Annotated in this window: 60 protein-coding genes and 1 pseudogene (1 of these 61 only partly in view); 29 read left to right on the top strand and 32 right to left on the bottom strand. The window is 66.9% G+C overall.

The window, feature by feature from the left end; translation table 11 throughout:
- The 3 genes from EAF64_RS03525 to EAF64_RS03515 all read left to right on the top strand — a co-directional run.
- A protein-coding gene (locus tag EAF64_RS03525) for a tyrosine-type recombinase/integrase (RefSeq protein WP_129067575.1) crosses the window boundary here: on the top strand, positions 1-76 show its final stretch. The gene continues 860 nt to the left of window position 1, outside the view; only the last 76 of its 936 coding nucleotides appear in the window; its start codon lies beyond the left edge, outside the window; its stop codon occupies positions 74-76.
- Between the two features lie 343 nt (positions 77-419).
- On the top strand, positions 420-1,118 hold the full coding sequence (locus EAF64_RS03520; protein WP_227738870.1) for a hypothetical protein: 699 nt from the start codon (positions 420-422) through the stop codon (positions 1,116-1,118).
- Between the two features lie 27 nt (positions 1,119-1,145).
- Entirely contained in the window at positions 1,146-1,805 is a 660-nt protein-coding gene (locus tag EAF64_RS03515) for a hypothetical protein (protein WP_129067573.1), read from the top strand.
- Positions 1,806-1,827: 22 nt separating this feature from the next.
- On the opposite strand, the gene EAF64_RS03510 is transcribed toward EAF64_RS03515, so the two are convergent.
- On the bottom strand, positions 1,828-2,361 hold the full coding sequence (locus EAF64_RS03510; protein WP_129067572.1) for a hypothetical protein: 534 nt from the start codon (positions 2,359-2,361) through the stop codon (positions 1,828-1,830).
- A gap of 66 nt (positions 2,362-2,427) precedes the next feature.
- Between EAF64_RS03510 and EAF64_RS03505 the strand changes: the two genes are divergently transcribed.
- Together EAF64_RS03505 and EAF64_RS03500 are read left to right on the top strand one after the other, a co-directional pair.
- Complete coding sequence (locus EAF64_RS03505; RefSeq protein WP_129067571.1) at positions 2,428-2,706, top strand: ribbon-helix-helix domain-containing protein; 279 nt, start codon at positions 2,428-2,430, stop codon at positions 2,704-2,706.
- The gene (locus EAF64_RS03500) at positions 2,699-2,962 is read left to right on the top strand and encodes a type II toxin-antitoxin system RelE family toxin (protein WP_129067570.1); all 264 of its coding nucleotides are present in this window, start codon (positions 2,699-2,701) and stop codon (positions 2,960-2,962) included. Before EAF64_RS03505 ends, EAF64_RS03500 begins: the two co-directional genes overlap by 8 nt.
- A 23-nt stretch (positions 2,963-2,985) precedes the next feature.
- On the opposite strand, the pseudogene EAF64_RS03495 reads toward EAF64_RS03500, so the two are convergent.
- The 5 genes and pseudogenes from EAF64_RS03495 to EAF64_RS03475 form a co-directional block, all read right to left on the bottom strand.
- Positions 2,986-3,294 (bottom strand): annotated as a pseudogene (locus EAF64_RS03495) (tyrosine-type recombinase/integrase); the annotation flags it as partial.
- A 133-nt stretch (positions 3,295-3,427) separates the two neighbouring features.
- A complete protein-coding gene (locus tag EAF64_RS03490; RefSeq protein WP_129067568.1) occupies positions 3,428-4,090 on the bottom strand; it encodes a glycerophosphodiester phosphodiesterase in 663 nt (220 codons plus the stop codon).
- A 141-nt stretch (positions 4,091-4,231) separates the two neighbouring features.
- On the bottom strand, positions 4,232-4,921 hold the full coding sequence (locus EAF64_RS03485; RefSeq protein ID WP_129067567.1) for an NTP transferase domain-containing protein: 690 nt from the start codon (positions 4,919-4,921) through the stop codon (positions 4,232-4,234).
- Positions 4,909-5,919, bottom strand: coding sequence for a hypothetical protein (locus EAF64_RS03480; protein ID WP_129067566.1), 1,011 nt, complete (start codon positions 5,917-5,919; stop codon positions 4,909-4,911). Before EAF64_RS03480 ends, EAF64_RS03485 begins: the two co-directional genes overlap by 13 nt.
- A gap of 207 nt (positions 5,920-6,126) precedes the next feature.
- On the bottom strand, positions 6,127-7,161 hold the full coding sequence (locus tag EAF64_RS03475; RefSeq protein WP_129067565.1) for a deoxyhypusine synthase: 1,035 nt from the start codon (positions 7,159-7,161) through the stop codon (positions 6,127-6,129).
- A 117-nt stretch (positions 7,162-7,278) separates the two neighbouring features.
- On the opposite strand from EAF64_RS03475, the gene EAF64_RS03470 reads away from it, so the two are divergent.
- Complete coding sequence (locus EAF64_RS03470) at positions 7,279-8,247, top strand: patatin-like phospholipase family protein (RefSeq protein ID WP_129067564.1); 969 nt, start codon at positions 7,279-7,281, stop codon at positions 8,245-8,247.
- 66 nt (positions 8,248-8,313) lie between these two features.
- Entirely contained in the window at positions 8,314-8,823 is a 510-nt protein-coding gene (locus EAF64_RS03465) for a hypothetical protein (RefSeq protein WP_129067563.1), read from the top strand.
- A 7-nt stretch (positions 8,824-8,830) separates the two neighbouring features.
- On the opposite strand, the gene EAF64_RS03460 is transcribed toward EAF64_RS03465, so the two are convergent.
- From EAF64_RS03460 to EAF64_RS03450, 3 genes are all read right to left on the bottom strand, one after another.
- Positions 8,831-10,018, bottom strand: a complete 1,188-nt coding sequence (locus EAF64_RS03460) for a redox-regulated ATPase YchF (RefSeq protein ID WP_129067562.1) — start codon at positions 10,016-10,018, stop codon at positions 8,831-8,833.
- 61 nt (positions 10,019-10,079) lie between these two features.
- The gene (locus EAF64_RS03455; RefSeq protein WP_129067561.1) at positions 10,080-10,367 is read right to left on the bottom strand and encodes a hypothetical protein; all 288 of its coding nucleotides are present in this window, start codon (positions 10,365-10,367) and stop codon (positions 10,080-10,082) included.
- Positions 10,368-10,501: 134 nt separating this feature from the next.
- Entirely contained in the window at positions 10,502-11,269 is a 768-nt protein-coding gene (locus EAF64_RS03450; RefSeq protein WP_129067560.1) for a Nif3-like dinuclear metal center hexameric protein, read from the bottom strand.
- A 613-nt stretch (positions 11,270-11,882) separates the two neighbouring features.
- On the opposite strand from EAF64_RS03450, the gene EAF64_RS03445 reads away from it, so the two are divergent.
- Together EAF64_RS03445 and EAF64_RS03440 are read left to right on the top strand one after the other, a co-directional pair.
- A complete protein-coding gene (locus EAF64_RS03445; RefSeq protein ID WP_129067559.1) occupies positions 11,883-16,526 on the top strand; it encodes a right-handed parallel beta-helix repeat-containing protein in 4,644 nt (1,547 codons plus the stop codon).
- Between the two features lie 552 nt (positions 16,527-17,078).
- Positions 17,079-17,882, top strand: a complete 804-nt coding sequence (locus EAF64_RS03440) for a hypothetical protein (protein WP_129067558.1) — start codon at positions 17,079-17,081, stop codon at positions 17,880-17,882.
- Between the two features lie 299 nt (positions 17,883-18,181).
- Here EAF64_RS03440 and EAF64_RS03435 read toward each other — a convergent pair whose 3' ends face one another.
- From EAF64_RS03435 to EAF64_RS03420, 4 genes are all read right to left on the bottom strand, one after another.
- On the bottom strand, positions 18,182-19,075 hold the full coding sequence (locus EAF64_RS03435; RefSeq protein WP_129067557.1) for a hypothetical protein: 894 nt from the start codon (positions 19,073-19,075) through the stop codon (positions 18,182-18,184).
- A 54-nt stretch (positions 19,076-19,129) separates the two neighbouring features.
- Positions 19,130-20,041: an arginase family protein gene (locus tag EAF64_RS03430; protein WP_129067556.1), complete on the bottom strand. Its 912-nt coding sequence runs from the start codon at positions 20,039-20,041 to the stop codon at positions 19,130-19,132.
- Positions 20,041-20,424 carry a translation initiation factor IF-5A gene (locus EAF64_RS03425; protein ID WP_129067555.1) on the bottom strand — a complete coding sequence of 128 codons (384 nt, stop codon included), beginning with the start codon at positions 20,422-20,424 and terminating at the stop codon, positions 20,041-20,043. The genes EAF64_RS03430 and EAF64_RS03425 overlap by 1 nt, the downstream gene beginning before the upstream one ends.
- Positions 20,425-20,491: 67 nt before the next feature.
- Positions 20,492-20,869: a MaoC/PaaZ C-terminal domain-containing protein gene (locus tag EAF64_RS03420; protein ID WP_129067554.1), complete on the bottom strand. Its 378-nt coding sequence runs from the start codon at positions 20,867-20,869 to the stop codon at positions 20,492-20,494.
- Positions 20,870-20,994: 125 nt separating this feature from the next.
- Between EAF64_RS03420 and EAF64_RS20770 the strand changes: the two genes are divergently transcribed.
- From EAF64_RS20770 to EAF64_RS03405, 3 genes are all read left to right on the top strand, one after another.
- On the top strand, positions 20,995-22,149 hold the full coding sequence (locus tag EAF64_RS20770) for a hypothetical protein (RefSeq protein ID WP_193767557.1): 1,155 nt from the start codon (positions 20,995-20,997) through the stop codon (positions 22,147-22,149).
- Positions 22,150-22,270: 121 nt separating this feature from the next.
- The gene (locus EAF64_RS03410) at positions 22,271-22,564 is read left to right on the top strand and encodes a winged helix-turn-helix domain-containing protein (protein WP_129067553.1); all 294 of its coding nucleotides are present in this window, start codon (positions 22,271-22,273) and stop codon (positions 22,562-22,564) included.
- Positions 22,554-22,973: a hypothetical protein gene (locus EAF64_RS03405; protein WP_227738869.1), complete on the top strand. Its 420-nt coding sequence runs from the start codon at positions 22,554-22,556 to the stop codon at positions 22,971-22,973. The genes EAF64_RS03410 and EAF64_RS03405 overlap by 11 nt, the downstream gene beginning before the upstream one ends.
- Before the next feature lie 57 nt (positions 22,974-23,030).
- On the opposite strand, the gene EAF64_RS03400 is transcribed toward EAF64_RS03405, so the two are convergent.
- Complete coding sequence (locus EAF64_RS03400; RefSeq protein ID WP_129067552.1) at positions 23,031-24,896, bottom strand: ABC1 kinase family protein; 1,866 nt, start codon at positions 24,894-24,896, stop codon at positions 23,031-23,033.
- An 18-nt stretch (positions 24,897-24,914) separates the two neighbouring features.
- Complete coding sequence (locus EAF64_RS03395) at positions 24,915-25,277, bottom strand: Hsp20/alpha crystallin family protein (protein WP_129067551.1); 363 nt, start codon at positions 25,275-25,277, stop codon at positions 24,915-24,917.
- Between the two features lie 105 nt (positions 25,278-25,382).
- Between EAF64_RS03395 and EAF64_RS03390 the strand changes: the two genes are divergently transcribed.
- The 4 genes from EAF64_RS03390 to EAF64_RS03375 are packed head-to-tail and all read left to right on the top strand — an operon-like array spanning position 25,383 to position 29,265.
- Complete coding sequence (locus tag EAF64_RS03390; protein WP_129067550.1) at positions 25,383-26,633, top strand: molybdopterin molybdotransferase MoeA; 1,251 nt, start codon at positions 25,383-25,385, stop codon at positions 26,631-26,633.
- Positions 26,630-26,851: a hypothetical protein gene (locus tag EAF64_RS03385; protein WP_129067549.1), complete on the top strand. Its 222-nt coding sequence runs from the start codon at positions 26,630-26,632 to the stop codon at positions 26,849-26,851. Before EAF64_RS03390 ends, EAF64_RS03385 begins: the two co-directional genes overlap by 4 nt.
- Entirely contained in the window at positions 26,848-28,848 is a 2,001-nt protein-coding gene (locus EAF64_RS03380; protein ID WP_129067548.1) for a molybdopterin biosynthesis protein, read from the top strand. Before EAF64_RS03385 ends, EAF64_RS03380 begins: the two co-directional genes overlap by 4 nt.
- 42 nt (positions 28,849-28,890) lie before the next feature.
- Positions 28,891-29,265 carry a hypothetical protein gene (locus EAF64_RS03375; RefSeq protein ID WP_129067547.1) on the top strand — a complete coding sequence of 125 codons (375 nt, stop codon included), beginning with the start codon at positions 28,891-28,893 and terminating at the stop codon, positions 29,263-29,265.
- A 12-nt stretch (positions 29,266-29,277) separates the two neighbouring features.
- On the opposite strand, the gene EAF64_RS03370 is transcribed toward EAF64_RS03375, so the two are convergent.
- Together EAF64_RS03370 and EAF64_RS03365 are read right to left on the bottom strand one after the other, a co-directional pair.
- Positions 29,278-29,913: an HAD family hydrolase gene (locus EAF64_RS03370; RefSeq protein WP_129067546.1), complete on the bottom strand. Its 636-nt coding sequence runs from the start codon at positions 29,911-29,913 to the stop codon at positions 29,278-29,280.
- Positions 29,914-30,020: 107 nt separating this feature from the next.
- The gene (locus EAF64_RS03365; protein ID WP_233742918.1) at positions 30,021-30,680 is read right to left on the bottom strand and encodes an acetoacetate decarboxylase family protein; all 660 of its coding nucleotides are present in this window, start codon (positions 30,678-30,680) and stop codon (positions 30,021-30,023) included.
- Between the two features lie 247 nt (positions 30,681-30,927).
- On the opposite strand from EAF64_RS03365, the gene EAF64_RS03360 reads away from it, so the two are divergent.
- Positions 30,928-31,569 (top strand): class I SAM-dependent methyltransferase, encoded by a 642-nt coding sequence (locus EAF64_RS03360; RefSeq protein WP_129067544.1) that lies wholly within the window; start codon positions 30,928-30,930, stop codon positions 31,567-31,569.
- Between the two features lie 13 nt (positions 31,570-31,582).
- Here EAF64_RS03360 and EAF64_RS03355 read toward each other — a convergent pair whose 3' ends face one another.
- Together EAF64_RS03355 and EAF64_RS03350 are read right to left on the bottom strand one after the other, a co-directional pair.
- On the bottom strand, positions 31,583-32,287 hold the full coding sequence (locus EAF64_RS03355; protein WP_129067543.1) for a class I SAM-dependent methyltransferase: 705 nt from the start codon (positions 32,285-32,287) through the stop codon (positions 31,583-31,585).
- A gap of 2 nt (positions 32,288-32,289) precedes the next feature.
- The gene (locus EAF64_RS03350) at positions 32,290-33,708 is read right to left on the bottom strand and encodes a radical SAM protein (RefSeq protein ID WP_129067542.1); all 1,419 of its coding nucleotides are present in this window, start codon (positions 33,706-33,708) and stop codon (positions 32,290-32,292) included.
- Between the two features lie 133 nt (positions 33,709-33,841).
- Here EAF64_RS03350 and EAF64_RS03345 point away from each other — a divergent pair, with 133 nt between their 5' ends.
- A complete protein-coding gene (locus tag EAF64_RS03345) occupies positions 33,842-34,603 on the top strand; it encodes a DUF547 domain-containing protein (RefSeq protein WP_129067541.1) in 762 nt (253 codons plus the stop codon).
- A 79-nt stretch (positions 34,604-34,682) separates the two neighbouring features.
- Here EAF64_RS03345 and EAF64_RS03340 read toward each other — a convergent pair whose 3' ends face one another.
- The 3 genes from EAF64_RS03340 to EAF64_RS03330 are packed head-to-tail and all read right to left on the bottom strand — an operon-like array spanning position 34,683 to position 35,688.
- Complete coding sequence (locus EAF64_RS03340) at positions 34,683-34,934, bottom strand: hypothetical protein (RefSeq protein ID WP_129067540.1); 252 nt, start codon at positions 34,932-34,934, stop codon at positions 34,683-34,685.
- A gap of 53 nt (positions 34,935-34,987) precedes the next feature.
- The gene (gene lwrS, locus EAF64_RS03335; RefSeq protein ID WP_153188275.1) at positions 34,988-35,413 is read right to left on the bottom strand and encodes an LWR-salt protein; all 426 of its coding nucleotides are present in this window, start codon (positions 35,411-35,413) and stop codon (positions 34,988-34,990) included.
- Positions 35,410-35,688 carry a 4a-hydroxytetrahydrobiopterin dehydratase gene (locus tag EAF64_RS03330; protein ID WP_129067539.1) on the bottom strand — a complete coding sequence of 93 codons (279 nt, stop codon included), beginning with the start codon at positions 35,686-35,688 and terminating at the stop codon, positions 35,410-35,412. Before EAF64_RS03330 ends, lwrS begins: the two co-directional genes overlap by 4 nt.
- An 83-nt stretch (positions 35,689-35,771) precedes the next feature.
- Here EAF64_RS03330 and EAF64_RS03325 point away from each other — a divergent pair, with 83 nt between their 5' ends.
- A complete protein-coding gene (locus EAF64_RS03325; protein ID WP_129067538.1) occupies positions 35,772-36,968 on the top strand; it encodes an MFS transporter in 1,197 nt (398 codons plus the stop codon).
- Between the two features lie 3 nt (positions 36,969-36,971).
- On the opposite strand, the gene hemA is transcribed toward EAF64_RS03325, so the two are convergent.
- The 6 genes from hemA to EAF64_RS03295 form a co-directional block, all read right to left on the bottom strand.
- On the bottom strand, positions 36,972-38,303 hold the full coding sequence (gene hemA, locus EAF64_RS03320) for a glutamyl-tRNA reductase (RefSeq protein WP_129067537.1): 1,332 nt from the start codon (positions 38,301-38,303) through the stop codon (positions 36,972-36,974).
- Positions 38,300-38,947 (bottom strand): precorrin-2 dehydrogenase/sirohydrochlorin ferrochelatase family protein, encoded by a 648-nt coding sequence (locus tag EAF64_RS03315; RefSeq protein ID WP_129067536.1) that lies wholly within the window; start codon positions 38,945-38,947, stop codon positions 38,300-38,302. Before EAF64_RS03315 ends, hemA begins: the two co-directional genes overlap by 4 nt.
- A 13-nt stretch (positions 38,948-38,960) precedes the next feature.
- Complete coding sequence (gene ahbB, locus EAF64_RS03310; RefSeq protein ID WP_129067535.1) at positions 38,961-40,034, bottom strand: siroheme decarboxylase subunit beta; 1,074 nt, start codon at positions 40,032-40,034, stop codon at positions 38,961-38,963.
- Positions 40,035-40,086: 52 nt separating this feature from the next.
- Positions 40,087-40,500 carry a DUF5778 family protein gene (locus EAF64_RS03305; RefSeq protein ID WP_129067534.1) on the bottom strand — a complete coding sequence of 138 codons (414 nt, stop codon included), beginning with the start codon at positions 40,498-40,500 and terminating at the stop codon, positions 40,087-40,089.
- Positions 40,501-40,642: 142 nt separating this feature from the next.
- Positions 40,643-40,837 carry a cold-shock protein gene (locus EAF64_RS03300; RefSeq protein ID WP_092656603.1) on the bottom strand — a complete coding sequence of 65 codons (195 nt, stop codon included), beginning with the start codon at positions 40,835-40,837 and terminating at the stop codon, positions 40,643-40,645.
- Positions 40,838-40,839: 2 nt separating this feature from the next.
- Positions 40,840-41,034 (bottom strand): cold-shock protein, encoded by a 195-nt coding sequence (locus tag EAF64_RS03295; RefSeq protein ID WP_092691914.1) that lies wholly within the window; start codon positions 41,032-41,034, stop codon positions 40,840-40,842.
- A gap of 105 nt (positions 41,035-41,139) precedes the next feature.
- Here EAF64_RS03295 and uppS point away from each other — a divergent pair, with 105 nt between their 5' ends.
- The gene (uppS, locus tag EAF64_RS03290; protein ID WP_129067533.1) at positions 41,140-42,078 is read left to right on the top strand and encodes a polyprenyl diphosphate synthase; all 939 of its coding nucleotides are present in this window, start codon (positions 41,140-41,142) and stop codon (positions 42,076-42,078) included.
- A 22-nt stretch (positions 42,079-42,100) separates the two neighbouring features.
- On the opposite strand, the gene EAF64_RS03285 is transcribed toward uppS, so the two are convergent.
- Together EAF64_RS03285 and EAF64_RS03280 are read right to left on the bottom strand one after the other, a co-directional pair.
- Positions 42,101-42,709, bottom strand: coding sequence for an undecaprenyl diphosphate synthase family protein (locus EAF64_RS03285; protein ID WP_129067532.1), 609 nt, complete (start codon positions 42,707-42,709; stop codon positions 42,101-42,103).
- 55 nt (positions 42,710-42,764) lie between these two features.
- Positions 42,765-43,304: a hypothetical protein gene (locus EAF64_RS03280; RefSeq protein WP_129067531.1), complete on the bottom strand. Its 540-nt coding sequence runs from the start codon at positions 43,302-43,304 to the stop codon at positions 42,765-42,767.
- A gap of 291 nt (positions 43,305-43,595) precedes the next feature.
- Between EAF64_RS03280 and EAF64_RS03275 the strand changes: the two genes are divergently transcribed.
- Complete coding sequence (locus EAF64_RS03275; RefSeq protein WP_129067530.1) at positions 43,596-44,987, top strand: DUF92 domain-containing protein; 1,392 nt, start codon at positions 43,596-43,598, stop codon at positions 44,985-44,987.
- Positions 44,984-45,412 carry a GNAT family N-acetyltransferase gene (locus tag EAF64_RS03270; protein WP_129067529.1) on the top strand — a complete coding sequence of 143 codons (429 nt, stop codon included), beginning with the start codon at positions 44,984-44,986 and terminating at the stop codon, positions 45,410-45,412. Before EAF64_RS03275 ends, EAF64_RS03270 begins: the two co-directional genes overlap by 4 nt.
- Here EAF64_RS03270 and dnaG read toward each other — a convergent pair.
- A complete protein-coding gene (gene dnaG / locus EAF64_RS03265) occupies positions 45,403-46,746 on the bottom strand; it encodes a DNA primase DnaG (protein WP_129067528.1) in 1,344 nt (447 codons plus the stop codon). The genes EAF64_RS03270 and dnaG overlap by 10 nt on opposite strands.
- A gap of 188 nt (positions 46,747-46,934) precedes the next feature.
- Here dnaG and EAF64_RS03260 point away from each other — a divergent pair, with 188 nt between their 5' ends.
- The 3 genes from EAF64_RS03260 (at position 46,935) to EAF64_RS03250 (ending at position 50,108) form a co-directional block, all read left to right on the top strand.
- Complete coding sequence (locus EAF64_RS03260; protein WP_129067527.1) at positions 46,935-47,282, top strand: tRNA-binding protein; 348 nt, start codon at positions 46,935-46,937, stop codon at positions 47,280-47,282.
- Positions 47,283-47,364: 82 nt separating this feature from the next.
- Positions 47,365-48,288: an HFX_2341 family transcriptional regulator gene (locus tag EAF64_RS03255; RefSeq protein WP_129067526.1), complete on the top strand. Its 924-nt coding sequence runs from the start codon at positions 47,365-47,367 to the stop codon at positions 48,286-48,288.
- Positions 48,289-48,419: 131 nt separating this feature from the next.
- Positions 48,420-50,108 carry an outer membrane protein assembly factor BamB family protein gene (locus EAF64_RS03250; protein ID WP_129067525.1) on the top strand — a complete coding sequence of 563 codons (1,689 nt, stop codon included), beginning with the start codon at positions 48,420-48,422 and terminating at the stop codon, positions 50,106-50,108.
- A 6-nt stretch (positions 50,109-50,114) separates the two neighbouring features.
- Here EAF64_RS03250 and EAF64_RS03245 read toward each other — a convergent pair whose 3' ends face one another.
- Positions 50,115-50,879 (bottom strand): DUF1405 domain-containing protein, encoded by a 765-nt coding sequence (locus tag EAF64_RS03245; protein ID WP_129067524.1) that lies wholly within the window; start codon positions 50,877-50,879, stop codon positions 50,115-50,117.
- Positions 50,880-50,990: 111 nt separating this feature from the next.
- Here EAF64_RS03245 and pdxS point away from each other — a divergent pair, with 111 nt between their 5' ends.
- The 4 genes from pdxS to EAF64_RS03225 form a co-directional block, all read left to right on the top strand.
- Positions 50,991-51,899 carry a pyridoxal 5'-phosphate synthase lyase subunit PdxS gene (gene pdxS, locus EAF64_RS03240; protein ID WP_129067523.1) on the top strand — a complete coding sequence of 303 codons (909 nt, stop codon included), beginning with the start codon at positions 50,991-50,993 and terminating at the stop codon, positions 51,897-51,899.
- Positions 51,900-51,905: 6 nt separating this feature from the next.
- Positions 51,906-52,409 (top strand): thiol-disulfide oxidoreductase DCC family protein, encoded by a 504-nt coding sequence (locus tag EAF64_RS03235; protein WP_129067522.1) that lies wholly within the window; start codon positions 51,906-51,908, stop codon positions 52,407-52,409.
- Positions 52,410-52,485: 76 nt separating this feature from the next.
- On the top strand, positions 52,486-53,703 hold the full coding sequence (locus EAF64_RS03230; protein WP_129067521.1) for a mechanosensitive ion channel family protein: 1,218 nt from the start codon (positions 52,486-52,488) through the stop codon (positions 53,701-53,703).
- Between the two features lie 156 nt (positions 53,704-53,859).
- On the top strand, positions 53,860-54,673 hold an 814-nt coding region (locus EAF64_RS03225; protein ID WP_193767556.1), incomplete at its 3' end, for a hypothetical protein.

The raw sequence follows: 54,673 nt of genomic DNA, 5'->3' as shown, positions 1-54,673 counted from the left end.
GGACATCTACACCAGAGTTGACCGTGAGGACGCACGCGAAGAGTATCTCAGCTGTGTCAAAATCCTTGGACTGTAACAGACGGAGGTGAATAACTCGCTCAATGCATAATTTGAATGAATGGGAAGACCGGACGGGGAATCTTATCGGTGCATCTGTCTTTTTGACGGCTGAAGAAGTGGAGGCAGCCCGCAAGAACGGAGAGCTAACAATAGAGGTTCAGCAGTAAATCGGTTGCTGGGGATACTGGAGCTTTCGACACTTCGCTCAGCTCCGGGAACGCTCGAATGGCCACCCGTCTTTCGTCACGTCAACAGGCAGTGGTCAGCGAAGTGGAGGTCTCGATCTTGATTGAGTCTACCAGTAAACATATCAAACAAGACTGGCAACCAACTGGTAATCAATGAGACGGCGTAATTTTGTGCGGACCAGCGCACTCATCGGATTCAGTACCGCCATCGCAGGCTGTAGCACCAAGTCCACAGACTCCACAGGATCAAGCACCCCTCCTTCAGGAGATGGAACAACAACAGATGGAAGCGATGCAGACCAAGGTGAAGGACAACAGACTGAAGCAGATGCAGAAGACGCAGTAAGATACTTCTTCGACGACCAAACAGGAGCACTAGGACACCTAGGAGACGACAACATACCAGAAAACTACGACAATACTATCACAAATTCTAAAACAGAAGAAGAATACCAAGAAATGCAGACAAACGACAGAGCCTACGCAGAAGACGCAGCCTCAAGCAGCACAGCACCAAACGGCACAGGCCTAGACATGACCGTCGACCAAATGATAGATAGAGCAGAAGAAATCTACAACAACCCAACACAACACATCGAAGTAAGCGAATCACACGAAGATCTAGACCTACTAGCAGAAGACGACGAAATAGTATTCACAAGAGCACTAATCCAAGCAACGCAAGAAGCAGGAGTCGACAGCTCAGGACTAGCAGATGACGTAGTCGCAAACATAGCAGAAGACGCAGTACAACAAATACAACCAGGATTCACAAACTACAAACTATCAACACTTTCAGCAACAGAGCCTATAAGCCCCAACAGCACAGGTGCTACAGGCGGGGGAGAAAGAACAAATGAGTGGAGTTAGACATTTGTTAACTCCGGCTTTTCCCACATGATAGAAATTCTACAGTATGAGGAAGATGGAGAACAAGAGGTAAAATATGCGGAAATGACAGATTCTACAGATGAAAATACATTCAGGAGAGTTATTAGAGACCCTGAAGATTCATTATATAATGCACCACTTGAGATGGATACCGTAAGTAATGCAAGAGATTCTGAAGCCTTCGAAGAAGGTACGATGTTCCCAGAACATTACGTAACAGCATTCGATTATGAGAAGGCAAGAGACTTAGAGAATGAAGGAATACTAGGTCTTGGTGAAAACCAGAATGGAAACATAGTTTCAGTGGGCAGTTACATAGGAGACGCTTTATTCGAATTGGTAGATGATATGGGGATTACCGGATATAATGTGAATCCTGACAGGGATCTCCCTGATGCCACTACCGAAGTAAGCTCACCCTTAGTTTCTGACTCCTTCGGGATGTCATTACAAGATTACAGAGATAACCCTACTACCGAAAAAAGGCAATATCTTGAAAGCGTGGCTAGAGGAATGTATCAAATCCAAGAAAGCGAAGGCTGGGGCACCTCAATAGCCCTCGAAGGAACTCTCGAAAATCCAGAACTAATACCTACAGACCAAGAAACAGTAAATGAAATAAGACAGGAAGGAGCTTATGATGAGGTAAGATCCAGAGTCACCTAAAATCCAAATTTTTACTTTTTTATCAGGATATATTGCTAAACCCACCATCTCCTTCGCATATGATATTATCTAAAACATCAGTATTTCTCAATGTTCCAAATGCGTCATTACCACTGCAGTAAGGATACTCTCCGTTAAGGAAGAAGTGATTATTTAATCCATATGTTCTTTGATCAAGTCCTCCATCAGTAGGATGCTGGTAGTCTGCCCATACATTTCTAGGGGTTCCTGTACTTATATCAGCTCCAGCGTAACGGCTTTCAATTGTGTTGTATGTTATTTCTGTTTTTCCTCCGTCTTTAGCTAGTAGTGGGTCGTTGTTTGTTGATTCGTATACGTTTGTGTCTGCTGTTGAGCCGACGTTTTTCATTCCCCAGACGCATGAGTAGGTTTCTTCATTTACTTCATCACGGCCTGGTATTTCTGCTATTGCGTATAGATCACCAGTACCATCATAGGTTGAAGTGAAAACTGTGGAATTATCCACACTCACAGGTCTTTCATTATCTTCACCCATCCAGCACTCCGCATCAACCTTCTGAGGCTGGAAGCCCATACCCTGCTCGCAGTGGTCCCGTTCGGAGTGCCAACGTTCTTGTGTGATACAGTCGTATCACAGAACATGAGCACCGACCGCGACGCCGGCACGGACGGAGAAATGGAGAAGATCAACGTCCGGGTGCCAAAGACCCTTCTCGCCGAGGTTGATGAGGTGTGGGAAGAACGTGGATACGCGAGCAAATCCGAGTTCGTCCGCGATGCGCTCCGTGACGCTGTCGAACCGCCGACGCAACTCTCCGAGGAGGCACTAGAGCACCTCGCAGAGAGCCGCGAGCAACGCGACGACGGCGAGACGGTGTCCCAGGCAGACGTGAAGGAACGACTCGGCATCGATGACTGAGGTCGAGTGGACGCCGAAAGCACTCGACCTGCTCGAAGGCCTCGACACCGAAGCCCAAGAGCGACTCGTGAAGAAACTCGACGAGGCGAAAGACTGGACCTCCCACCGATTAGAGAAACTGACCGGCTACCCCTACTACAAACTCCGGGCCGGTGACTACCGCGCAATCATCACCTGGAACCGAGAGGACGACCGCCTGATTGTCGAGGCTGTCGGGCATCGCCGGAACATCTACGACCGACACCTCCCGCCCTGAACTTTCCGCCCGAGTCGGCGTAACTACAGACCCAGCGGTTTGATGCAGTCCAGATACTCCTCCCGTACGTCGTCTCTGTCGACCCGCGTGTAGATGTCCATCGTCTCGCTCTCCGCATCCCCACGGATGTACTGGAGGACGTGCTGTTTCATTCCTTGATTCCGCATCAGCGTCGTGAACACCGTCCGAAACGTATGCGGAGTGAATTTCTTATGGAACTGGTCCTCGCCGTCTTCCATGGTTCCCGTGTGGATCGCTACGGTGTGTGATTTATTGATATATTCTCCGGTTAGCAGACTAGTTCTGGATGCTTCGCTTTGCATTTGTTCAATAACGAGTGCATCTCTTAGGTAAGAGATGCAGACCTCGGCACTCATAGGGTTCGTCACGGCCGGGTCGTCAGGCCGGCTCGGAACCGCGGGTTCGTCATCGGCCGGCCGGTGATACAGCGGCCAGCCCCAAGATTCACGCGATGTCCCAGCGGTCGGCGGTGACGCCGTCGACGCCGGCGGCCCGCAGGTTGGCGATCTCCTCACGGGTCTTGGCGGCTTTCCAGGCGATCACGTCCAGCCCTTCGCGGTGGGCCTGGTCGACCACGTCGGTCTCGATACAGAGATCGTAGTGGGGGTGGACCGCATCACAGCCCAGCTCGACCGCTGTCTGCAGGTTCGACCATGGATTCTCCGCGAACAGGTAGCCCGTCGGGACGTTCCAGTCGAGGGCGAGCGCCGCTTCGAGGGCGGCGGGGCGAAACGAGGAGATGGCCGCGTCGACGGTGTACTGCGCGAGCAGGTCGCGAACGTCGGGTGCGAGGCCGGTCTCTTTGAGCTCCAGTTGCGTGCCGACGCCCGGTGGAACTGCGTCGAGGACGTCGCCGAGGCGGGGGACCGGTTCGCCGGAGTCCGCCACGTCGAGCGCGCGGAGTTCGGCGAGCGTGAGGTCGTCCACGCGACCGGTGCCGTCGGTCAACTCGTCGACACGTTCGTCGTGGAAGACGACGAGTTCACCGGAGCCACAGCGGCGCACGTCGACTTCGACCGCGTCGACGTACCGGGCGGCGCGTTCGACCGCGGCGACGGTGTTTTCCGGACACTGATCGGCGCATCCCCGGTGACCGATGATCTCCATCACCTGAGGCCAGGTGTAGGACGGGGTTAACAGTATCGCAAGCTACGCCACCCGGTAGTACCGGACGGCGGTGAGAGTCCGACACGCAGGAGCGCTACGCCGCGATAAGGGTCGCTGAACGGGAGTACTCGGTCGCTACGGTCACGTGCCAACGTCGAGTTCGTCGGTGGGGTTCAAGGGGAGTTTGCCCCGCGCCGCGATCCGGTCCCGTGGGTAGTTGATCTCGATGTGGTGGGCGGCAGGGATGGCGACGGCCTCGGTTTCGATGGCGGTGTAGAGGCCGGGGTACCACTCGCGGCGGTGGGCCGCGAGCCAGTTTCGGGCGGCGTCGAGGCTCGATCGGTCGAGGACGCCCACGCCCGCGTGGCGGCGGCCGGTGATGAGGCCGTAGTCGGTGACGCGGCCGCGGTCGTCACACCGGATCGCCGTGGCTTCCGCCTGCCGTCCGGGAAGGCAGGCGACGACGTTACACCCGTCGGAAGCGGCGTGCCGCGCACGCAGTCGGGCGACCACGCCTTCGGTGACCACGACGTCCCCGTTGACCACGAGGACGTCGTCGTCGACGCCCCGGAGGCCGCGCCGAAGGGATTCGGCGTTCTCGTAGTCGTCCCAGTCTTCGAGGACGACCGTGCGTGCGTCCCCGACCTGGTCCTGGACGTTCTCGTAAGCGTGGCCTAACACGACCGTGACGGCCTGCGTGTGCGGGTCGATGGCGGCCCGCTGGCGCTCGTACAGCGTCCGCCCTGCGAGGTCCATGAACGCCTTGGGCACGTCCGCCGTGGCACCGCCCATCCGGCTCCCCTCGCCGGCCGCGAGGATCACTGCGTGCATGCGGTCACCTCCCGAGCGGCCCGCTCGCTGGCACGGCCGTCCATCGGAATCCCGAGGCCGGCGACCGTCTCCGCGACCACGCGCGCGACCTCTGGTGGATACCCGTCCTCGTACACACGCTCGACCGTCGACAGCGAGAGGTCGTCGGTCTGGACGCCGACGACCGGCAGCTCGTGGTCGGCGGCCGTGGCGGTCAACTGGACGAGCGGCCGACCCGTGTGGAGCCACTCGGTGATGGCACCCGAACAGTCAGAGAGCAGGAGGTCTGCCCACAGCAGGCTCTCGCGGGGTGTACTCGCGTCGTCGAACGTGACGTTCGCCAGCTCGGCGATCCGGCCGCGACAGCGTTCGGTCACCGACCTGCCCGGCTCTTCGATCCGATCCATCGGGTGGGGGCGAAACCGCAACTGCAAGTCGGTGTCGGCGAAGGTCTCAACCACGTCCTCGGCGGTCTCCAGGTAACTTCCGCCACCGTAATTGTGGTTGGTCGGAGCGTACAGCACGCGTCGTTCGCGTGGTGGATCGGTGCCGACGAGCGCGTCCGCTTCCGGAATCCCGACCGTGGCGACCCGGACCGACTCGGGGAACGCCTCCCGGTAGCGCTCGGCCCATCGGTCCCCGGGGGCTAGCGCGACGGCCAGGGTGTCTGCGAGGTCGCGGGTGGTGTTCGCGGTCTCGCCGCGTCCGAGCGACGCGCCGTGGCGGACGTGGACGACGGGGTAGCGGTCGTGGTAGGTCGGGTCGTCGTCGAGGACGGTCGACTCGAAGCGGTGGTTCTTGACGACGACGTCGGGATCGACATCGTCGACGACGGCGTCGAGAGCGGCCGCCGAGTCGATGGACGTGGGGGCCGCTACCGGTCGTCCGCCATCGAACACGTCACCCGGGTCGTCGGCACCCAGCCACAGCACCGCGGAGTCGTCGGTCAGGTGTGCATCGATGGCGGCGAACGTTTTCCACATGAATTGCCGGTCGAAGGTGTACAGAACGTTGACCATGGTGAAGGTGATACCGCGGGTACCTGTCCGTCGATGCTGCCACTGTAGCCGGCTGTACGGCAATGCGCGTTACATATGCTACCATAGTCATTAATTTTTTCGCGTGATCAATACAAAAACAAAACTGAACGGCGGGGATACGTTCAGATGTACAGGTTCCACAGCCGGTATCCGAGCGGTGGGAAGGGGCAACCAGACCGTGTCCGGTCAGTCGGCGATCCGTTCGCGGGCCGCGGCCACCAACAGCGGGAGCGTGATGGTCGCGTCGGCGTAGACGGAGACGTTGCGGGCGGCCGTTTCGAGTTTCCCCCACGACCGGGCCTCCTCGAGGGTCGCGCCGGAGAGGCCGCCGGTCTGGGGCGGGTCCATCGTCAGCTGGACCGCCAGGTCGTAGGCTTCGGGTGCGACCAGCATCGTCTGGAGGACGTAGTTCTTCGGGACGCCGCCGCCGACGACCAGGGCCCCGGTCCGGTCGGCGTCGAAGGCCTGGTCGGTGAGCGTGTCCATGTCCGCCAGCGCGTCGAGCGAGAAGTCGGAGGTCTGGTTGTACATCCAGGCCTGCAGGCCCAGCACCGAGTCCTGCACCGCCGGGCAGTAGATGGGCACGTCGGACTCGTAAGCGGCCGCGGCGATGCCGGGGTCCTCGTCGACCCCCTCGCGCTCGTTGACTGCCGCGTTGGCCTCGCCCAGTTTCTCGGTCAGGCGCTGGATGCTCACGGTCCCCTCCTCGGCCAGCGGCGGGAACACCTCCTCCCGGAGGTGTGACTCGAACAGCGCGAAGTGTTCCTGCGGGAGGTAGACGTTGTAGATGCGGTCGACGCCCTCCTCGCGCAACTGCTCGTCGTGTTCGCGCTCGCGCTCCTCGTGGGGGACCGGCCCGTGGTGGTGTTTGCCGCCGATCCCTTCGATGGTGTCGTGGGTCAGGTTCGCACCGGTGGTCACCAGCGCGTCGACGTGGCCGTCCCGGATCAGGTCCGAGACGATCCGGCGCATCCCGCTTGGCACCATCGCGCCAGCCAGCCCCATCACGACGAGTACGTCGTCGTCGAGCATGTCGGCGTAGATGTCGACGGCCTCGTGCATGTCGGCCGCGCCGACGCCCGCCTCGCCGTACTCGGCGGCGAGTTCGCCCACCGTCATGCCCGCCCGCGCCTCGGCGTGGCCGATCGGGTCGTGTTCGAAGGCCTCGCGTGGCGGCTGTTCGTGGTCCGGTTCGTCGTCTCCGGTCCCGTCGTCGCTCATTGCCCCTCTGTGACCGCCGGAGGCGCTTCAACTCCGCGATTGTCTGCGGGGCTCCTGTCCTCTCCGGATTCCTTTCACGTCCCAATAGCTACCCAGAGTGAAGGTGTATCGGGAGGCATGTCATCGAGTGGGACGACGCGGGTGGCCATCGCGTGTCAGGGCGGCGGGAGTCACACGGCGTTCACTGGTGGTGTGCTCCAGCGTGTCATCGAGGACGCTCCCGGCGAGTACGAGATCACGGCGCTGAGCGGTGCCTCCGGCGGCGCGGCGTGTGCGACGATCGCCTGGGCCGGCCTCCGGCGGGACGACCCCGGCCGTGCGGTCGCGAACCTCGACGGGTTCTGGTCGGACATCGCCGCCCGTACCCCGTGGGGCCGGGCCGCCAACGACGGACTGCTGACGAGTGCGCGACTCACCGACGAACTCGGCCAGTTCTCGATCAGCCCGTACTTCAATCCGATCTCGGAGGTCGGCCGGGACGTGTTGCGCGACGCCATCGCCGAACACACCGATCTAGACGCGGCCGTGGCCGCCGGTGGCGAACCGTCGCTGTACGTCAGCGCCGTCGACGTGCGCAACGGCACCTTCGAACTCTTCGAGAACGGCGAGGCCGGCGTCGAGGCCGCGGTCGCTTCGGGGGCGATCCCCAACGTCTTCGAGGCCGCCGAGATCGCCGGCGAGTACTACTGGGACGGCCTGTTCTCGCAGAACCCGCCCATCCGTCAGTTCGTCAGCGACGCGCCCGCCGACGAGAAACCCGACGAGATCTGGATCGTCCGCATCAACCCCCGAACTCGGGAGGAAGTGCCGACCAGCACGAGCGAGATCACCGATCGCCGCAACGAACTCGCGGGCAACCTCTCGCTCGACCAGGAGAAACACACCATCGAGTCCATCAACCGCATGATCGAAGACGGCGTCATCACCGACGACCGCTACAAACGGATCGCCCTCCGGGAGGTCGACATCGCACCCGCCCTCGCCGACGACCTCGACAGCCACTCGAAACTCGACCGCGACCCCGGCTTCATCGACCGCCTCATGGCCCACGGCCGCGAGCGCGCCCCGGCGCTCTGGAACGGGTGAGTCGCCTTTTATATCAGAGCAAGTGACAAAAAGTAAACTTATATTCTGCCCCGCCCGAGTGAGTGTATGGCCGAGACCGTCACCGAGTACGAACATCTCGCCGCGAAGAAGCGCGAACGTCGGGGGAACGCGGAACTGGCGACGGTGACCGACGTGGCCGTCGGCCGCGAGCGCGTGGTCCTGACGGCCACGTTCGAGTGGTCCCCAGACCCCGTCCGACTGTCCTACGACCTCGACGACGACCGGGACGTGCTGAAACTCGAACGGCTGACCGAGACCGCCGGCTTCGACTTCGAGCAGGTCGCCTTCCTCGACGGTGAGACCGTCGAACTCACCTACACCGGCGGCGAGTGGGTGCCCAGCGCTCACCGCGCGCAAGTCGAGGGCCAGGGGTCGGCCGCCGAGACGTTCCGGACCGAACTGCAACTCCTGGCCCGCGAACTCGCCCGTGCGCCGAACCTTCCCCGACGCGCGATTCGGGCGACCCGGACCGCCTCGACCCGACAGCTGATCGTCGGTGTGATCCTCCTCAAGAAACTGCTGATCGTCGGCTTGCTGGCGTGGCTCGTGCTCTGAGGGCGTCTCAGTTCGTCGTGACGACTTCGAGCACGTCCCGGTGATCCAGGTCCGTGTCGGCCCCGACCTGCCGCCCCGAGCGGGCGTCGACGCCGTGGAGGAACCCCTCGCCGATGTCGGAGTGCAGGAAGTACGCGAACTCCTCGGCGGTCGCGTCTTCGGGGAGGACGAAACAGTCCTGCAGGAACTCCCCGTTGTCGCGGGGACTGCCGTTGCCGGGGAAGATGGCTTTCGCGCCGAACTCCTCGAACAGCGCCGTCTCCAGCGCCGTCTGGACGCCGGCCCCCTCGAACTCGTCGACGAAGCTCCGGATCTGTTCGAGGCCGGCGGCCTGCTCGTCGCTCACGTCGCCGACGATCTCGAAGTCCGTCGCGCCCGGCCGGTACTCCACGGCACCGCCCTCGTCGGCGGTCTTCAGCGCCTTCTCGGCGTGGGCAGACACCGGAACCACGGTCAGGTGGTCGTAGTCGGGATCGTTCGTGATCGCCTCGTAGTTGTCCTGTGCGGCCGGCGTGTCCATCTTGTTCGCCGCGATCACCATCGGCTTGGTCCGCTTGCGGATCTCCCGGGCCAGTTCCTCCCTGTCGCCCTCGTCCCACGCGTCGGGGTCGAGTTCGAGCTCCAGCGCGAGGATGATCTGTTTGATCTCGTCCTCGTTGGTGCGGAACGCGCTCATCTGTTCGGCCAGTTCGACCTCGATGTCGCCGTCCTCGCCGTGGTAGCCCGAGCGGTAGCGCTCGATGCCCTTCTCCAGCACGTCGAGATACCACATGTCGAGTTCGTTCTCCAGGAAGTCGATGTCCTCCCGGGGGTCGTGGTCCTCGGTCGGTTCGCCCTCGATGTCGGTCTCGCCGGAGAAGTCGACGACGTGGACCAGCACGTCGGCCTCGTTCAGGTCCGTCAGGAACTGGTTGCCCAGCCCGCGTCCCTCGTGGGCGCCCGGGACGAGGCCCGCAACGTCGACCAGCTTCACCGGGACGTAGCGGGTCCCCTCGCGACAGTAGCCGTGGTTGGGGGTGCACTCGTGGCCGAACTCCGGGGCCGCACACTCGACCCGGACGTAGGCCTCGCCCACGCTCGGGTCGATGGTCGTGAAGGGGTAGGCCCCCTCGGGCACGTCGTTCATCGTCGCCGCGTTGAAGAACGTCGACTTCCCCACGGAGGGCTTGCCGACGAGACCGATCCGGTAACTCATTACTCTCCCTATCGCGGAAGACCGCTAAATGGTTTTGAATGTGATATGTTGTGCGTGAGAATCACTGGCAGTCGACCGACGCCCCGACCTCGTCGGCAATCGCCTGCAGGTCGGCCTTCAGAAACGTGGTGTCGTCCGCGGTCTCCGGCGACTCTGCGACCCCGACCTCCGATCGGATTCGTCGGCGCATCCGCGCCGTCGACGGTCGCTCGGTCTCCTCGACATCGATCCCGAGCGTCTCACCGATCGCCTGCAGTTCCTCCTTCGTGAACGACGCATCGACCTCGCGTTCGAAGCGACCCGTCGTCGCTCGAATCGCGTTCCGAATCTCGTGGACGGTAGGACTCACGGGTGTTTACTCTCCTGTCGTCACCCTCAACCTTCCTACTCGGTCGCGATGTAACGGTGGACGGATCTGCGGTGCATTCGATCTCCGCCCGTCACCGGACTCAGAGCGCCGGCACGCCCACCCGCTAACTCTGCTCACAGCCCGGTCGGGTGGTCGACGAACGTCGTCTCCAGCCCCCACGACTCGGACAGATCCGACAGATTTCGGACGCCGAAGGTCTCCGTGCCGTAGTGGCCCCCCAGCACGACGGTGACTCCGGCCTCGCGGGCGTCGTGGTAGACCTGCTGTTTGCCCTCGCCGGTGACGAGGGCGTCCGCGCCTGCCTCGACCGCCTCGTCGAGCCAGTCGACGCCGCTGCCGGTGACGATGGCCACGTCCTCGATCTCGTCGGGGCCGAAGTCCAGCACCTGGACGCCCTGCCCGCCGTGATCGAGTTCGGCGGCGAGCAGGTCGCGCAGTTCCTCGGTGGTGAACGGGTCGGCCGCGGTCCCGCGCTGCCCGACGTACTCCGGCCCCATCTCACCGAACGGTTCGCGGTCCTCGAGGTCGAGGAGATCCGCGACGCCGGCGGCGTTGCCCAGTTCCTGGTGGCCGTCCAGCGGGAGGTGGGAGACGTACAGCGGCAGGTCGTGTTCGTAGTGGGGTTCGAGACGGTCGTGGAGTCGCCCCGTCACCCGTTCGACGCTTCCGAAGACGTAGCCGTGGTGGGTCACGAGGATGTCAGCGCCCGCCTCGACGGCCGCCTGGGCGGTCGCCGCCGCGGCGTCGACGGCGACGGCGACGTGGTCGATCTCCCCCTCGTCGGGCCCCACCTGCAACCCGTTCGGGCTGGCGTCGAGGTCGGCGTACGCGTCGGTCCGCAACTCCTCGTCCAGTCGCGCGCAGAACTCGGAACAGTTCATGGCCCCCCTTCTCGTCCCCGGGTGGTAGTGGTTACGTTGGCCCCGAGCAACTGATCGAGCGGTGATCGGTGTCGAGGATTCTGCCGAACACAGGGGGCGAATCGGTCGCTCGCCAGCCGTCGTCTGACGGGGAATCACGGCGGTAGCTGTAGAGTCTGTATCGATCCGGCGTGTAAGACGACGCGGAGTTCACACACGGTGCGATTCGACGACCACTGCGGTCTGTTCGATGCGGTGCCCGGCGGGAGTGGCGTCGAGGGCACGGCTATCACTGCGAGCGTCTTCCCCCGCTGCTGAGAGAAACGCGTCGGCATCCCCCTGCTCTGACGCGTGAGCATTCCCAGGCATCGGGATATTGGAGACCCAGTGAGCCGAGTCGATAGTATAGGAAAAGTGAGTATCGTTTGCGCGAAAATGCCTTAGAGTCATTCGTAAGCACTAGAGTGGCACTCAATGTTTGATAGAAATATTGATATGGTTGTGCTTGTCAGTAGCAACATGCACGGGCAAGGGTGTAGGCAGTGGACCTGCTTTCGCCGTGGGGCAGGCGGGGTAGCAGTGCGGTCGAACGGACGCCGGTCTCGGCGAGCGTCTCCAACCTCGGAGCGACTGGATGCGTGAGGTAGGCGCGCTCGTCGCGGTCGTGCTGGTGGTCGTCTCGGGGTTCGCCCCGTTCGTTGTGGTGGCTGGGGTCGCCAGCGCAGCGGGCAACACGACCATCGTAGTCGCCGCCGACGGGACCGGGGATCACCGGACGATCCAGGCCGGCGTCGACGCGGCGACCGCCGGCGACACCGTCGAAGTCCGGCCGGGGACCTACACGGAACAGGTCACCGTCGACACGGACATCACGCTAGTCGCGCCGAACGGGGCGACGCTGGATGGGACCAAGATTACTGGGGATGCGGTCGGTCTCACCGTCGACCCGAGTCTCACGGCGGGGCTCACCATCGATGGATTCACACTGACGGGGTATACCGATGGCGTCACCGTCGGGGCCTCGGCCGGCGAGAGCTACGACGACGACGGCGAGACGGGCATCACCGGCGGCTGGACGATCCGGGATCTGGTCAGCACGGACAACGCCGAGGACGGCCTCGACATCGGTGCGGCCACGGGGACTGGATGGACGCTGCGAAACGTCGAGGCCACCGCGAACGGCGACGATGGTATCGAGATTGGGGGGTTCGCCAGCGGGACGGTTGCCTGGCGTCTCCTCGAAAGCAACGCGTCCGCGAACGACGGGTACGGCATCCGCGTGTCTTCGACCAGCGGTAGTTGGGAACTGCTGGAATCGACCACGAGCGACAACCGAAATACCGGGCTCTATGCGTCGGGAACGAGCGGCGCGTGGATCATCGGCCACCACAACGCGTCGGCGAACAGTTTCAACGGAATCGACGTCGCGGGAGGCAACGGTGGCGACTGGACCATCCACAACACGACGGCCTCGGACAACAGCGACTTCGGTATCGGGAACGGCGGCGGGATGGCGGGCAACTGGAACGTCCGCGACAGCGAGGTGAGCCGGAACTTCGATTACGGGCTGTACGCCCCGAACGCACCCGACGACTTCCGCGTCCGGAACCTCACCGCCCGGAACAACAGCAAGGTCGGTGTCGTGACGTCCGGCACAGCCGGTAACTGGCGCATCGAGGACTCGACAATCGAAGATAACGGTGGCACGTCCACGACGCTCGCGCAGGTGGGAATCTACGCGCAGGATACCACGGGGGCGTGGGTCGTCAACGGCTCTGCGATCACTGGGAACACCGAAGCTGGTATCGACGCGACGAACGCCGACGTTACCGGCGACGCCACGGAGAACTGGTGGGGCCAATCCTCTGGCCCGGCCTCGGGGCAGTGTGTCGGAAACGTCGACTGTACGGCCCCGCTCACGTCCGACCCCGGCGCGCCGACGACCGCAGGCGTCCAGGGAACGCTCACGGACACCTCGGCGAACCCGCTGTCGGGGATCGACGTGACCGTCTACCGGGACGACGGCTCCTCGTTCGTCCAGGCCGCGACGGGGACGACCAAGTCCGACGGTACCTACAGCGTCGACGGTCTCGACGCGTCGGGCGGTTCGGCGGACCTGAAACTCGAGTTCGCGGCGGGGTCGGCCAGTTACCAGAGCGAGTGGTACGACGACGCCGGCTCGAAGGCGACGGCGAAGACCGTGACCGTCAGCGCTGGCGCGATCGAGAGTACCCTCGACGCACAGCTCGCCGAGACGCCGCCGGCCGTCGTCCGGGGCACGGTCACGAACGCTTCCGGCGACGCGCTCTCGGGCGTCGAGGTGGTCGTCTACCGCGACGACGGGGCCGGGACGTTCTCGGCGTACGATACCGTCACGACGGACGCGATCGGCGACTACAGCGCCGAGGTGTTGCCACCGGCCGGGGAGTCGTCGGCGACGGTCGAGATACAGTTCAGCGACCCCAACAGCGACTACCGGACCGAGTGGTACGAGAACACGACGGCCCGAGGTTCGGCGACGCGTCTCTCAGTCGCCAGCGGGGGGACGGAGACGGCCGACGGCGTGCTCGAACAGCGCTACGGCTACGTCGGCGGTACGGTCAGGGACGCCGACGGGAACGCGCTCTCGGGGATCGAGGTGAGCGTCTTTCGTGACGACGGCAACGGTCAGTTTGCCCAGTACGGCACCGCCACGACCGATTCGAGCGGTGACTTCGACGTGGCCGTCGAACCGTCGGCCGCGGCCGACGACACGGTCGCGGTACAGGTCCGCTTCGGCGACCCGTCCGGCGACTACGAGACAGCGTGGCACGACGACGCCGACCGCGACGGGGCGACGACGGTCACGCTGACCCGCGGCGTCCGGACGACACTCCTCGGGACGGCGCTGACCGAGGCGTCCTCCGGTGGGTCCGGTGGTGGGCCGAGCGGCGGCAGCAGTTCGGACTCGGAACCCGACCCAGTCACGTTCTCCGGTCGGGTGACCGACGAGAACGGCGACCCGATCGAGGGCATCACAGTAAGTGGCTTCCGCGACGGCGGCAACGGGGCCTTCGTCGGCGTCGCGAGCGACGACACCGACGCGAACGGCCGGTACGAGGTCGCGGTCGAACCGCCGGACGGCGAGGACAGCGTGACCGCTCGCCTCCGGTTCACCGACTGGAACTGGACGTACGCACAGCGGTGGTACGACGCGCGGACGGAAGACAGAGCCGAGACGCTCACCGTTCGGGAAGGCAGGAGCCGCATCGGCCTCGACACGACGATGGCGGAGAACACGGTCACCGTCGCAGGGACGGTCCGGAGCGTCGACGGCGACGCCTTGGAGGATATCAGGGTGTGGGTCTACCGCCGGCTCGACAACGGACGGTACAAGGCGCTCGGCCAGTCGGTGACGTACACCGACGGGTCCGGTCGCTACGACACCACCGTCGCGGTCCCCGACGGCGAGACGTCGGTCGACCTGAGGGTGCGGTTCGACGACCCGGACGACGAGTACGCGACCGTCTACTGGCGGAACGCGAGCACGCTGCGCGATGCGGAATCGATCGACGCGCTCGCCGGGTGGGACCTGCCGAACGTCCGGGTCACGATGCCCGAGTGGGACGCCGTGGCTGCCGGGTACGGCGGCACCGTGCTCAACGAGACGAGTGCGCTCGAAGGCATTCAGGTCACGGTCTACCGCGACGACGGCACCGGAACCTTCCGGGAGTGGACGAACCGCAGAACCGACGCGAACGGCTACTGGGAGACGCACGTCCGTCCCCCGAACGGCGAGCAGACCGTCTCGGTGAAGATCCGGTACCGCGACGAGACCGGACAGTACCTCGAAGAGTGGGAGTTCAACGAGTCGACCCGGAGTACGGCCGAGGTGACGACCGTCGCTCTCGGTGACTTCGTCCCGCTCTACGGGACCCGACTCGAGCCCGCGCCGACCGCACGGGTCTCCGGCGTCGTGTTCAACGAAAGCCACGACGGCCTCGAGGACATCGACGTGACGCTCTACCGCAAGGACGGCCCCGGTCCCTCGACCGAGTTCGCGACGACTACGACGGACGACGTCGGCTACTACACCTTCGACGTGCCGGCACCCCTGGGCGAGTCGACGGTCGAGACGCGCCTCCGCTTCGACGACCCGACCGGCGAGTACGCCCAGGCTTGGTATCTGGACCGGCGTCGCTGGGCGAACGCGACGGCGATGCGGAACGCGGTCGGAAGCCACGACCGGCACAACTTCCAGACGCTCCGCGAGGCGGGGATGCTGCTCGACGTGTGGGTCCAGCCGCTCTCGACCTGCCGGGACCCGACCGACGCGGACAGCTGTACGTTCCCGGACCGCGAGGACACGGTCACCGTCGACCCGGACGAGACCGTTGCGGTCCACTACGAACTGTGGAACGGCGACGACCGGGTCTACCGTGACTACGACGTCGACGACCCGGCGACCCGCACCACGATGTTCGGCGCGGGCCACGAGATCGCGCCCGGCGAACTCCGGTCGAAGACGGAGACGCTGACCGCACCTATCGTCGACGGCACCTACGACTACCGGGCGAATTCGACCAGCGACACCCGCAACGGCGTGGTGCACAACTCGACGGCGACCTACACTATCGAGGTCAGTGGCTCCGTCGCCCAGCAGGCCCGGTCCCCCGACGGGTTCAGCGCCCGCATCTCGAATTCGGGGTCGGGTGAGCCGGTCCTGCTCGGTGGGGACGACGGCGTCGCGTCGACGAACGGGACGACGATGCAGAGCGTGCTGTTGCGGACCGATGACTCGAACTACACCGTGAACGTGGCCGGGAACGGATCTCCGCCGGACGGAACGGACCCGCTCCCGCTTGCGCCCGGGGGCACCGCCTTCGGCTACTTCACCGTCGATCACTCCGTCCCCGACACCGCGATCGAAAACGTGACATTCAGGTTCCGCGTCGACCGCGCGGACTCCTCCAGCTCCGGTGTCCAGCCGACGGACGTGACCGTCTACCGGTACGTCGATGGCGTCCCGACGCCGCTCCCGACCACGGTCGTCAAGGCGACCTCGACGGCGTACGTCTACGATGTCGCCTCGCCGGGCCTCTCGGTGTTCGCGGTGGGTACCGCCGATCTCTCGGACCCGCCAACGGTCGAACGCGCGACCCCGTCCCCCGACTCGACGACTGCGGCTACGACCGACACGCCAGTCGGCACCACGGGAGCCAGCGGTCCGGGCTTCACGGCTAACTTCGCCACGCTCGCGCTACTGCTCACGGCGTTCCTTCTCTCCCGCCGGCGCTGACCGCTCTTCGTTCCGAGGTCGTGTGATTTCACGCAGCCGACGACGCTCGATCACCGATGCGATCCCAGCAGGCGTGCTGCATACAGTGCGCGAGTCGGCCACCGGCGAGAAAACGTGATCGCGTCGTCGTCCGAACCTGACTCGCCTGTGACACCTCTAGAGAAGGCGACGGGTCAGTGCCGTCCGTGTTCAGCCCTGTCCAGTAGGATGCCGTTCCGAACGCGGTGCTCGGTATTCTCTGACTGTTTCCGGTCGGCTTCTCCGGGTTCATCGCGACCGACGCCCAATGAACGGACGGCTCGCTGCCACTCGCTCTTATCGAAGCGGCCGACTCGGCCCGATCCATTCCACGGGGCCTGTACACTTCGACATCTGATCCCAGTTGTCGAGGGAACTGATGACTGTACTGTCCCACCGCTTCACGACCCACTGCAGCCGTACCCACTGGCAGTAACGACAGGTATGTGAGCGACCGTCGATGTCGCCGTGACTCGTTATCGAATCCGCGACTTGGAGAGAATTGCTTATTATGTAGTTCTTGAAAGGTTACGCATGGGACCGCGGTACTCACGACGACGCGTACTCGCAACGACGGCCAGTCTCGCCTCTGTGGGCACCCTCGCGGGCTGTTCGAGTAGTGGTGACAGCGATGGCGGCGATGGGACCGAGGAGGGATCTGGAGGCAGCACCAGCGGCGGTGAGACGAGCACCGCCGCTGGGGCCGGCGTGGATGGTGATGCCGACCCGACCGAGACGGCGACCGCGGCCGACGACGACGGTGGCGGCAGTGACGGCGCGCAACAGCTGTGTGCAGACCTGACCGACACCGAGTACGAGCGGTACGACGAGTCCGGCTCCCCGTTCGTCGCCACCTTCGAGTACCCGATAAACGGGGACGGCAGCGCGGTGGGCGGGACCGGGATCGCCGGCGAGGAGTACTCGGTGAGCCTCCAGAAGCAACTCGGTGACGCCGATTCCTTCTACATATTCGCGGTCCAGTACACGAACGGGACCGACGCCCCGACGGCCGTCCAGCGAGGTGAGGGTCGTGGCCTCGAACAGGTCGGGTCGCTCCAGTTCGGCGGAGAATCGGTGCCAGTCATCAGAGCAGAACCGGAGGCGACTGGCGACTCCCGTAACCGTGTCTACAACAGGGAACCCTACTATATTCTCGGCCTCCCCCACGAGGCGGACAGCGGGACCCAGTACTACCGGTTCGACCTGCGCGCCACGACGGCGTTCGCCAACGGCATCGACACGAACGACTGCCAGGAGTCCTGGGAGGAGGTCGCCACGCACATGGTGAACTCATTAGAGGCGAACGCCGACACGACCGTGGAGTCAGCCGGCGAGTGACCGCCGACGCCGCTCACTCGTTGCGGATGCCTACTACCATCGCCCAGCCGCAGAGTGAGAGGCACGACATCGACAAAACCGCAATCGAACGAGTCCAGGAAGACCAGACACAGTGTGCCAACGCGCACACTGTCGCGGTCCTGTACGCTGGGTGATCTCTGTCTTTCGGTCTCGAGTGGATGGACTCGCCTGTGCTCGGTGTCTTCTCCGTATTCGGCAGCGCACACGTATCAAGGATATGTTACAATTGGGGCCGTATCATCCGACAGTGTTGGGCACCCGGTCGCCCACCGACCGCCTCACTCCTCGGGCCGAACGAGTTTCCCTTTGCGCTGGCCGACGTAGCCCTCGCTGACCAGCGCCTCGATCACGTCGTCACAGTCCTGTGCGGGGATCTCGTACGCGTTCGAGGCGACAACCTCGATCTCTTCCCGATCGATCGGGAACTCGCGGTTCTGCAGCAGTTTGATGATCTTCTGCGCTGCGGGGGTCGAGAGGATCGACGGCTGGTCGGACCCGCTCTCGGCCGGCCCCGGGCTGCCGGTCTCGGTGGTGCCGTCCTCGTCGGCTCCTCCGGCTCCGTCGTCGGCCGCCGTTCCGGGGACCTCGCCGTTGGCGACTGCGTCGTCCGCCTCGGCCGTCTCGGCACTCGTGGACTCGCCGTCGCTCGTCGTCTCCGCCGACCCGTCCTCGGTTTCGGGTTCGGCCGCCACGGGTTCGTCCGTGTCTGCCGCGGCCTCTTTCTCGGCTCCGTCGTTCGCGGTGCCGATGCCGTCCGCGTCCGCCTCGGCCTCGCTGTCTCGCGGTTCACTCCGTTCACCGCTCGGTTCCCTGGAGGGCTCGCTCCGTTCACCCTCGTTCCCTTCCACCGCCGTCGCCTCGCCGCTGGGTTCGACGGCGTAGGCAGGTTCGTCCCCGTCGTCCTCGCTCTCCAGGTCGGCCGTCGGGTCCTCGTGGTCTGCTTCCAGTGGCGACGGGTCGGGGCCGGCGGCCAGCGGCGTGGCGGCGGCCTCCGCACCCTCGGCGGCCGAGAGGGCCACGTCCAGCACTTTCGAGAGCTTCCGGCGACAGACCGGGCAGAGGTCGACCGTCGGCTGGTCGCCACCGCCCGCGCTCTCGGGAACGACCGGGTACGCCTCGATCTGTGCGTCAAGCGCGGTGCCGCAGAAGTAACACGACGCGAATTCGGACATGCTCGGGACCCACTCGCGCCACCGTCTAAAAGCTACGTGCCGGGACGCCGCCGGTCACTCGCCGGCGGCGTGAGCGAAGACGAACGCGCGCAACAACTTGGCTGCCAGCGTCGCCGCCTGCCCGTCGTCGCGGTCGTTGACTTCCACCACGTCGAACCCGGCGGCGTGGGGCGCGACCGCCCGCACCACCTCGTGCATCTCGCGGGGTTCGAGGCCGAACGGTTCGAGCGTGCCGGTTCCGGGCGCGAACCCGGGGTCGGCCGCGTCGATGTCCACGCTCAGGTAGGTCCGGCCCTCCCGAACGACGTCCGGGGGGTCCCAGTCGGCAACCTCGCCGGGCGGGACGACCGTCACGTCGTCTTCGCTGGCGCGGTCCCACTCGGTCTCGCTGCCGGTACGTGCGCCCAGCACGATGGCCTCGTCGGCCACCGACAGGGCGTGGTGGGTGACGGTCGCGTGACTCAGCGGGTTGTTCGCGTAGGACTCCCGGAGGTCGAGATGGGCGTCGAGACAGACGCACACGTCCGGGTCGACGGCGCGGACGCCAGCGACGGTGACGGTGTGTTCGCCGCCGATAGTGACCGGGACCGCGCCGTCATCGCGTACGTCTTCGAGCGTGCCGCGGAGAAAGTCCAGATACTCGCTCACGTCGTCGGTCGGACCGATGTCGCCGTGGTCGGCCACGTCGAGGCCGGTGAACTGCTGGTCCGTGCGGTGATCGTAGTCGTCGAAAGATTCGGCGAAGTGGCGAACGCGGCGCGGGCCGAACCGGGTCCCGGGCTGGAACGTCGTCGAGGCGTCGAGCGGTGCGCCGACGACGACGTATGCGGGATCCCCGGGAGCGTCGGCGACCGGGGGCTCGCTGGAATCCGTTCCAGTGGTGTCCCCGGGAGCGTCGGCGACCGGGGGTTCGCCGGAACGCGTTCCGGCGGTGGAGTCCCGGTGGGCCCGCGCGCCGGGAAACATTAGCTGCGGACGATCTTGCGCTGCTCCTCGTACTCGAGGTACTCGATGTCGTCGTCGGGCGACAGGTCGACGTCCTCGGGCACTTTCATCGTGATCGTGTCGTAGGTGTCCAGGTCCATGACCTGGGCCACGTCGGCGCTCTCGACGTTGACGACCTGGCCCTGTTTGCGCTCGATGATCGGGACCCAGATCTTCGCGTCGACGGGCTGGGAGAGGTTGCGCTTCTTGCCGTCGAAGACGCCTTTGCCCTCGACGCGGGCCTTCGCACTGCCGTGTTTGCCCGGCTTGGCCGTGCTGTAGGAGTCGATCTTGCACGGTGTGTCGTCCATCATCACGTAACTTCCTTCGTCGAGTTCGCGAACCTCGGTCTGCTGTCTCGCCATGTCCCGCGGTATTCAGTGTACGAGTATAAACGGTTTGGAAAAGCGCCGCCACCGCTCGCGCCGAATCTCACCGCAACACGACGCCCTCGAAGGACCCGGACAGCACGGGGGCACCGTCGACCGCACACTCGATGTCGGCCCGCACCTCGTCGCGGTCGGTCCCCTCGGTCACGTCGGTGAAGACCACTTCACACCGGACCTGCTGGCCCGTGTAGACCGGCCGCCGAAAGTCGAACTCCATGTGGCTGGCCAGCACCTCGTGGTCGCCGCCGATCTTCGTCGGCAGGGTCGCGGTCAGGAGGCCGTGGACCATCAGCCGACCGTCCGCGTCGGGTTCGAGGTGCCGATCCTGCCGGTCGTTCGAGAGGTCGGCGAACGCGCGTACGTCCGACTCGGAGAACGTTCGCTCGTACGTGACGACCTCGCCCTCGGCGATGGCTGACATGTCCCGGCAAACTGGTCCGGGGGCCGTAGCCCTTTCGCCGACCGGACAGTTGGGGCGAAATTGTGCCTAACTCGTGGCTAACCTCGGCAAGCGATTAAACCGCCTCGATCGGAAGCCCGAATCGAATGCCGCTCGATCTCTCTCGAAAGCAGTTCTTGCGTGCGAGCGGAACAGCGCTGGCCGTGGCCGTCGCCGGCTGTAACAGTCCCTCCGAGGGGCAGTCGTCTCCGTCGACCACCGAGCGTCCCGCCTCGACACCCGATGAATCATCCGGCGACGAGGGCGCGAGCGATCCGGCGACCGACGCCGACCTCGGCGTGTTCTACGCCGGGCCCGACTCGACCGACGGGACGACCGATTCCCCCATCGACGGTCGGGCGAAAGTGACCGCACTTCGGCCGTCGGACGACACCGAAAAGTCGCCGATCGTGCTGGTTCCGGGGCTCGGACTGTCCCCGTACATCTACCTCACGACGCCGGACGGGCGTCCGGGGTGGGCGACGCGGTTCGTCGATGCCGGCTACCCGGTCTACCTGTTCGACCCGCCACGGAACGTCACCTCCGGCGGGCTCGACACCGCAGCGTTCGGGGGCGAGGATCCGGCGTCGCTGTCCCGGTGGTCGCTCGACCGCGCGTGGCCCACCTGGGGTTTCGGCCCCGAAGTCGGCGAGCCCTACCCGAACGTCCGCTACCCCATCGAACAGATCGACCAGCTCGTCGCCTCCTTCCCGGCGTACGTGAGCGGTGGCGGAGCTGGCGGTAGCGGTGGCGACAGGGCTACCGGCCAGCGCAGTGGTGGTGATGGACAGCAACGCGGCGGGAGACAGGCTGGCGGCGGCCAGCGCGGTGGCGGGCGGTTCGCGTCGGCTCGGGAGACGGCCGCGCTCGAAGCCCTGCTCGACCGGGTCGAGTCGGCGACGCTGCTCGTCCACTCCGCGGGTGGCGCAACTGGGTTCGCGGTCGCCCAGTCAGTTCCGGACCGCGTCGACGCGATCGTCGCGGTCGAACCGGTCGGTGCGCCGACCGACGCCGGGACGGTCGCGGAGATGGGCGGTGACGCACCGTTTCTGGGCGTCTACGGCGATTACGTCGCGGAACGTGGACAGACCGGCCGGAAGGAGGCCAGTCAGACGACCGCCGACCTCGCGAGCGAGGCCGCGCCGAAGTCGACGCTGCTCGACCTCCCGGCCGAGGGTCTCACGGGCAACACTCACCTGCTGATGCAAGACGACAACAATGGCGCTATTGCGGCCCGGGTCAGGTCCTGGCTTGCCCAGTGACCGCCACTGTCCCGACGGCGGGTCGCGGCCGGGTGGACCAGCACAGCCAGGACGACGGCGAGCCCTGCGCGCACCGCGACAACCGAACGTATATGGATCGAATGGCCACAACACCGGATAGATGCGACAGGTGCTCTGGTGGCTCATCGGCGGCTCCCGTGGCGGTCGAAACCGCCTCCGGATCGTCCGAACCCTGGAGGACCAGCCCATGAACACGAACCAGCTGTCGAAAGCCCTCGATCTGAACTACAAGACAGTGCAACACCACCTCGAAGTCCTCGAAGAGAACGCCGTCGTGACGACCGAAGGCGACGATTACGGACAGATGTACTTCCTCTCGGATCGCATGCTGAACAACCTCGACATCCTCGAAGAGGTGGCCGAACGCGCCGATATCGATACCGATGATTCGTGACCTGTCCCCGAAAGCGGCGACGGCGCTCCTCACGGCCGTCGGCGTCGTCCTCTCGCTGTCGTTCACCGCGCTGATCCCGATCCCCGCCCACGGGCCGCCGGGTCGGGAGGTGCCCGCCGAGATCATCCTTCTGATCCGGTCGGAGGTGTTCTTTACGAGTCTGAACCTGCTCCTCTTGCTCGCGCTCACCGGCATCTACACGAAACTCTACCGGGACCTGCCGAACAAGTACACGGTGAGCCTACTGGTCCTCAGCCTCGCACTCGTCCTCTACGCGTTCACCTCGAACCCCGTCGTCCACTTCCTCTTTGGCCTCCGCCCACGCCCGAACATCGGCGCCTTCGTGTTTCTCCCCGACCTCTTCGTCGGCCTCGCCATCGTCGTCCTCCTCTACCAGAGTCAAACCTGATCCGCGAGACGCGCCCTCTCCCCCGGCATCCGGTGGGTGGACTCGCCCTGTCGCCGATCAGGACTCGTCCTCGTCGTCAGGGGTGGTCACGTCGATGTCGGTCCCAGTCTCGGCCTCGTCGCCCCCGTCCTCGACCGCGACGGTGGTTCCGCCCGAACGGTCGGCGTCGTCGTCCCCGGTGCCACCGCCTCCGTCTCCCTCGTCCACGTCGGGCCCGAACCCGGCACCGAGATCGATCTCGCCGACGGCCGACCCTTCCTCGCCGGGGCCGTCCTGGCGTTCGCGCATGCTCTGTCGGGTGAACTGGGGCTGGGCGCGGATGCCGCTCTTGCTCCGGAACGACCAGTACAGCAGGCCCGCCACCAGCACCGTCCCGCCACCGGCCACGCCGGCGGCCTCGACGGTGCTGAACGCGTACAGGACCGCGGTCGAGACGATCCCTGCAGAGAGGGCCATGCCGTAGACCAGCCGTTTCGCCAGCGTCGCCAGCAACCCATCGGAGTCCTCGATGTCGGCGTTGACCCGGAGGTCGTCGCGCTCGATACGGTCGAGCGTCCGCTCCAGTTTCGGCGGCGTTCGCAGTGTAGACTGAGCCGCCTGCTGGACCTCGTCGGCACGGTCCTCGAAGAATTGCCGAACGCCAGCCTCGACGTAGCCCTGGTCGCCCAGGTAGTCGGTCGCGACCGAGATGAAGTCGAAGTCGGGGTCGAGCGTGACACAGACGCCTTCGACGACCGTCGCCACGCGCAGGACCAGCGCGAGGTTCGCGGGCAGTCGCAGCGGGAACTCGTAGATGGTGTCCTCGACCTGCTGGACGATCTGCTGGACGCGGTACTGCTCGATGTCCTCGCCACGAGCGTCGGCGATGGCCAGTTCCATCACTTCACCCATCACCTCGCGGTCGGCCTCCGGACTCAGCGTCCCCATCTCGATGAGCGTGTCGAGGATGGCGTCGGTGTCCTGCTCGGCCACGGCCATGTAGAAGTCGATGATCTTCTCTTGGATGAACGCGTCCACGTATCCCGACATGCCGAAGTCGTAGAACACGAGGGTCCCGTCCTCCTGGACGGCCAGATTTCCGGGGTGAGGGTCTGCGTGGAACACGCCGTCCTCGACGATCATCTGGAGGTAGACCCGCTGGAGCGTCTCGGCGATCTCGGTCCGGTCGACGCCCAGGTCGTCGAGTTCACGGATGTTCGAGATCTTCGTCCCCGGGACGTACTCCATGGTGAGGACCCGTCCTGTGGAGCGGGACTCGTCCACGTCGGGAATCCGGACCCGCCGGTCCTCGGCGAAGTTCTCGCTGATCTCTTCGAGCATCTGTCGCTCGCGACCGTAGTCCATCTCCTGGCGGATCGTCTTGGCGAACTCGTCGGCCAGGGTCTCCAGCGAGAACGACCGCGTCTCGTCGACGAAGCGCATGATCAGCGGCAAGGACCACCGGATCACCCGGAGGTCGGCCTCCACGAGGTCCTCGATGCCGGGCCGGCGGATCTTCACCGCGACGGGGCCGTTCTCGGTCTCGGCGTAGTACACCTGGCCGAGACTCGCGCCGCTGATCGAGTCGGTATCGAAGTTATCGAAGTGCTCCTCGACCGGCCCCAGCTCCGCTTCGAGGACCTGTTCGGCCTCGACCCACGGCGCGGGGGGCACCTCGTCCTGGAGTTTGGTGAACTCGTCGATGTACTCGGGGGGCAGGATGTCCGGTCGGGTCGAGAGCAACTGGCCGAGTTTGATGAAGGTCGGCCCGAGGGTCAACAGGGAGTCGAGTAGCGTTGCGGCCCGCTTGCGGCGCTGTTCGGCCGAGACCTGCCGGGACTTGCCGAACAGCAAGAACCGGTTGCGGTCGCGGGCGTAGGCGAGCAGTAGCGGCAGGAACTGGCGTGCGACGGTGAGGAACCGTCGGTACGCACGGAGGTTCACCGAGCGGCCACCTCGGCGTCAGGTGTCCGCGTCCGCGATGGGAATTGACGTGTCCGGCTTGGCGCCCGCCTTCGGCAGGCGGAGTTCGAGGACGCCCCGGTCGACGGTGCCCTCGGCGTCGGCACCCGTCGCGTCCGGCGGCAGGGGGAGTTCGGCGTCCAGAAACAGCGCGCGTTCCTCCTCGACGTACCGGAACTCCGTCGGGAGGTCCTTCTCGCGCCGCGCCTCGATCTCCAGCCGGCCGGCCGACACCCGCACGTCGACCGTCTCGGCCGTCGCCCCCGGCAGGTCGATCACCAGGAGGTAGGCGTCGTCGCTCTCCAGCAGGTCTGCAAACACCGTCTCGGGGAGGTCCCGCAACGCATCGCGCAGCGCTGACATGGAATTCGCTATGGACCGATGGGCGAAAAAGGCCGCGGTCGCGTCCCGTGCCCATGTCCCCCGTTCGCCCGACGCTTTTTGACCGACCCGTCCCAACGGAGCGGTATGACTGACCCACGCGAGTCGGGATTCAAGGACGTGACGCCGTTGTCCGCGGCCCGCGAGCGACTCCGGGAGGCGGTCGTCCCCCACGACCGGACCGAGGCCGTCCCGCTGTCGACGGCGGCGGGCCGGACCGTCGCCGAATCCGTCACCGCCCGCCGTGCCGTCCCCCACTACGAACGTGCGGCCATGGACGGCTTCGCCGTCCGCGCCGAGGACACCTTCGGTGCCGGCGACCGATCACCCGCGGTCCTGCGACTGGGCGGCCACGCCGAGGACGGCGACGAAGTGGTCCCCGGCGAGGCCGTCCGCGTCCACACCGGCAGTGAACTCCCACCCGGTTCGGATGCAGTCGTGATGGTCGAGCAAACCGATCTCGTCGCCGAGGACGTGGAGGTCTTCGACGCCGTCGCCGAAGGGGAGAACGTCGCCCCGGCCGGCGAGGACGTGGAAGCCGGGAGATCCCTCTACGAACCGGGTCACCAGCTTCGTCCCTCCGACATCGGTCTGCTCAAATCGACCGGCGTCACCGAAGTCGAGTGTTACCAGCCGCCGACGGTGGGCGTGGTCCCCACGGGAGAGGAACTCGTCCAGGCCGACCCCGACCCGGGCGAGATTATCGAGACCAACGGGCTGACAGTCGCACAGTACGTCGAGCGCTGGGGCGGTGTCCCCGAGTATCGCAACGTCGTCACCGACGACGAACACGCGCTCCGGGCGGCCATCCAGCGGGACCTCACCAAGGACGTGATCGTCACCACCGGCGGCTCCTCCGTCGGCGAACGCGATCTCCTCCCCTCCGTCGTCGACGACCTCGGCGACGTGCTGGTCCACGGCGTCGCCGTCAAACCCGGCCACCCCGTCGGCTTCGGCGTCGTCGAGGACACGCCGGTGATCATGCTCCCCGGCTACCCCGTCGCCTGCATCGTCAACGCCCTCCAGTTCGTGCGCCCCGCGACGAAGTGGGCCGGGCGCATGCCCGTCTCGGGGCTCCCCGAGACCGAGGCCGTCCTCGACCGGAAGATCGCAAGCGAACCCGGCGTCCGGACGTTCGCCCGCGTGCAACTCGACCGGGACGGCCTCGCAGTCGCGGACTCGGACGACCCTCCACGGGCCGTCCCGACCAGAGCCAGCGGCGCGGGCGTCCTCTCCTCGGTCGCGCTGGCCGACGGCTGGGTCGTCGTCCCCGAGGAACGCGAGGGGATCCCCGAGGGCGAACGCGTCGCGGTGCAGGACTGGGAGCGGTACGCGTGAGCGCGTCCGCACTCGATCACCTCGACACGTTCCCCGTGGCGATCCCCGTCGTCGTCTCACTGGCGGCCGTCCTCGGGACCTTCCTCGTCGGAACCGGACTCCCGCCGCTGGCGGCTGCGCTCGTGCCCCTCGTCGCACTGGTCTTGCTCGTCGTCTTCGCGCGCCGGTCCCGACAGGGCACTACCTTCATTGTCGGTCCGGACCGAGCCAGGGTATGAGCGACCGCAAGGAGTTCCGCGACCTCGCGCCGCCCGAGGACGCCCACGACGCCATCGCCTCGCTGGAGCTGGGCGGCGGCACCGAGACCGTCCCGCTCCGGGAGGCCCGGGGCCGCGTCCTCGCCGAACGGATCGACGCTACGCTCGACGTGCCCGGGTTCGACCGCGCGTCGATGGACGGCTACGCGGTCCGTGCCCGCGACACGTTCGGCGCGGACGAAGCCGACCCCGCCCGTCTCGAACTCGTGGGCGAAGTCCACGCCGGCGCGGAACCAGACGTGACCGTCACAGAGGGCACCGCCGCCGAGATCTCGACGGGCGCAGTGATGCCGCCCGGCGCGGACTCGGTGGTGATGGTGGAGAAAACGGACCGCGTCGAGCGAAACTCGACGGAACGCGCGAACGGCGAAGCCGTGAGCGGAGCGGACGACGGTGAGACCGTCCTCGTCCGCACGTCGCTGGCCCCGGGCGACAGCGTGATGCTCGCGGGCGCGGACGTGGCCGCCGGCGAGCGAACGCTGGGCCCCGGCACGGAACTCACGCCCCGCGAGATCGGCCTGCTGTCGGCGCTGGGCGTCGACGAAGTGCCCGTCCGCGCGAAACCGCGGGTCGGGATCATCTCGACGGGCGACGAACTCGTCCGACCTGGCGCGGACCTGAACTCCGACGCCGGGCAGATCTACGACGTGAACAGCTACACGACCGCCACGGCCGTCGAGGAGGCCGGCGGCGAGGCGGTCCTGTACCCCCACGCGGGCGACGACTACGAGGAGATGGAGGACATCCTCACGGAGGCCGCGAGCGAGTGCGATCTCGTCCTCTCGTCGGGGTCGACGAGCGCCTCCGCCGTCGACGTGATCTACCGGGTGATCGAGGAACGGGGCGAACTCCTCCTGCACGGCGTCGCGGTCAAACCCGGCAAACCCATGCTGATCGGTCGGCTCGACGGCGGTGACTCGCCGTCGGCGTACGTCGGTCTCCCGGGTTACCCCGTCTCCGCGCTCACCATCTTCCGGACGTTCGTCGCGCCCGCGATCCGCGAGGCCGCGGGCCTGCCCGAACCGCGGACGGCCACCGTCGACGGCGCGATGGCCGTCGAGGAGCGCTACGCCGAGGGCCGGCGGCGGCTGATGCCCGTCGGACTCGTTAGCGCTGGCCCGAAGGGACAGCGAGGCGGAGGCGGTGCAACCGCCGGAGGAGACGAGCACGGCGACACCCTCGTCTACCCCGTCGACAAGGGCAGCGGCGCGACGACGAGTCTCGTCGAGGCCGACGGGATCGTCGAGGTCCCCGCCGAGACCGAGTACCTCGCGGCGGGCGAGGCCGTCACCGTCCAGTCGTTCTCGCCGGACGTGCGCACGCCCTCGCTCTACGCCGTCGGCGAGGACGACCCCGCCTTCTCCCGACTGCTCGACGGACTCGACCGACCGCGCTATCTCTCGCTGGGGACCCGCGAGGGTCTGCGCCGCCTGCGCAACGGCGTCCCCGACGCGGCCGTCGCCGCCGGCGACCCCGAAGTCGCCGCCGACCACGAGGACCTGGGCGGCTGGACCCGCGAGCGGGGCCTGCTCGTCCCCGAGGGCAACCCCGACGACGTGGGCGGTGTGGGGGACCTCGTGGACGAGGACCTGCGCCTGATCAATCGGGGGACGAACTCCGGGCTGCGGACGGCACTCGACGACGCCGTCGCGGCGCTGGCCGAGGACCGCGACGCCGCCCGCCGCGAGCTGATCGACGCCATCGACGGCTACGAACTCACGGTGAAAGCCCACGAGAGTCCCGCCCGGAAAGTACTGGCCGGCGATGCGGACGCTGGACTGGGCCTGCGGGCCACTGCTGAGAAACTCGGCCTCGGGTTCGTTCCCCTCGGCGAGCAGGACGTGCGCGTGCTGGCCAATCCCGACCGAACCGGGAAGGCAGGTGTCCAGGCACTCCGGACCGCGGTCGAGAACGTCGACGAAGTGCTGGCCGATCTGCCGGGCTACCGGTCGGCGTGAGGTGGCCGAAGTGAACTACCGGCACTTCGTAGCGCCGCGGTGATGGACTGGGATCGGTGCTACGGGATCCAGCAGTTCGTCGTCTTCGCCGTCCTCGCACATCTCCCGCTGGTCGTCGAGACGCCCCTGTCACTCCCGCTGCTGACGGGCTGGTACGGCACGATGCTGTCGGTTGCGTGTCTGACACTCGCGACGAACCTCGGGTGGCCGTCGCTGGCCCGCGAGTACGAGCCTGCACTCGGGGTTCTGGAGGTGTTCCTCTGTGGCGTCGGCTGTGCCATCGTGACGGTCGTCCTGTTCCGGGCGGTCGAACCGACGCCGTACACCTACGGGTCGGCTGCCGTCGCGGGCGTCGCAGCCGTCGTTCTCGCCGTGATCGCGCTTCGGCCTGTCGTCGCGGCCCAGTTCGACTGGTGACGAGCAGGTGGTTCAGTCAGAGCCGAGTTCGGAGAAGCTCTCGATGCGGTGGTCGCCCAGCACGCACTGGCCCCGACGGTGGGGGCCGTGTCGCTCGACGTGGATGCCGTCGAGGCCGGCGTTCCAGGCTGCACCGATGTCGTGCGGGCCGTCGCCCGCGAGTACCCCCTGGTGCCCGTTGTATCCCACGCCGAGATCACGCATCGCCATCTCGACCGGTTCGGGGTCGGGTTTCCAGCCGATCTCTTCGGTACAGCAGACCACCGTGTCGAACCAGTCTCGGATGTCCAGTCGATCCAGCACGGGGTCGGTGAGATACTGCTGGCAGTGCGTGACGAGGCCGACCGGGCCGTCCAGGTCCGCGACGAAGTCGGCGTCGTCGTAGAGGTAGGTGTGTTCCGCGCGAGCCTGTGCGTCCTCCACGTCGTGGAACGTTTCCCAGAACCGCTCCACGTCGATGCCCCACTCGGCCAACTGCTCGTTGCGCGAGCCGCCGAGGCCGTGCCAGATGATCTCGGCCTCCCGGTCGGTGAACCCGCGACCGAGGCGGTCCCCGACCTCGTCGAACACGCCGCTGACGTAGTCGGGTTGGACGTCGACCAGCGTGCCGTCGAGATCGAGCAACCAGAAGTCGTACTCGGAGACCATCGGAATCGGGATTGTGAAGATACGTGGTTAGTTACTAAGTGCCTTCTGCCCGTTTCGGGGCTCCGTACCACCGGACGAAACGGCCACGAGCACGTCGCGCACCCCACTCAGACCGTCCCGACGGGTTCGCCGGCCCCGATCACGAACTCGCCGTCGAACCAGAGCCGCGCCAGCGCCCGTGACCCCAGATCCAGCTCCCGGAGCCGGTCGGCCCGCGGGTGGTCGCCGAGCGTCCACTCGGCCTGCGCCGAGAACGGCCACGCGCCGAGGTTCCCGTCGAGCGTCAGTGGTTCCCGGAGGAGCGTCCCGTCCTCGACGGTGTAAGACGCCCCCTCCTGCACCTGGTCGATCGCCGGCGCTCGCTCCACGTCCAGCGTGATCACGTCCCGGCCCTCCGCGCTGACGGTCGTCCGCCGGCCGGCCACGTGGGCGTCGTGGTCGATCTCCGCGACTTCCTTCGGGTAGCCCCAGATGTCGACGCCCAGCGCCTTCGCGGGTTCGGTCGTGACCGGCAGGTACCAGACGTAGCCCGACGCGCCGTGGGTGAAAAGCGACGCGAGCGGCCAGGAGCGCGCCCCGGTCTCGACGGCCGGAAACATGACGCTGAACTCGTCGTAGGGCGGCATGGCGTCGTCGCCGATGCGGTGGTACTCGACGGCGAGGAAGGTCACCGCCGCCCGTCGCGGCGTGGCCCGGATCGGTTCCAGGCCCCGGGGGAGCAACTCGTCGACGGCTCCCCGGTCGGCCGAGAAGATCGCGCCGTACACCGTCGCTTCCGTCGATAGCGGTACCGAGACCGTCTCCCCGGTCGACAGCGTGATCGACTCTCCGACTGTGCCCCCCGGCTGTGGCGTCGTCCCCCTGCCTGCGCCTGTCAGCGCCCGCGCGGAAAGTGTTGTCGCCGCCCGAAGTCGCCAGCCGCCGAAATCCCCTTTCCGGTGCCGGTCGAAGGGTTACCCGAATGACCGACTCGCAGACGGCGCCGGACTGGCCTCCCGTCACCCGGGTGAGAGCGTGAGCACGCGCGGCCAGCGGCTCTACGACTGGTGGAGTCGCCACACCGGCGCGCAGCGGTTCCTCTACGGCCTGGCGTTCTTCGGTCGCGAGGGGACCTTCCGCCGGCGCGGCGTCGAGGCGCTCGCGCTCGACCCGGGCGAGCGCGTCCTCGAACTCGGCTGTGGCCCGGGGACGAACTTCGAGGCCCTCCGCGAGCGCGTCGGCCCCGAGGGAACCGTCGTCGGCGTCGACTACAGCACCGGCATGGTCGCCAGCGCCCGCGAGACTATCAGCGAGGCGGGCTGGGGGAACGTCCACGCCGTCCGCGCCGACGCCGCGACACTCCCCGTCGCCGGCCCCTTCGACGCCGCCTACGCCGCGATGTCGCTCAGCGCGATGCCCGACCCCGAAGCCGTCCTCGACGCCACCCGGTCGGTCCTCGCGCCCGGCGGCCGCGTCGCGGTGCTGGACGCCCGCCCCTTCCAGTCGCTCCCCTGGCGCGCACTCAACCCCGTGATCGTCCCCCTGTTTCGGGCGAGTACGAACTGGATCTCCGAGTCCGACGTGACGGCCGCGCTGGAGCGGACCTTCCCCACGGCGTCGGTCGACGACTACTACGGCGGGAGCATCGTCGCCGCGACGGGTCGACTGGGGGAGTAGGCCACCGTCCCGCTCACTCCGCGGTCGCGACCAGCGAGACGTAGCTGACCCGACCGTCCTCGACGGCGGCTTCGAGATCCTCGATCCCCGCCAGGAGCCGGTCGCCGCGCGCGCCGAACAGCCCCAGCAGGCCCTCGTAGTCGACCGCGTCCGCGACCTGGTCGCGCATAGCGAGCAGGTCTTCGCGGTGATCGCGGACCTCACCGACGGCGAAGCCCGCCCCCTCGATCCGGTCGAGCAGTGCCGCCCGCTCGCGCTCGCCGGTGAGACAGAGCGCCTGCGCGACGGGCTCGGGGAGGTCGGGCACGTCGCCGTCGACCACGACGTCCGAGAGGGCGAGTCGGCCGTCCGGGCCGAGGACGCGCCGACTCTCCGCCAGCGCCGCGTCCAGATCGTCGGACAGACAGAGGACACACTCCGAGAGGACCACGTCCACGCCGTCCTCCCGGACCGGGAGTGTAGTCACGTCGCCCCGCACCGCGCCGTCCCCGCCCGGGTCGCGGTCCAGTCCGACCGCCCGTGCGCCGCGGTCGCGGGCCAGGTCGAGCGCCCCACCTGCACCACACCCCGCGTCGAGCAGTCGCGTGTTCGCGCCCACGTCGGCCCGGTCGAGCAATCGCCGGGTCGCGTCGGTCCCACCAGGGTGGAGGGGGTCCCCCAGCACGCGCCGGAGCGCACCCCAGGGGTTGGCCAGCGCGGCGTCGAGTGGATTCTGCACGGTCAGTCCCCCTCCTCGCGGACCGTCTCGCCATCGCCCCCGTCGGCGGCCGGCGGGTCGTCCACGTCGAGATCGGCGAGTTCCGGGGCCTCGACGGCCGGCCGACCGCCCCAGTCGTGACGATTCCGGAGCGCGTAGTCACCGTCCTCGGTCGTCATGTTGTAGCCACAGAACGGCACGAGGTCGCCGTCCGGCGTCGGGACGGAGATACAGCAGTTGTCTAGCCGCTCCACGTCGGCGGCGTCGGCGTCCATGAAGCCCGTGATCGAGACCGGCAGGACCCGATCGAGCAGGTCCGCCGCGCCTGCGGGGAGGTCCATCCCGCCACAACAGCCCGCCGCCGAACAGGCCCGCTCTCTCCCGGCGGTCGTGTTCGCCAGCAACTCCATCCAGTCGCCCTCGTCGACCAGTCCCGACAGCGAGTCGAAGGTGTCGTCGTCGAGAAACTGCGTCAGCGCCGTCGCACCGCCGTCGCCGTCGGGTTTGAGTGCCGTCGCGAGCTGGCAGTACGACGAACAGCAGGGGATCGGCAGGAGGTCCCGTGGGGCGAGCGCCTCGACCTGCGCCGCGAGCCGGCGCGCCACCTCGTCCAGCGGGAAACGGCCGTCGCTCTCGGCGTACCGGCCGAAGTGGGCCACCGGCTGGAAGTTGATCGACTGCACCACGTCGGCGTTCTCGATCCCGAACTCGACGATGTCGCCCATCTCGTCGTCGTTGGTCCCCGGAACGATAGTGGGTACCAGCACCACCGGCAGGTCCGCCTCTCGACAGGCTTCGACCGCATCGCGCTTTTCCGCCGCGATGTCGACCTCCCGGATCGCCTCGTAGGTCGCCGGTCGTAGACCGTCGAACTGCAAGTAGATCGCGGTGACACCCGCCGCCGCCAGCCGGTCGGCGTACCCCTCGACCGTCGCCAGTTTCAGCCCGTTCGTGTTCACCTGGACGTGCTCGAACCCCATCTCACGTGCGCGCTCGACGAGCTCCGGCAGGTCCTCCCGCACCGTCGGCTCCCCGCCCGAGAACTGGACGGGCCGTGGACCGCCCTCGGACTTGACGGTCTCCAGCAGATCGACGACCTCCGCGGTCGGGCGGTGGTTCCCGCCCGGACCGGAACTCGCGAAACAGTACGAACACGAGAGGTTGCAGTCCGACGTGACCTCGACCACTGCGAGGCAGGCGTGGTCGTTCTCGACGGTCAGGTCCACCTCGTCGGCGTCGGTCGAGAAGTCCGGACCGAACTCGCCGGCCCACTCCCAGTGGTCGCGCGAGCCCCAGACCTGCCGGCTGGTGGTTCCGTGGTCCGGACACGTCCGCGTCAGATGCACCCCGTCGCCCCGGTCCTCGTAGGTCCCGGGCACCCGTTCGAGACACCTCGGACAGAGACTCGTCGTCTCCGCGAGCGTCGTCGGCTCGTTTGCCATAGCCCCTCTAGCGACGAAGACATGTTAACGATGTGGGCGCTGTGTGCCGTGACTGCAGATCCGTCGACGGGCGTGTGCGCGACCGGTACCGGACCGCACAACGCTTTTTGACGTCCGAGCCTCCCGTCCTTCCATGAGCGACAGGGCGACCCCGCTGGGTGCGGAGACGACGGTCCACGAGCGAGCGGACGACCTCGACCCGACCGACTGCGCCCGCGAACTCCTCGCGGCCGTCCGGACCGGCGACTCGCCCGACCCCTACCTGGAGCGACTGGCTCAGTACGACGAGACCGCCCTCGAGCCGCTCCGGTCCGATCCGGCCCTGGCCCTGGCCTTCTGGTCGAACTGTTACAACGCGGGCACCCAGCTTCTGCTCTCGCGCCGGCCCGAACTGTACGAGAATCAGTTGCGCTTTTTCCGCTTTTTCGGGGCGACCGCCCTCACCGTCGCCGGGGCGGATCTGAGTCTGGACGCCATCGAGCACGGCATCGTCCGTGGCACCCGCACGAAGTACGGACTGGGCTACCTCCCCCAGGTCCTGGCCGGCCGCTTCGAGCGCCGGTACTCCCTCTCCGACCCCGACCCGCGAGTCCACTTCGCCCTCAACTGCGGGGCGACCAGTTGCCCCGCGATCCGGGTCTACGACGCCGACCGCATCGACGAGCAACTCGACCAGGCGACCCGCGCGTACCTCGATGCCACCGTCGACTACGACCCCGACGCCGGCGTCGTGACGGTCCCGAAACTGTTCCTCTGGTATCGCGGCGACTTCGGCGGCGGTTCGGGCATCCGGAACCTGCTCCGCGAGTACGGCGCGATCCCCGGCGATGCGAGCCCGCGCCTGCGCCACCGCGACTGGGACTGGTCGCTCGCACCTGGAAAGTTCGCGGAGTGAGGGCCGCTCGCTGCCGCTCGGCATCTTCCTCGTGGCTCCCACCGCTCGCACGCCCAGGGACGTCCGTCTGTCGTCCTCCCTATCCCTCGTCCACGCCCACGTCGACACCCACGTCGACGTCCACGTCGCTCAGCCCGTCCGAGAGTCCGTCGAGGCCGCCACCGCCGTCCTCGCTCTCGGTCTCGACGGCGTCGACCCAGGCCACGAGCGCCGCCTGCACTGCCTCGGACCGCCCGTCGTACCCACCGGCCGCACCCGCCTCGTCGACCGCCGCCAGCAACGCCGTCGGTAGTTCGATTTCGATCGCCGTGCTGTCGTCGTACTCGATCATACTTTCGACAACTGAACGACGAAAGAAAGGCGTGCTGGTTCGACAGTCCTCGGTCAGGCGTCGTCGACCACGCGGATCGACGACCCGAGATACTTCGAGAGGACCTCGGCGGTGCTGTCGGCGTTGAACAGATTCAGGTTCGCGTCGATCTCGGCTTTCAGCGCCGACAGGTACGCCTCGTCGGTCCGGAGTTCGCGGAAGTCGACCGACAGCACCGTGACGCCCAGAGCGTCCTCGGTGAGGTCCCGGAGGTAGTCCGGATCGTTCAATTCCCCGCGCCAGCAGTTGTCCCGGAAGAACAGCCACCCGTCCTCCCCGGGCGGGTCGGCCTCGCGGTGGAGTTTCGTCTCGAACTCGGCGGGTTCGGCCCGCAGGCCTGCTGGGGCCGGTTCGAGCCGGAACCGACAGCCAAGAACGTACTCCGCGTGACTCGTCGGGCTGTTGCCGCCGTCACCAGCACCGTCACCGGGCGTCGTCACTCGTACACGTCGTCGAACCGCTGGGCGAGGTCGATGTCTTTCTCGGTGATGCCGCCGGCGTCGTGGGTGGTCAGCCGGACCTCGACCTCGCCCCAGGTGATCGTGATCTCGGGGTGGTGCCAGGCGTCCTCGGCGATGCCGCCGATACCCGACGCGAACCCGACGCCGGGGAGGTAGGAATCGAACTCGTAGGTTCGGACGATCTCGTCGCCGTCCCGGTCCCACTCGTCGGGGAGTTGCACGTCGATCTCGGAGTCGCTGAGCAGCTCTGCCATGTCTCCGTACACGGTCGCGAGGGGAATAAATCTCGGGCTCCCGGCATCGAAATCCCTTCCTCACCCGCGCTCGAAGCCCGAGTGTGACGACTCGTTCGGCTCGCACCGCCCTGGCGACCGTCGTGTTCGCCGTCCTGCTGGCCCAGGTGCTGCTCTACCCTGGCATCGACACCCTGGTGACGGCCCTGGGTGCCGACACGACCCTGGACGCGAGCATGTGGTTCCTCGCCGCCGAGTTCGGCGCGTTCGTTCTCTTCGCCGGCCTCTGGGGCGCGGCCAGCGACGCCGCCGGCCGCCGGGTCCCGTTCATCGTCGCCGGCGCACTCGCGGGCGCGGCCGGCTACGCACTGCTGGCCGGGCTCCCGCAGGTACTCGACATCCCCTTCCTCGCCGTACTGGTTCTACGCACCCTGCAGGGCGCCGCGACCATCGGCGCGTTCTCCCTGTCGATCACGATGTTGATGGACCTCGAAGGCGGGCACGGCCGGAACATGGGTGCGGCCGGCATCGCCATCGGCGGCGGGACGGCCTTGGGCGCACCGCTTGGCGGGCAACTGTACGAGGTCAGCCCGTTCGCGCCACTGGTCGCCGCCAGCGCCCTGCTGGTCGTCGTCGGCCTCCTCGCATCGCGGGTCACCGACCGGGCCCCCGCCGACGACCGGGGCCGGTTCGGTGCGGTCCGTGAGACGATCCGGGAGACACCTGCCATCCTCGTCCCCTGCGCGTTCGGTTTCGTCGACCGACTCACCGCGGGCTTTTTCGCCCTCGTGGGAACCCTCTACTTCCGGGAGGTGTTCGAACTCTCACCCGGCAGCACGGGCCTGATGCTCGCGCTGTTTTTCGCCCCGTTCGCGCTCTTCCAGTACCCATTCGGGGTTCTCTCGGACCGCATCGGGCGCACCGTTCCCGTCCTCGTGGGGTCGACGCTGTACGGCATCGTCGTGATCGGCGTCGGACTCGCACCCACGGTGGCACTCGCCGGGGCGGCGATGGTCGCCGTCGGCGTCATCGGCGCGCTGATGGCCCCGGCGACGATGGCGCTGGTCACCGACCTGGCCGCCGACGAGCAACGTGGCGTGGCGATGGCCGCGTTCAACGCCGTCGGGAGTCTCGGCTTCCTGGCCGGCGTCCTCGTCGGCGGGACCGTCGCCGACCAGTACGGCTACGTCGCCGCCTTCCTCACAGTGGGCGGGCTGGAAGTCGCCGTCGCGACGCTGGCGGTGCCGGCCTTTCTCAAACTGGGCATCCCGGGCATCGCGACGCGAGCCCGCGAGTCGTGAGAATCAGTCGTCCAGCTGGTTGAGGACCGCCTGTGGCATCTCCGCTTTCATGTCCTCAGGGATGTCCTCGGGGTCCATGCTGGAGACGAACTCCGGCACGTCCGACCCGAATTCGGGGTCGAACAGCTGGAGCGCGGTGTTGATCGTCGTCCAGTCGTCCTCTTCGGCCGCGTCGCGCAGGCTCTGTGTCGGCGGCGCGAGCAACTGCCCGACGAGCGCGTCGGCCATCGACTCGACGACTTCCTTCTCCTCGTCGTCCAGATCGAGCTTCTCCAGCGCTGTCGAGAGTTCGCGAGCCTTCATGCGCTCCGCGCTCTCGTACATCCCCGCGATCACCTGATCGGCCCGTTTGCGCTTGTACTGGGTCAACAGGTGCTCGAACTCCTCGTCGACGAGCTGTTCGACCTTCTCGGCGGCCGACTCCCGGCGCTTCCGGGAGGCCGTGGTCACCGACTCCAGCGCGTCCATGTCTTTGACCGTCACGGCGTCGAGGTCGTCGGCCGCCGGCGGTACGTCGCGGGGCTGAGCGAGGTCGATCACGAAGGTGTCACCGGCGCGGTCCATGGTGTCGAACGTGACGACGTGTTCGGGACTCCCCGTCGCCGTGATGACCAGGTCCGCTCGCTCGATGGCCGTCGAGACACCGTTGAGGCCGAGTGCGTCACCCTCGACGTCGAGTCGGCCCACCAGGTGTTCGGCGTGGGGGACGGTTCGATTGGCCACGAGGACGCGCTCGACGACCCCATCGAGGGCCTTGGCGACGAGCGAACCCATCTCGCCCGCGCCGACGACCAGTGCCGTCGCGCACTCGAGGTCGCGCTCCCGGTCGGCGAGGTCGACGGCCGCACTGCCCAGCGAGACCGTCCCCTCGTTGATGGCGGTCTCGGTCCGGGCGCGCTCCCCCACGTGAATCGCCTTGGTCACGCCGTTTTCCAGCACCGGCCCCATCGCCCCGACGCCGCGTGAGTCCTCGTAGGCGTCTCTGACCTGGCCGAGGATCTGGTCCTCGCCCAGAACGATGGACTCCAGGCCGGCCGCCACGCGCAGGAGGTGGCGCAGGCTCTCCTCGTGCCCCATCTCGACGACGGCGCCGTCGGGTACGTCCGCGCGGTACCGCTCCAGGGCGGCCCGCCCGACCGACGCCTCGGGGGCGACGACGTAGGCCTCCGCGCGATTACAGGTCTGGAGGACGTACGCCTCTTCGACGCCTGGCTGATCGAGCAGTGACTCGACGGCCCGACGCTGGTTCTCGGTACAGGCCGCCTCGATGTCGTCGACGCTAGCCTGTCCGTGGGCGATGCTGACACCCGCGATCACGCCGGCTCCGTTTATCACTGTAAATCACCCGTCACGTCCGCGATCACGTCCTCGGCCACTTGCCGAGGCTTTGTCCTGCCACTATCTAAATGCTTCCAAACACGCCCGGATCGCACGACCGCCCGGATCGCATCCCGACGCCGCCCCGGATCGACCTCGTCGGCCTGCATCTCCGCCCGTAACTCCCCCGTCAGCCGCGCCATCTCGCCGGCCCCGTCGATGTCGTCCTCGATCCGCTGGCGCAGGTACCGACTCAACGCCGGACTCGTCCCGCCCGTCGAGATCGCGACCGTCACCGGCCCGTCCCGAACTGTGGCCGGGACGACGACGCTCTCGGGATCGCGCTCGCCGTGTTCGTCCGTCCGGTTGATCAGCGCGCCCGCCTCCCGCGCCGCGTCCTCGATGGCCGCGTTCAGGTCGCCGTCGTCGGTCGCGGCCACCACTAGCGCGGGATCGGTATCGTCGATCCACTCCCCGACCGCGTCGGCGTCCGGCGCGGCACGGATTCGCTCGGCCCCGCCGAACTCCACGTCCGCGAACGTCGGGCTGACGACGAGCACGTCGGCCTCGCGGGCGAACCGCCGTGCCTTCCGCGCGCCGACCGACCCGCCGCCGAACACGAGGACCGTCGCGCCCGTGAAGTCGTGAAGCAAGGGAATCATCTGTCCCTGCGCATCAGTCGTCGGCCTCCTCCGGTTCGACCGTGTTGGCCTTCGCACGCTCGTCCATCCGGATCCCCGTCTTCTTGAGGATCCGGGTGGAGAACAGCGTGTCCCAGTCCGCGTCGGCCACGTCCCAGAACTCGGTCATCTTCTCGCGGACCTGCTCGACGCGCTCGGCGCTCTCTGCTTCACTTCGGCCGTGTGTCATCGCGAAGAAGTTGTACGGCCAGACGCCCTCGTGCCGGGGCCGCTCGTAGCAGTGCGTGACGAAGTCGAGCGACGCGACGGCGGGGCCGACCTCGTCGACGACCTCGTCGGGCACGTCCCAGACCGTCATGCCGTTTTCCGTGTAGCCCAGCGCGTAGTGGTTCGGGATCACGCCCACACGTCGGACCTTCCCCTCCTGGTTAAACCGCTTGATCGTCGAGAGCACCCACTCGACGTCCTCGCCCACCGCCTCGGCGACGTCGTGATACGGCGTCGGCGAGATCGGGAGCCCGTCCTGAATCTCGAGGACGAGATCCAGTTCGGCTGGCGTCAGCGAGGTCCGGTCGGTCGGGGTCACCTCGGGGCCCAGGTCCGAGAGGTCCACGTCGCCTTCGGGGATCGGGCCGTCGAGCAGGAACTTCGCCTCCACCCGGAACTCCTGCTGTTTGGGCAGGTTGTAGGTCTCCTGGCCCGTATCCGCCTCGATGGCCGACAGCGTCTCCTCGACCTCGTCGGTGTCCGGGACGCTGACGACGAACCACATGTTGAGGTGCGGGTGCTCGCGCTCGTAGTTGTGTGCCACCGCGTCGTAGGAATTGACCTGCTCGGCTACCTCGTCGTACCGCTCCTCGGGGGCGTGCATGGCGACGAGCGTGGCCGCGCCGCCGATCTCTTCGGCGTTGATCAGCGCGCCGAATCGGGTCAGAACACCCTCGTCGTCGAGGTCCCTGAGCCGCTCGAAGAGGTCGTCGGCGTCGACGTCGACGCCCCGATCCTGGAGCGCCGCGGCCGCCGGCTCGAAGGGCCTTTCGACGACCGGGAACCCGCCCTGGAAGGCGTTGACGATCGCCCGGTCGACCCGCGAGAGGTCTTCGCTCATACACGGATCTCGGGGTCGGGGCGGCATAAATCCGCGCTTGTCCGGCCGCGAGTTAGCCCGATTCCGCCACCGGTTCGACCGTGTAGCCGTCCTCGCGGACCGCCTCGACCAGCCGGTCCTGATCGACGTCGGCCTCGTAGTAGAAGACGATCTTGAACTCCTCTTCCCGGAGCAGTTGCTGGCACTCCCAGACGAACTCGTCGCCGTCCAGCGTGCGCCCCTGGTGCTGGTTCAGCCCGAACTCGGGGTCGTCGTTGCCCGAGTAGACGTAGGTGTCCTTGGGATCCTGTTCCGCGTGTTCGGCGATCAGTTCGCCGATCTCGATGGTCGCCTCGTGGAGTGTAGCCTCGTCGTCGCTACCCAGTTCCGTGTGGACGATGATCCCCACGAGTTCGATCTCGCCGGGTTCGAGGAGTGCTTCCGCTCGCTGGTAGAGGTCCGGATCGATAGGGTCCTGCGTGTCCATTGTTCGTTGCTGGCCGGCCCGTCCCCATACCTCTCACGGTCTCGGGCTGGCCGCGGGGGTCGTGCCGCCGGCAGTGCCACTGCTCGAACGTTTGCGTCTCGGGGCCAGCGGCCCCGCACAGTACCGCGACTGACGTGCCCGGTTACAGGCGGGTGAGGTTCTCGGCGCGCGGGCCCTTGTCGGCCTGCACGATGTCGAACTCCACTTCCTGCCCTTCCTCGAGGTCGGGGCCGCCGACGTCTTCCATGTGGAAGAAGACGTCCTCGTCCGCGTCCTCGGTGTCGATGAAGCCGTAGCCGCCCGTGTCGTTGAAGAAGTCGACTGTGCCTTCCGCCATGGTTACAGTCGCTCCAGGTTCTCCGCACGCGGGCCCTTGTCGGCCTGCACGATGTCGAACTCGACCTCCTGCCCTTCCTCGAGGTCGGGGCCGCCGACGTCTTCCATGTGGAAGAAGACGTCCTCGTCCGCGTCTTCGGTATCGATGAATCCGTAACCGCCAGTGTCGTTGAAGAAATCAACCGTACCGGTCGCCATTGCAACTACTCAGAGGACGTCACTATATTAAAAGCCTGCGGGTCACCCCACCCCATACCGCCGGGGAGGACAAGATACTTATCACGGGGTGAGAATTTTCCTACAATGTTCGCGTGGGTGCGCCAGCAGGCGCTGTCGGGGTACGAACGGTTGCTGCGGTGGGAGCTATCGGGGATGCCCGATCACGTCGCCGTCATCCAGGACGGGAACCGTCGCTACGCCCGGAACAATGGTGAAGGGGCCACGGAGGGTCACCGCGCCGGGGCCGAGACGACCGAGGCCATGCTCAACTGGTGTGACGAATTCGGTATCCAGGAGCTGACGCTCTACACCTTCTCGACGGAGAACTTCGACCGCCCGGTCAACCAGCGGGAGGCCCTCTTCGACCTGATCGAGGAGAAACTCTACGAGTTCGCCGACGCCGACCGCGTCCACGAGGGTGAAGTGCGGATTCGGGCGATCGGCGAGACCCAGGACCTCCCGGGGCGGGTCCGCACCGCCATCCAGTACGCCGAGGGCCGTACCCGAGACTACGACGAACTCCAGTTGAACATCGCGCTGGCCTACGGCGGCCGCGCGGAACTGCTCGGGGCCGCCCGCGACGTGGCCCGTGACGTGGTCTACGGCGACCTCGATCCCGAGGAAATCGACGCCGAGACCGTCGAAGATCGCCTCTACGAAGGCCCGTCCCGGGACGTCGACCTCATCCTCCGGACCGGCGGGGCCGAACGCACCAGCAACTTCCTGCCCTGGCACGCCAACGGCAACGAGGCCGCCGTCTTCTTCTGTACCCCCTACTGGCCCGAGTTCCGTAAAGTCGACTTCCTCAGGGCGATCCGCACCTACGAGTCCCGCGAGGAGTCCTGGCGGACTGCCCGGGCCAAACGCGCCCTCGCGCTGGTCCGGGCGATGGGGAGCGCCGAACTCGAGGAGGCCCGGTCGATCCTCGGGCGGTTCCGCGACGCACTGCCCAGTAGCGAGCGCGAACGACTGGACGAAGAGGACATCGAGGCCGAGTTCGAGGCCGAACCAGCGGCCGATTGACGGATCGGATCGTTCCCTGCAGTCACTGTCCGAACCGCCGCTGCCGGTCCTGAAAATCCCGGATCGCCCGGAGGTACTCGCGTTTCCGGAAGTCCCGCCAGTTCACGTCGGTGAAGTACAGCTCCGAGTAGACGGACTGCCAGATCATGAAGTCAGAGAGTCGCTCGGCTCCGGTCTTGATGACGAGGTCGGGATCGGTCGGGAAGACAAGCCGGTCCTCGATGTCCTCCTCGTCGATTTCGCCGGGGGTCAACTCGCCCACCTCGACTTCCTCGGCGACGCTCTGCACGGCGGCGGCGAACTCGTGTTTCCCACCGAGACCGATGCTCACCTGGATGGGGGCATCGGCCCGGCGATCGTCGTCGGGGCCGCGGACGGCCATCTCGCGGGGCGCGTCAACGTCTTCGAGCGCGCGTCGGAGGGTCGGCACGGCCTCCGCGTCGAGAACGGAGACGTAGACCATCACCCGCTCGGCCCCGTACTCGACGGCCCAGTCGAAGAACGACTCCAGGGTGTCGTACGCGCCCTGTTCCAGCAGGTCGCGCTCGGTGATGACGACGGCGACGTTGTCCGGCGTCGCCTCGTCGGCCCACTGGGTTCGGACCGCGAGGTACTGATCGTAGATGCCCACAGATTGGATTTCCCGTCACGGAGTATGAAGGTCACGGGTCGGTGCGCGGTCGCGGTCACTCGCCGGGCGGGCTACAGCCCAGTTGCGTCTTGAGCCCGGACAGCGTTACGTTCCCGTCAGGGAGGGCCCGGACACCGAACGTGTGGTCGTTGCAGTCGAACGTGTCCCGTCCGAGCGGGAGCGAATGTGTCGTCGCGTTCGTCTTCACCGTCAGCGCGTACCGGCCCGAGCGCATCACGTCGAACTCGACCGCCTCGTCGGCCGGTACCGCCACCCGGCGATAGAGCGTCTCGTTGGTGGGGAGATACGTCAACTCAATTCGGATCGACCGGTTCCGCGGCGCGTCGTTCCAGACGACCACAGCCACGCTCCCCTCGAAATCGTGCTGGGTCCCGACGGTGACGACTTCGACGGTACCGTTGACCTCGGGAATCGACCGGAACATAGGGAGGTCGAACGGGTCGTCGCTTCCGTTCGCGACCGAGACGGTCGGTGCCTGGGCGGGCGTCGTCGTCGCTGTGGGCGCCACTGGTCCGCCGCCGGTGTGACAGCCGGCCAGGACGAGCAGGCAGGCGAGGAGGGCGATTCGGCGCACGGTCGTCGATCCTGTAGCCTGCGGTAACTGTCTTGTCGGTACCCGGCGAGTTCGCCCGTCGCGTAGCGGGCTGCTGGTGCGGTGGCGGTAGCGGGACGGTGGTGTGGAGGGTCGTTGCGGTAGCGGTGTGGTCGCGGTCGAGCACCAGCACAGCAACGGATCGCGCTACCGCGCGATCCGCCTTTTTTGATCCAGATTTTTTGGTGGGGGTCGAGCGCTCGCCGCAGGCGAGCGCGAGGCCCCCACGAAAAAAGGTGGTTGTTAAGTGCGTCTCGGGAAAACGGGCGGCACGTGACGACGACAGTCCGGCGAGCGGGGGCGTTCGCGCTGGTCGGGACGGGTGGCCTGCTCGTCCCGGCCGTCAGCCGGGTGACTCCACAGCTGGTCGCCGCCGTCGCCGGAACGGTGCCGTTCACCGACCGGCTCACGTCGCAGGCGGTCGCCACCGTCGCCGGGACACTCCCGTTCATCGCGATTGCCGTGTTGGCCCTCTATTACGTCGAGGAGGGATTCGTGTTCGAGTTGTTCGCCCGGCCGGGCGACCGCGAGGACGGTCGCCTCTACGGGCTGGCGGGCTTCTCGCTCGCCATCGCGGGGCTGGCACTGCTGGCCCTGCAGTTCGCGCTTCCGATGACGGTCTTTTCGACGGCGGTGTTCATCCTCTCGTACGGGAACCTCGCGGAACACCTCGTCAGGGCGTGGCGGTCGGAACCGGCGGTCGCGACAGCGGGATTCGTCGCCGGTGGCTCGGTGCTGGGATTCGGCGCGGGGCTGGCGACGGTGGCGCTGACGCCCGAGTCCGTCCTGCCGGCCACGCTCGCCTTCTTTGCGGTCAGCGGAGCGTTGTTGGCGTCGCTGTTGCGGGCGGTCCTGTTCGCCCGTGACGATCCGCTGGTGATGCTCTCCGTCGCACTCCTGCTGTGGCTGTTCGCGGACCTCGGAGTCGCCGTCTCGCCCGTCCGCGTCGCGGTCGCGCTCGCGGTGACGGTCGGCTTCGGCTACGTCTCCTACTGGCTGGACGCGGCCTCCATCGCGGGGATGGTCACCGGTGTCCTGCTGGGGCTGTTGACCATCGTCCTCGGGGGGTACGGCTGGTTCGCCATGCTCATCACCTTCTTCGGCGTCGGCGCGCTCTCGACGAAGTTCCGCTACGACGAGAAACAGGATCGGGGGATCGCACAGGAGAACGAGGGGGTCCGCGGGAGCGGGAACGTGCTGGCCAACTCCCTGATGGCGCTGGTCGCGGTCGTCGGGTTCGCGGCGAGTCCGACCCACGTGCCCGTCTCGCCCGACGTGTTCCTCTTCGCCTTCGCCGGGGCCGTCGCCGCGGCGATGAGCGACACACTCTCCAGCGAGATCGGCGGGCTGTTCGACCAGCCGCGGCTCATCACGACCTTCGAGCGCGTCGCGCCGGGTACCGACGGGGCCGTGACCTGGCAGGGCGAACTCGCCGGGATCGCGGGCGCGGGGCTGATCGCCGCCATCGCGGTGGCCTTCGAGTCGGTCCAGCCGCTGGGCGCGCTGGTGATCGTCGGCGCGGGCGTCCTCGGGATGACTGCCGACAGCCTCCTCGGGGCGACCGTCGAGGGTCGGTACTTCGGGAACCAGGTCGTCAACTTCCTCGCGACGGGCGTCGCCGCTGTCGCGGGTGGTGTCGTCGCGCTGGCGCTCGGCGCACTATGATCCGCCCGGCCCGACCGGCCGATCTGGGCCGACTGCGCGCCATCCAGCTGGCGTCGCTGGCCGAACCCTGGGACGGCCTGCTCGAACCTGCCATCGACGGGCCGCCGGTGGTGCTGGTCGTCGCCGACGAGGCCGACGAACCGATCGGGTACGCCGTCGCCATCCCGCAGGACACCGTGGCGTATCTCGCGGAGCTGGCGGTCGCGGCCGGCCACCGCGGCGAGGGCCGTGGCTCGCGACTGCTGACGGCGCTGTGTGATCGGCTCACAGCGGACGGCTTCGAGCGGCTGGAACTCACGGTCCGTGCCGACGACGAGCGGGCGCGAGGCTTCTACGATTCCAACGGCTTCGCCGAGCAGGAGCGACTCCCGGATCACTACGAGGACGGAGCCGGGCTCCTGCTGGCCCGGCCGCTTCAGAACTGATCGGCCGTCCGGATGCGGACGCCCGTCGGTTGTTTGACGAACTCCCCGGTCGAGTGCGGGACGATCTGTTCGACGCCGCGCTGGGCGGCCACGTCGAGCACCCGCTGGTCGAGCTCACCGTCGAGGACGACCGTCGTCGGCGTCACGTCGGCGTCGGCGACGGCGTCGAACGCCTCGCTCGCGGGGGCCGACGCGAACTCCCGGAACTCACCGTCCAGCAAGACCACAGTGCCGCTATTGGCGTCGACGACCGCCTGCACGTGGCCCGCCAGCGTCTCCGGGTCGGCCGGCGCGTCCGTCGCGCTCTCGTCGTCAGTCGACTCGTCGGCGGCATCGGTGGTCGCCGCCGTGTCGTCGTCGGTGGTGTCTTCGATCGTGTCGGCCTCGGTGGTCGCGTCCTCGGCACTCCGGTCGGCAGATGCGGTGTCGGCCGTCTCCGGTGTCGCGGTCGACTGGGGGTCGTCGGTCGCCTCCGGCGGTGCCGGGCGGGCGCTCCCGTCGGTCGCGGCGACGGTCTCGTGGGGCGAACTCGCACCCGCGACGGACTCCATCGGGACCTTCTCCCGGAGTGCGGCCATCACTTCGTCGCGCGCCAGGTCCTCGACGGACCGGTGTTCCGGGGCGAAGGCGGCGTAGTCAACGTCGCCGACCTGCTGGAGTTCCTTGAGGATCAGGTCGCCTCCGCGGTCGCCGTCGAGGAAGGCAGTCACCGTCCGCTCGCGCGTGAGGTCGGCGACCGGCTGTGGCACGTCCGTGCCTTCGACGGCGACGGCGTTCTTGATGCCGTACTTCAGCAACTGGAGCACGTCGGCCCGGCCCTCCACGACGATGATGGCGTCGCTGTCGCTGACGCGGGGGCCGGCCGGCAGTCCCTCGTACTCGGTGATGTCCTCGACCCGGACTGCCTGCCGGACCTCCTCGATGAGGTCGGCGCTCCGGGCGACTTCGCCCTCGAATTCGGCGAGCAGATCGGTCGCTCGCTTGACGATCTCCCGGCGTTTGGCCGCGCGCACGTCCTCCAGTTTGGTCACCTGGAAGTCCGCCCGACACGGGCCGACGCGGTCGATGGTCTCCAGGGCGGCCGCCAGGATGGCGGTCTCGACCTTGTCGAGGCCGCTGGCGATGGTCGCCTCGCCGTACGAACGGCCGCCCTCCGACTGGATTTCCACGTCGATCCGGCCGACCTTCGAGGACTCCTGGAGCGCCCGGAGGTCGAGTTCGCTGCCGAGCAATCCCTCTGTCTGCCCGAACACCGCGCCGACGACGTCACTCCGCTCTACCACCCCGTCGGCGACGACGTCCGCGTGAATCAAGTATTTCGCTGAATCCTGCATAGCTGGTGAACTGCCCCGGCTGGGGGCGATGCTGTGAACTGCGTGATGATGATGTCTCCATGAACGCACCCATGGATACAGGTGAACGTAGCGGCCTTGCCGTCATATACCTACCGTCGTGACACGTGGCCAGCAGGTCCGAGCGCGGCGACGAAACGCACTTCACCCGTCCCTGCGGTGGGTGAGCCATGGGTATCGACGAAGCCGACATCGACCCCGAACGGTTTCTCGACGACGTGGAGATGCGGATCGGAACCATCCGCTCGGCCGACCCGTTCCCGGAAGCCCGCAAGGACGTGTACAAACTCGCCGTCGACTTCGGCTCGGAAACCCGCCAGTCCGTGGCCGGTCTGACCGACAACTACGACCCCGAGGAACTGGAGGGTCGGCAGGTCCTCGCAGTGGTCAACCTCGGCACCGTAAACATCGCCGGGTTCGAGAGCCAGTGTCTCGTCACCGGCGTCGACGACGCCGAGGGTGACGTCGTCCACCTCCAGCCCGAGCGTGAGGTGCCCGACGGGACGCGACTGTACTGAGCGGCCTGTCCGGTGAGGTGAGGTCGTGGGCGACCGATAGCAGGTCGAATCATTAACACCCGGCCGACGAGTACGGGCGGGCATGCAGACTCACATCGTGCCGGTCGGCTTCGACTACGACCGGCTGATCGCGCCGCTGGTGCGCGAGCGGCTCGACGTCGACCGGGTGGTCCTGCTGGAGGGGGCCGTGGGGAGCGAGGCCAACGTCGAGTACTCCCGCAACCTCGCGGAGAAACTGGAGAAAGACTTCACGAACCTGCTGGGGGCGGGGACCGAGCGCATCGTCGTCGAGGACGTCTACGACTACGACGAAGCGTTCGAGCAGGCCTACAGCCTCATCATGGCCGAACTCGACCGCGGGCGGGACAGCGACGGCGAGGACGGCGAGGGTAGCGAGGTCTGGGTCAACATCTCCGCGATGCCCCGCACCGTCTCCTTTGCCTTCGCCACCGCAGCCCACTCCATCATGGTCGAGCGCCAGGAGGACCGCGACCGCATCCACACCTACTACACGGTCCCCGAGAAGTACCTCGAGACCGAACTCGCCGAGGAACTCCGCCGGCAGATCGACCTGCTCTCGGACCTGCGCGAGGACGTGGACGACGACCGGGTGACCGATCGACTGGAGAGCGCCCGCAACCTCCTGGACGAGTTCGACGAGCGCGGGACCACCATCGGCGCGAAAGAGATCGACGGCAGCCACGTCGTCGAACTCCCCGTGGCCTCCTTCTCGAACGTCAAACCCTTCGAGGAGATCATCCTCTTCACCCTCGGGGAACACGGCGAGTTCGAGTCCGTCTCCGAACTGGCCCAGGAACTCTCCCGGGAACTCGGCGAGGAGTACACCGACAGTTTCCGGTCGAAAGTGATCTACAACGTGGACCGACTGGGACCGGGCGGGAAAGGCTACATCGAGCAGGAGGAACACGGCAAGTCCTACCGGACCAGACTGTCCCGGATCGGGGAGTTGTGGGTGCGGGCGCACGCGGATCGAGACGAGGAGTAAATCCCGTCAGCCGGACGGGTTCACAGCTGGCTTCACGGACGCCTGTCCGGCGGTATTGCCGACACAGTCTCTGCGAGTTCGCGTCCGAAACGACACCAAGATTCAATCTGCCGACGTGAGTACGCCGGCGCGTGGAACGACCCACTCGGCGATCGGTGCTGTCGGCGATGGGCGGATTCGGTACCGCGGCCGCCATCGGGTCGCGCTGGAGTCGACGGTCGCTTCAGGCTGGTGGCGAACGGTGGACACAGTACGGATACGACGACGGGAACACGGGACACGCACCGGACAACACCGGTCCGGACGAAGCGATCGGCGAGGCGTGGCGCTTCGAAACCGGCGGCCCGGTACGGAACCAGATCGCTGTGGTCGACGGACGGGTCTATTCCGGGAGCGCCGACGGATCGGTATACGCGCTGGACGACAGCGACGGCACCGAGCGCTGGCGAACGAGGACCGGCGCCGCGGTCCAGTGCGCCCCTGTCGTCGACGGTGGGACCGTCTATATCGGGAACGGGGCCGGAAACGTCTTCGCGCTGAACGCAGCTGACGGGAGCGAGGAGTGGGTGTACGAGACGAACGGCCGGGTCGCGACGAGCCTGACGGTCACTGACGGAACGGTATACGCGCCGGTTAACGACGGTGAAGCGGACCGATCGTTCGCCGCCATCGACGCCGAGTCCGGCAGCGAACGCTGGTCGGTCGGTGGGTTCGGAACCGCGACCGCTGGGGCGGTCGTCGACGGAACGGCGTACGTCGGAACCGGATCCCAGGACTTGCGTGCCTACGACGCAGGAAACGGGCGGGAGCGCTGGCGATTCGATGCCGAATACTTCGTGTTCACGCCGCCAGTCGTCACCGACGGCGTCGTGTACGCCGGGAGCAACGACGACGCGGGCACCTTCTACGCGGTCGATGCGACCGACGGGAGTGAGCGGTGGCGCTACGAGACGGGTCGGATCGCGAGCGTGCACACACTCGCCGTCGCGAACCGGACAGTGTTCGTCTGTAACGACGAGACCCTGGACGCACTGGCCGCCGCGGACGGGAGCAAACGCTGGTCCGTATCGGCCAGCTATCCGCGGGCGCCGACTGTCGCAGACGGCACGGTGTACGTCCTTACACCCGAAGTCGTCGCGGTCGACGTGGCGACCGGCACCGTCGCGTGGCGGAGCGGGCGCGCCAGTAGTCTCCTGTCTCCGCCTACGATCGTCGATGGGTCCGTATACGCCGGCAACGCGGACGGGACGGTGTATCGACTCGCTGCGACTGCCGCGACCGGGCGCCCGGATGAGGGCGGTACTGGCCCGTCGGGGACAGCACCTAGCGGCCAAGACGGAACGAGTACCCGAACCGAACTCGCGGCGGACCCCACGAGTGAGGCGACGCAGGTCGGCGACAGAACGGGAGGGTCAGAAACGGTGCCCGGGAGCGGGGAAACAGGTACGACTGACGGTGAGAGCGACGTGCCCTACGGCCTCCTCGGCGCGCTGGTGGCGTCCGGAGTCGGGGTCGGGATCGGTGCCTACTGGCTTCGGGATGGCGAGGCGGAAGCCGGTATCAGGATTCGGAACGAAGACGACGACGCGCTGGCCTGCAAACTCAAGTGCCGGACCAGCGACGGAACAGTGTTCGAGGGCGGTACGCGTCTCGACGGTGACGAGACACGGACACTGCGGACCGCTGTACCCGACGAACGCTTCGAGATCGCCGTCGCGGTCGGAGGCGGTCAGACGACCACCGAAATCCTCGATCCGGAGACGGTGACGGCTGTCACGATCACCGTGGGACCGGCGACAGCCGAGATAACCGCCGAGTGATCGCGTTCACTCGGCCGTCGCCAGTTCGGCCTTCTTCGCCCGCGTCGCGGTCGCGAGGAAGACCGCCAGGATGGTCAACACGACAGCACCGGCGGCGGCCTGATTGTGGGCGGGAAGCGAGTGGTCGAAGCCGACGACGGTTTGTTCGGCGCGCAGGAGGGTGTGATGGGGATCACCGATCAGGGGAACGAAGTAGTCCACCACGTCGTTGAGGGTGTACCAGACCGTGGCGACGGCGATGGCCCAGATGGGGAAGCGGCTGTAGCGGTGGATCAGGAAGGCTTCGACGGCCATCAGGGCATGACTCCAGATCAGGAAGTGGTACATCAGCGGGTTCAGGTCGCCGAGGCCGTTGACTAGGAGCTGGACGTACGGCGTCCAGAGGCCGAGTTTGATACAGCCGAAGAAAGCCAGGACGTGAATCCACTCCGCCTGCCAGTCGAGTCGCCAGGCGATCAGCGAGAGACCGATGAAGCCGGTCGCGACGGGGCTGTCGGGGACGAAGATCCACATCTCGGGGGCGGTCATGGCGAACTGCACGTCGACGATCGGAGCCGAGAACGGCTGGATGCCGTAGTACCAGAAGCCGAAGGCGGTGCCCAGCAGGTTGACGATGGCGATGGGCCAGGCCAGTCGCAGGGCGGCGTCTTCCATCCACGCGGGCAGGGGCGCGACGTACCGCGGCAGGGCCTCACGGTCGGGGAGGGGGGCGTCGAAGTAGCGGGCGATGAACCCCTCCAGCCGGCGACCGAGCCTGGTGACGACGGACATGCGGGGACCCAGGGCCGAGGGTGGCAAAACGGTATCGGAGGCCGGCGTGGTCGCAGTTCCGTTTTTCCGGAAAGGACACGGGTTAAGTGCGTGAAAACCCTAGCAGGTCGTATGTCAGAGGCGACTGATCTGGAGGAGCTCCGTCGCGGGACCGAGTTGGTCAAGCGCGGGTTCGCGAAGATGCAGAAAGGCGGCGTCATCATGGACGTCGTCGACCGCCAGCAGGCCCGCATCGCCGAGGATGTCGGTGCCGTGGCGGTGATGAACCTCGAAGCCGTGCCGGCAGACATCCGCAAGCGCGGCGGGGTCGCCCGGATGGCCGATCCAGCCTCGCTCGAGGCCATCATCGACGAGGTCTCGATCCCGGTGATGGGGAAATCCCGCATCGGCCACACCAAGGAGGCACAGATCCTCGAGGCCGTGGGCGCGGACATGATCGACGAGAGCGAGGTGCTGACACCGGCCGACGACCGCTACCACATCGACAAGCGCGAGTTCACCTCGCCGTTCGTCTGTGGCGCGCGCAACCTCCAGGAGGCGCTCAGGCGCATCCACGAGGGCGCGGCCATGATCCGCACCAAGGGCGAGGCCGGTACCGGCGACGTGAACCAGGCCGTCCACCACCAGCGCAACATCAAGAGTTCCATCCGCAAACTGAAGGGGATGACCCACGAGGAGCGCGAAAAGTGGGCCCGCGAACACGAGGCACCCATCGACCTGGTCCACGAGACCGCCGAGATGGGGCGGCTCCCCGTGGTCAACTTCGCGGCCGGCGGCATCGCGACACCCGCCGACGCCGCCCTGATGATGCACCACGGCTGTGACGGCATCTTCGTCGGCTCGGGTATCTTCGGCGCGGAGGACCCCGAGGCGATGGGTACGGCCGTCGTCGAAGCGGTCAACAACTGGGACGACCCGGAAAAGCTGGCCGACATCTCCTCGAACATCGGCTCGGGGATGAAAGGCGACGCCAACGCCGACCTGCCCGAGGAGGAGAAACTGCAGGGTCGGGGCGTCTGATCGGTCATGAGTGGCGACGCAGACGAACAGCGGGACGCGTCCGGGAACGGCGGCGGGAGTGGCGACGACGACCGCGACCCCGCCGAGATCGCCGACGGGATCCAGCGCCCGGTCCTCCTGTTCGACGGCGTCTGCAATCTCTGTAACCGGTCGCTCAGGCTCCTCGTGAAGTTCGACGACGCGGGTCGCTTTCGGTTCGCCCCGCTCCAGTCGCCGGTCGGGCGGGAACTGCTGACCCGGCACGGACTCGAACCCGACTACTTCGACTCCATCGTCCTGATCGACGGCGAGGACCACTACACGAAATCCGAGGCGGCGCTCCGGGTCTGTCGCGAACTCGACGGCCCGCTCCCGCTCCTGTACGCGCTGACCGCCGTCCCCGAGGGCGTCAGAGACCGCGTCTACGACTTCGTCGGCGACCACCGGTACCAGGTGTTCGGCAAGAAAGAGGAGTGTCCCGTCCCCGACGCGGAACTGCGACGGCGGTTCCTCGAACGCTCGCTCGACTGAGCGAGCGTGTCATTGCCTTTCGGACCGCGATACACACGGGCTGCTTTTCCGTTTCCGTCGCCGTACGCAGTGACTAGTGCCCGCGAATCTCTCGTTCGTCGCCCAGTTCGGGTCCGTACTCGGCCGCCTGTCGTCGACCGAGGGGCGGCTCCTCGCCAGCGTCGGCCTCGCGCTCGCGGCCATCACGCTCGCCGCGCTGGTCGTCCCGCTCTTGCTCCGGCAGGGCAGGCGACTCGTCGCCAGGCGGTACCTCGGCGGGACCATCGACGACTTCGTCGGGCAGGTCAACGACCGGTTCCCGGTGACGACGCCGGTCGTCCTCCTACTCCGGTCGCTCCAGGTCGGCATCTCTCTCGTCACTGGGCTGACGCTCCTGGTGATCTGGGACCAGCAGTGGCTCATCGCACAGGCCTACGCGCTCGTGCAGTTCTCGCTGGCCGACGTCCTCGCCTGGGTGTTCACCGGCGTGCTGGTAGTCGGTGCCTACGTCGGCATGGGCCTGCTCGAAGACGCCGTGGCCGCGTTCAGCCGGGAGGCCGACCGGATGACCGCCCATCAGGAACAGATCGTCACCCGGGTCGGTCAGATCGGCCTGCTCGTGGTCGTCGCGTTCGTCTTGCTCGGGTTCTGGGGCGTGGATCTCGGTGGCCTGCTGGTCGGGGCGGGCTTCCTGGGCATCGTCGTCGGGCTGGCCGCCCGGCAGACGCTGGGCTCGCTGATCGCGGGCTTCGTGTTGATGTTCTCTCGACCGTTCGAGATCGGCGACTGGGTCGAGGTCGGCGACGAGGAGGGCGTCGTCACCGACATCACGATCATCAACACGCGCCTGGAGAACTTCGACGGGGAGTTCGTCGTCATCCCGAACGACCGGGTAGCCGACCGGGCCATCACCAACCGGAGTCAGAAGGGCCGCCTCCGCCTGCGTGTCGACGTGGGCATCGACTACGACGCGGACCCGGCGGCCGCCGCCGAGGTCGCGACCGCGGCCATCGAGACCGTCGATCACGTGGAGGAGACGCCCAAGCCACACGTCTTCCCCCGGGAGTTCGGTGACTCGGCCGTCGTCCTCGAGATGCGGTTCTGGATCGAACACCCCACACCGCCCAAGCGCTGGCGCACCCAGGCCCGGGTCGTCGAACGGGTCAAGGCGGCCTTCGGCCGCGAGGGAATCGGGATTCCCTTCCCACAGCGGGAACTCTCGGGCCGGGCCGAGACCGGTGGCGTCCGGGTGGACGACGAACGGAGCGAGCCGGTTCGGACGGACGGCGCCGACCGAGACGGAACCCATAACTGACCCGTCGACCGGCGGACACGTCACCGGAATTTCGGTATCCGCGGCTTTCCCGCGACGGCTTAAACTGCCGGTCAATAGGTGCAGAATACTTTTTATCCCGACTACGGAATGAACTGTCCAGAGAGCCGCACAACCTGGGGGTTTGCGGGGCACATTATGAGTACGAAAATCACCTCGACGTTTGGGCGGGACGAGCAAGTTGCAGCGGTGATCGGTGCACTGGTCGCTGCGATCCCGGCGGGGCTGTTGATCCAGTTCCTGCCGGGGCCGGAGGGGAGCAAGACCCAGGGATTCGAGTACTTCGCCTGGCTGGTCGGTGGGAGTGGGCTCACCACCGGGTGGCTGGTCTGGATCGGAACCTGCGTGGTGTTCGCGCTGATCTTCGGCGTCTTCCTCTCGCGGACCGTGCACAACTTCACGAACACGATCATCATGATGTCCCGGAACATCGGGGCGCTCCAGAAGATCCTCGTGCCGTTGCTGGAACGATCCGCGCTCGGCGTCGCCGCCGGCGGATTCGGCCTGCTCTACGGGCACATCCTCGCGTACGGTTTCTTCGGCTACGTGATGCCGATCGTGTTGCCGATCCTGGGCTACAACGCGGGGCTCCCGCCGCTGGCCGACTTCTCGGTGATCTTCGCGTACCTGCTGTACGGGCAATTGATGGGCACGGTCTACGGCGTCCTGCTCGAAGCCCACTGGTTCAAGCCTGCCCGGACCACGGACGAACAGAACGCGGCGCTCGTGGGCGCCGTCGGCGGCGGCGTCGCCGGCGTAGCTGTCCTCTCGCTGCTCGGCGGTAGCGGGGCACTCGCCGAGATCGCCGCGCTGGTCGGGAGTCGGTCCCCGCAGTTCGGAGCGGCGCTGTTCGTCGTCGCTGGCCTCGTGTTCGGCCTGCTGTTCGCCGCCGTCCTCTCGCGGACGATCAACGACTTCACGAACACGGTGATCATGTTCTCGCGGCGGTCGA

Origin of the sequence: Halorientalis pallida (genome assembly GCF_004118325.1) — an archaeon.
Taxonomy (GTDB): Archaea; Halobacteriota; Halobacteria; order Halobacteriales; family Haloarculaceae; genus Halorientalis; species Halorientalis pallida.
Note: the sequence above shows the minus strand (reverse complement) of the source record. Positions and strands in the feature narration are given on the sequence as shown.

Bases quoted from the DNA above. Each gene is read 5' to 3' on its own strand.
- pdxS (WP_129067523.1), top strand. From the start codon at position 50,991: ATGTCAGAGGCGACTGATCTGGAGGAGCTCCGTCGCGGGACCGAGTTG.
- EAF64_RS03370 (WP_129067546.1), bottom strand. From the start codon at position 29,913: ATGGTCTCCGAGTACGACTTCTGGTTGCTCGATCTCGACGGCACGCTG.
- EAF64_RS03425 (WP_129067555.1), bottom strand. From the start codon at position 20,424: ATGGCGAGACAGCAGACCGAGGTTCGCGAACTCGACGAAGGAAGTTAC.
- EAF64_RS03305 (WP_129067534.1), bottom strand. From the start codon at position 40,500: ATGGACACGCAGGACCCTATCGATCCGGACCTCTACCAGCGAGCGGAA.
- EAF64_RS03505 (WP_129067571.1), top strand. From the start codon at position 2,428: ATGAGCACCGACCGCGACGCCGGCACGGACGGAGAAATGGAGAAGATC.
- EAF64_RS03270 (WP_129067529.1), top strand. From the start codon at position 44,984: ATGATCCGCCCGGCCCGACCGGCCGATCTGGGCCGACTGCGCGCCATC.
- EAF64_RS03350 (WP_129067542.1), bottom strand. From the start codon at position 33,708: ATGGCAAACGAGCCGACGACGCTCGCGGAGACGACGAGTCTCTGTCCG.
- EAF64_RS03295 (WP_092691914.1), bottom strand. From the start codon at position 41,034: ATGGCGACCGGTACGGTTGATTTCTTCAACGACACTGGCGGTTACGGA.
- EAF64_RS03435 (WP_129067557.1), bottom strand. From the start codon at position 19,075: ATGTCCGAATTCGCGTCGTGTTACTTCTGCGGCACCGCGCTTGACGCA.
- EAF64_RS03445 (WP_129067559.1), top strand. From the start codon at position 11,883: ATGCGTGAGGTAGGCGCGCTCGTCGCGGTCGTGCTGGTGGTCGTCTCG.
- EAF64_RS03380 (WP_129067548.1), top strand. From the start codon at position 26,848: ATGAGCGACCGCAAGGAGTTCCGCGACCTCGCGCCGCCCGAGGACGCC.
- ahbB (WP_129067535.1), bottom strand. From the start codon at position 40,034: ATGAGCGAAGACCTCTCGCGGGTCGACCGGGCGATCGTCAACGCCTTC.
- EAF64_RS03485 (WP_129067567.1), bottom strand. From the start codon at position 4,921: ATGCACGCAGTGATCCTCGCGGCCGGCGAGGGGAGCCGGATGGGCGGT.
- EAF64_RS03470 (WP_129067564.1), top strand. From the start codon at position 7,279: ATGTCATCGAGTGGGACGACGCGGGTGGCCATCGCGTGTCAGGGCGGC.
- EAF64_RS03245 (WP_129067524.1), bottom strand. From the start codon at position 50,879: ATGTCCGTCGTCACCAGGCTCGGTCGCCGGCTGGAGGGGTTCATCGCC.
- EAF64_RS03430 (WP_129067556.1), bottom strand. From the start codon at position 20,041: ATGTTTCCCGGCGCGCGGGCCCACCGGGACTCCACCGCCGGAACGCGT.
- EAF64_RS20770 (WP_193767557.1), top strand. From the start codon at position 20,995: ATGCCGCTCGATCTCTCTCGAAAGCAGTTCTTGCGTGCGAGCGGAACA.
- EAF64_RS03340 (WP_129067540.1), bottom strand. From the start codon at position 34,934: ATGATCGAGTACGACGACAGCACGGCGATCGAAATCGAACTACCGACG.
- EAF64_RS03440 (WP_129067558.1), top strand. From the start codon at position 17,079: ATGGGACCGCGGTACTCACGACGACGCGTACTCGCAACGACGGCCAGT.
- EAF64_RS03405 (WP_227738869.1), top strand. From the start codon at position 22,554: ATGATTCGTGACCTGTCCCCGAAAGCGGCGACGGCGCTCCTCACGGCC.
- EAF64_RS03515 (WP_129067573.1), top strand. From the start codon at position 1,146: ATGATAGAAATTCTACAGTATGAGGAAGATGGAGAACAAGAGGTAAAA.
- EAF64_RS03450 (WP_129067560.1), bottom strand. From the start codon at position 11,269: ATGAACTGTTCCGAGTTCTGCGCGCGACTGGACGAGGAGTTGCGGACC.
- dnaG (WP_129067528.1), bottom strand. From the start codon at position 46,746: ATGCAGGATTCAGCGAAATACTTGATTCACGCGGACGTCGTCGCCGAC.
- EAF64_RS03490 (WP_129067568.1), bottom strand. From the start codon at position 4,090: ATGGAGATCATCGGTCACCGGGGATGCGCCGATCAGTGTCCGGAAAAC.
- EAF64_RS03460 (WP_129067562.1), bottom strand. From the start codon at position 10,018: ATGAGTTACCGGATCGGTCTCGTCGGCAAGCCCTCCGTGGGGAAGTCG.
- EAF64_RS03235 (WP_129067522.1), top strand. From the start codon at position 51,906: ATGAGTGGCGACGCAGACGAACAGCGGGACGCGTCCGGGAACGGCGGC.
- EAF64_RS03395 (WP_129067551.1), bottom strand. From the start codon at position 25,277: ATGTCAGCGCTGCGCGATGCGTTGCGGGACCTCCCCGAGACGGTGTTT.
- uppS (WP_129067533.1), top strand. From the start codon at position 41,140: ATGTTCGCGTGGGTGCGCCAGCAGGCGCTGTCGGGGTACGAACGGTTG.
- EAF64_RS03480 (WP_129067566.1), bottom strand. From the start codon at position 5,919: ATGGTCAACGTTCTGTACACCTTCGACCGGCAATTCATGTGGAAAACG.
- EAF64_RS03345 (WP_129067541.1), top strand. From the start codon at position 33,842: ATGAGCGACAGGGCGACCCCGCTGGGTGCGGAGACGACGGTCCACGAG.
- EAF64_RS03315 (WP_129067536.1), bottom strand. From the start codon at position 38,947: ATGATTCCCTTGCTTCACGACTTCACGGGCGCGACGGTCCTCGTGTTC.
- EAF64_RS03300 (WP_092656603.1), bottom strand. From the start codon at position 40,837: ATGGCGGAAGGCACAGTCGACTTCTTCAACGACACGGGCGGCTACGGC.
- EAF64_RS03500 (WP_129067570.1), top strand. From the start codon at position 2,699: ATGACTGAGGTCGAGTGGACGCCGAAAGCACTCGACCTGCTCGAAGGC.
- EAF64_RS03410 (WP_129067553.1), top strand. From the start codon at position 22,271: ATGCGACAGGTGCTCTGGTGGCTCATCGGCGGCTCCCGTGGCGGTCGA.
- EAF64_RS03465 (WP_129067563.1), top strand. From the start codon at position 8,314: ATGGCCGAGACCGTCACCGAGTACGAACATCTCGCCGCGAAGAAGCGC.
- EAF64_RS03255 (WP_129067526.1), top strand. From the start codon at position 47,365: ATGCAGACTCACATCGTGCCGGTCGGCTTCGACTACGACCGGCTGATC.
- EAF64_RS03260 (WP_129067527.1), top strand. From the start codon at position 46,935: ATGGGTATCGACGAAGCCGACATCGACCCCGAACGGTTTCTCGACGAC.
- EAF64_RS03420 (WP_129067554.1), bottom strand. From the start codon at position 20,869: ATGTCAGCCATCGCCGAGGGCGAGGTCGTCACGTACGAGCGAACGTTC.
- EAF64_RS03510 (WP_129067572.1), bottom strand. From the start codon at position 2,361: ATGGGCTTCCAGCCTCAGAAGGTTGATGCGGAGTGCTGGATGGGTGAA.
- EAF64_RS03475 (WP_129067565.1), bottom strand. From the start codon at position 7,161: ATGAGCGACGACGGGACCGGAGACGACGAACCGGACCACGAACAGCCG.
- EAF64_RS03375 (WP_129067547.1), top strand. From the start codon at position 28,891: ATGGACTGGGATCGGTGCTACGGGATCCAGCAGTTCGTCGTCTTCGCC.
- EAF64_RS03390 (WP_129067550.1), top strand. From the start codon at position 25,383: ATGACTGACCCACGCGAGTCGGGATTCAAGGACGTGACGCCGTTGTCC.
- EAF64_RS03330 (WP_129067539.1), bottom strand. From the start codon at position 35,688: ATGGCAGAGCTGCTCAGCGACTCCGAGATCGACGTGCAACTCCCCGAC.